This is a genomic window from Saccharopolyspora sp. MMCC62, from assembly GCF_057736575.1.
On the sequence record NZ_JBYKCM010000007.1, the window covers coordinates 286,838 to 342,731 of the forward strand.

Consider the following 55,894-nt stretch of genomic DNA (forward strand, 5'->3'; position numbering starts at 1 on the left):
GCCGCCCGATCGCCGTGCGAACGCCGCCCGCTTTCCGGAGGCACGCCCGATCGCCGGACGAACACCGCCCGATGACCGGCCAGGCGCTCCGGGCGACCGGCTGAAGGCCGCCGGTCCGCCCGCAGAGCGCCGCCCGGTGATCGGCCGAACGCGGCCCGGCGACCGACCAGGGACTCCTCGGTGACCGGCCGAACGCACGCAGTAGTCCTATGTGGACCCGTACGGCCGCACCGGGAGACCGCGCCCCGCACCGCGAACCACGAACAGCGCCCCCGACTCCGGGTACGCCCGCACGTCCACCTCCTGCCGGGACGTCGTGACGTACAGGTCCGCGAGGTCCGGGCCACCGAAGGTGCAGGCCGTGACCCGCGGGACCGGCAGCTCCACCACCGCCAGCAGCGCCCCGTCCGGCGAGTACCGGTGCACCGCTCCCCCACCCCACAGTGCCACCCACGGGCAGCCCGCCGCGTCCACGGTCAGCCCGTCCGGCGCGCCGAGCTCCGGGGAGATCCGCACCAGCTCGCGACGGCCGGTGAGCTCGCCGCCCCGGTAGTCGAAGACGTCCACCCGCTGCGTCGGCGTGTCGACGTAGTAGGCGGTGCCGCCGTCCGGGCTCCACGCCAGGCCGTTCGAGATCGTCACGCCGTCCAGCACCGGCTCGACGTTCCCGGCACCGTCCAGCCGGTGCAGCCGACCCGCGCCCGGCGTCGCGCCGTAGGCCATCGAGCCGCAGTAGAAGCGGCCGTCCGGGTCGCACCCGCCCTCGTTCATCCGCACGCCCGGGTCCGTCCACAGCGGACTCAACGGCCGGACGTCGGCGAGCTCGTCGTCGGCGAACGCGAACCCGCGCTCCAGCGCCAGCACCGCACCACCGCCCGCCTTCGGCCGCAACGCCGCCGCGACCGAACCCACGTGCGACCGCCGCACCGCGCCGTCCGGCAGCAGGGTGAGCACGTCACCGGCGAGCATGTCCACCCACCGCAGCCCCGGCCAGCTGTCGTGCCACACCGGCCCTTCCCCGTGCTCCGCGCACGCACCGGTCACCTGCTCGACCCGGAACCGCTCGACCCCGCCCATCACACCTCCGCTCCGGGCGAACGGAACGACCGTTCGCCGAACGAGCTCGGACCAACAGTCCGCGCACCCGGATGCCACCCGCCCCCCGAACCCGAGCGAACGACCGTTCGCCAAACGAGCTCCGACGGGCACACCCCACGCACCGACCACCACCACGACCCCGCCCACCCCCGGAGTGAACGGACCGTTCGCCCAACGAAGACCGGACCAACGACCCGTTCACCCGCCCCCCGCACCCCTCGAACTGGAGTGAACGGACCGTTCGCCCAAGTAGATGGGACGAACGGTCCGTTCACTCCACCCAGCGGGGAGACGATCTCGGTCGGGTTCTGAGTGAACGGACCGTTCGACCAACTAGATCGGACGAACGGTCCGTTCACTCCCCGCCGTTGGGGTGAGGAGGATCTTGCCCACCTGCGGGCCGGAGTCGGTGAGGGTCTCCAGGGCCTCGTCGGCATCGGCCAGGTCGAACTCGTGGGTGATGATCCGGCCCGGGTCGAGGACTCCGGCCGTGAACAGCCGCACCACGTGCGTCCAGGCCCGGGACGGCGCGCCGAACACGGTGTGCAGGGTGAGCTGCGCGGACACCAGCCGCGCGGTCACCAGCGAGTCCGATTCGGGCGGCAGCCCGGTGAGCGCGACCCGCCCGCCGCGCCGGGCCAGCCGGGTCGCCAGGTGCGCGGCGCCGGGCGTCCCGGCGGTCTCCAGCACCGCGTCGAACCGGCCGCAGCGGCGCACCGCTTCGAGCGGGGTGAGCACCGCGGTGGCGCCGCACGACTCCGCGAGCTCCTCCCGCCCGGTGCGCGGTTCGACGACGACGAGCTCCGCGGGCCCGGCGGCGGCGAGCAGCTGCGCCCCGAGCAGCCCGAGGCTGCCACCACCGACCACCGCGACCCGTTCACCGGCGACCCCGCCGAGCCGCAGGCACGCCTCACCCACGCAGGCCGCGGGTTCGAGCACGGCCGCGGCCCGCAGGTCGGCTTCGGGCGGCAGCACGTGCAGCAGCCGCGCGGGCAGCACCAGGTGGTCGCACCAGGCGCCGGGCGAGGTGAACCCGGTTTCGGCGTACCCGGTGCTGCACAGGTTGTTCTCGCCGCGACGGCACGCGTCGCAGGACTGGCAGCCGCGGAACCCTTCGCCGACGACGGGGTGCCCGAGGTACTCGGCGGGGACGTCGGGTCCGACGGCGAGCACGGTGCCGGACCACTCGTGGCCGGGCACCACCGGGTAGCGGACGAACCCGTCGGGCCGCCCACCGGTGAACAGTTCCCGGTCGGACCCGCAGATGCCGCTCCAGGCGATGCGGACCAGCGCCTCGCCCGGCCCGGGTTCGACGGGGTCGGCGGGGGCGACGCGGAGTGCACCGGGCCGGTCGATGATGACGGCGCGCGCGGTCACCGGCCGCTCCCGGTGCCGCGGAACTGCCAGTCCTGCGCGTAGAGGTCGAAGTGGGCGCTCTCCGGCGGGTGTTCGCGCACGAAGTCCACGTCGAGCTCCACGCCGAGCCCGGGTGCGGTGGGCAGCGCGAAGTGGCCGTCGACGACGTCGGGCAGCCCGGGCGCGGCCTGCTGCACGTGCCGGTCGGCGAAGTCGTTGAAGTGCTCCTGGATCTTGAAGTTGGTGGTGGCCGCGGCGAGGTGCAGGTTCGCGGCGGTGAGCACGGGCCCGCCGACGTTGTGCGGCGCGACGAGCACGTAGTGCGTTTCGGCGGTGGCGGCGAGCTTGCGGGTCTCCTGGATGCCGCCGAGGTGCCCGATGTCGGGCTGGATGATGTCGGCGGCGCGCCGCTCGAACAGTTCGCGGTACTCGATGCGGTCGTGCACGCGTTCCCCGGTGGCGACCGGCACGTCCACCTTCTCGGCCACTGTGGACAGTGCAGCGAAGTTCTCCGGTGGCACGGGTTCTTCGATCCAGCTGGGCTGGTAAGGCGCGAGCTCCCCCGCGATGCGGACGGCTTCGGCGGGGGTGAACCGGCCGTGCATCTCGACGAGCAGTTCCACGTCGGGACCGACGGCGTCGCGGACGGCTTCGACGAGGGACACCGACCGGCGGCGCTCGTCGGCCTCCAGCTCCCATCGGCCAGGTCCGAACGGGTCGAACTTGAGCGCGCGGTAGCCGCGGTCGACGACTTCCCTTGCCGCGGCGTGGAATTCCGCCGGTTCCCGCTCCACCGTGTACCAGCCGTTGGCGTAGGCCTTGATGCGGTCCCGGACCTTGCCGCCGAGCAGCCGCCACACGGGCTGGCCGAGGGCCTTGCCGATGATGTCCCAGCAGGCCATCTCGACGCAGGCGATCCCGGACATGGCGATCTCCCCGGCCCGCCCGTAGTCGCCGTGCTTCATCCGCCACACCAGGGATTCCAGGTCGAACGGGTCGGTGCCGACGAGGTGGCGCGGTTCGGCTTCGCGCAGGTACCCGAGCAGCGCCTGGGTGTGCCCGAGCATCCGGGTCTCGCCGACGCCGACGAGCCCGTCGTCGGTGTGCACCCGCACGTAGGTGAGGTCGCGCCACGGGGTGCCGAGCACGAAGGTGTCCAGGTGGCTGATCTTCATCCGTCGTCCGCTCCGATCCGTTCTCGGCCAGGGAGGAACCCGCTCATTCCGCGGGTGGTTCGTGGCGCAGCGGCCGGATCCACTGCCACAGCAGGAAGAACGCGCCGACGAGCAGCATCGACGACCCGGTCCACAGGTTGATGTTGATGCCCTGCGCCTTGGCGATCGCGTCCGCGCCGGCGAACAGCCCGGCGCCGCCGATCAGCAGCCCGTAGAACACGAACAGCCCGCCGATCACGCTGCGCACGTCGAACAGCCGGGCCGCGGTGCCGGAGCCGCGTTCCAGCTCCGCCACGTCGGCGGCGTGCTCGTCGGGCGTGCCGTGCGGTTCCGGTTCGGTCATGGCGGCCTCCTTTCCGTTGCACATCAAGGGAGAACTCAGAACGAGAAGGGGAGGTAGCAGAGCGCGGCGAGCACGATCGCGCCCCAGCCGAGCAGCGCGGGCCTGCGGTACCAGGCGGAGTCCCCGGGCAGCACCTCGCCGGTGTCGCGGGCCGCGGCGCGGGAGTAGACGAGGCCGCGCAGCTCGTGGTCCGGTTTCGGCGCGGTGGCCAGCGCCACGGGCACGCTGACCGCGACGTCCACCGTGAACGCGATCATCGAGGAGATCATGTTGGCGCCCTGGTCGGTGCTGATCGGCACCATCCCGGTCTTGTAGGCGACGTAGAAGCTGATCGGCGCCACCGTTCCCGCCAGCAGCCCCCAGAAACCGGCCTTCGCGGTCATCCGCTTCCAGAACAGCGCGAGGATGAAGGTGGCGAACAGCGGCACGTTGAAGAAGCTGAACAGCGTTTGCAGGTAGTTCATGATGTTGCTGAACGAGGCCGCGATGAACGCGGTGCCCATCCCGGCCAGCACCCCGACCGCGGTGACCACCCGACCCACCCGCAGGTAGTGCCCGTCGGGCATCCCCGGTTTCAGGTAGGGCCGCCAGATGTCGGTGGTGAACACGGTGTTGAAGCTGGAGACGTTCGCGGCCATGCCCGCCATGAACGAGGCCATCAGCCCGGTGACGGCGAGCCCGAGCACCCCGTTCGGCAGCAGGTCCCGCATCAGCAGCGGGATCGCGTCGTTGTAGTCGTAGGCGCCCTGCCCGATCTGCGGGTACACCAGCAGCGCGATGATGCCGGGCAGCACCACGATCAGCGGGATGAACATCTTCGGGAACGCGGCGATCAGCGGGGTGCGCCGGGCCGCGGAGAGGTTCCGCGCGGACAGCGAACGCTGCACCTCGGCGAAGTTCGTCGTCCAGTACCCGAAGGACACCGCGAAGCCGAGGCCGAGCGTGATGGTGAGCCAGTTCGCGCCGAGCGGGTTCTCCTGTCCGAAGCCGGTTCCGCCCCATGCGGTGAGGAATTCCGGCCCCGGCCCGGCGAAGACCTGGTCGATGAACCCGTCGATGCCGCCGACGCGGGCGAGCCCGAGCACGGTCAGCGGCACCAGCGCGGCGACGATCACGAAGAACTGCAGCACCTCGTTGTAGATCGCCGAGGACAGCCCGCCGATGATGATGTAGGCGAGCACGAACACCCCGGCGACCCCGATGGACACCGGCAGCGGCCAGCCCAGCAGCGCGCGCAGCACGATGGCCAGCGCGAACAGGTTCACGCCCGCGATCAGCACCGACGCGACGGCGAACAGCGCGGCGCTGAGCAGGTGCGAGGAGCTGCTGAACCGCAGCAGCAGGAACTCGGGGACGCTGCGCACCTTCGAGTTGTAGTAGAACGGCATCATCACCAGGCCGAGGAACACCATCGCCGGGATCGCGCCGATCAGGTACCAGTGGATGGTGTAAGCGCCGTACTGCGCGCCGTTGGCGGCCATGCCGAGGATCTCGGTGGCGCCGAGGTTCGCGGACACGAACGCCAGCCCGGTCACCCAGGCCGGCAGCGACCGGCCGGAGAGGAAGAAGTCCAGGCTGTTGCGGACGCTGCGCCGCGCGGCGAGCGCGATGCCGAGCACCACCGCGAAGTAGACGATCAGGATGAGGTTGTCCATCCAGTTCATGGACAGCCGCAGGCCATCGGCGCTGATCATGGTCCTCGTCCCCTCGTCTTCGTCGTCGAAGTCGATCCGGTGGCCGGGCAGGTCACCGCATGGGGCCGGTGCTCTCGCGCACGACGAGTTCGGCGCGCACGATCGCCCGGTCCGGTACGTCCTCCCCTTCGACGAGCCGCAGCAGCTGGTCGAAGGTCTTGCGCCCCAGCGCGAGGAAGTCCTGGCGCACGGTGGTCAGCGGTGGTGAGTAGTAGGCGGCTTCGGGCACGTCGTCGAAGCCGACGACCCGCACGTCGCCGGGCACGGACCGGCCGCCTTCGGACAGCGCGCGCAGCAGGCCGAGCGCCATCTGGTCGTTGGCGGCGAACACGGCCGAGGCCGTCGGGTGCCGCAGCAGTTCCAGCCCGGCCTCGTAACCGGACCGCGGGCTCCAGTCGCCGCGCAGCACCGGTGGTGCGGTGCCGCCGTGCGCGGCGAGCGCGTCCCGCCAGGCCTGCTCGCGGGCTTCGGTCTCGAACCAGCCGCACGGTCCGGAGATGTGCCAGATCTCGTCGTGACCGAGGGAGATCAGGTGTTCGGTGGCGCGGCGGCCGCCGTCGCGCTGGTCCACGGCCACCACCGGGACGGGCGCCTGCTCGGTGTCGGCGACGGCGACGACCGGCACACCCGCGGGCAGTTCGTCCAGGGACCGCCCGGTTTCGGCGTGCGGCGCGATGACGACGATCCCGGCGACGCCCTGCCCGCGCAGCGCATCGACGGCTTCGCCGACGCGGGCGCGGCCGGGTTCGCGGACGCTGGCCACCGACACGCCGAACCCGGATTCGCGAGCCGCGTTCTCGATGCCGAACAGGGTGCTGGCGGGCCCGTGCAGCACCGAGTCGAGCGCCACCACGCCCAGCACCCGGGACCGCCCGGTGGCCAGTCCCCTGGCGTGCGGGTTGGGCCGGTAGCCGAGCCGCTCCACCGCGTCGAGCACCCGCCGCCGCGTCTCGGCCCGCACCGGTCCGGTGCCGTTGACGACGCGGGAGACGGTCATCTTCGAGACCTCGGCGAGCCGGGCCACGTCGCTCAGCGAGGCCCGCTGGCCGGGTCCGCTGACCGCTGGACCACCGGTTTCCTCGCTCATCGCCCGCATCCGCTCCGTCGCCCGCCGTGATCGAGCCGCCAGTGTTAGCGCTAACACCGGGCCGGTAAAGCCCTCCGCGCGGAATTGCTCCGCCCGCCGCGACGGCGTTGCGATGGATGGCGGCCGCCGCGGGGCCGTCCGGGTCCGCGTCGCGGCGGCCGCGTTCCCGGAGTCGCGAGGACCACTTCGCCTTCCCTTTTTGTCCTAGGACATTTATGGTCTGCGACATGCCAGCAGGACTCGTGCGCGGCACCACCGCCGCCGAGATCGCCGACTCGGTCCGCGGGCTGATCGCCACCGGGGATCTGGTCCCGGGCAGCGCGCTGCCGCCGATCCGGGGGCTCGCCGCCGACCTGGGCGTCAACCGCAACACCGCCGCGGCGGCCTACGCGCAGCTCGCCGCCGCCGGGATCGTGGAGACCCGGCGGCGCGGCGGCACGGTCGTGCGCGGCCTGCCCGCGGTGGACGGCGAAGGCCGCGGTGTCGCGGGAGAACTGGTGAACCTCGCCGACGGCAACCCGGACCCCGCGCTGCTGCCCGACCTGCGCGCCGCCTTCGGGGACGGCCGCCCGCCGGTGCTCTACGGGAACGCGCCGGTCGACGATTCCCTCGCGGCGTGGGCGGAATCGGAGCTCGCCCCGGACGTCGGGGACGTCCCGCACGACCTGGTGCTCGCGCACGGCGCGGTGGACGCGGTGGAGCGGCTGCTCGGGGCGCACCTCGCCCGCGGGGACGCGGTCGCGGTGGAGGACCCGTGCTTCCTCGCCGGCGTCGGCACCATGCGGCTCAACGGGTTCCGCAGCGCGCCGGTGCCGGTGGACGCGGACGGCATGACCCCCGACGGCCTGGCCCGCGCGCTGGACGCGGGCGCGCGGGCGGTGGTGTGCACGCCCCGCGCGCACAACCCGACCGGCGCCGGGACCACCGCCGGCCGGGCCGCGGAACTGCGCGCGATGCTGGCCCGGCGGCCGGAGGTGCTGGTCGTCGAGGACGACCACTTCTCCGCGATCTCCTCCCGGGCCTACCACCGCATCACGCCTGCGGACGCGCCGCGCTGGGCCCTGGTGCGGTCGGTGTCGAAGTTCCTCGGCCCGGACCTGCGGCTCGCGTTCGTGCTGTGCGACCCGGGCAGCGCCGCGCAGCTGAGCACCCGGCTGAGCTCCTCGGCCGGGTGGGTGAGCCACGTGCTGCAGCACCTGGTGTCGGCGCTGCTGCACGACCCGGGCACCGCGCGGTTGCTGCGCCGCGCCCGCGACCGGTACGCGCAGCGGCTGGACTCGCTGACCGGCGCGCTCGCCGAGCAGGGCGTGGCGCTGCCCGTCGGGGACGGGCTCAACGCGTGGATTCCGGTGGGGCGACGGGAAGAACGGCTCGTGCGGGAGCTCGCCGCGCGCGGCTGGGCGGTGCGCGGCGGCGCCGGGTTCGCGGTCGCCGGCCGCGGTGCGGGGGCGCTGCGCGTCACCTCCTCGACGATCACCCCGCGGCGGGCGGCGGCGTTCGCCGCCGACCTCGGCGCGCTGCTGCGCACGACGAAGGGAAGCTGATGCCCGACAAGCACGATCCGGCCACCGTCTCCGACGCGACGTGGGCGGTGCACGGCGGCAACGCCACCGACGCCTCGGGGGCGCTGCGCACCCCGCTGGTGCTGGCGAATTCCTACCTGCTGCCGGAGGACCCGTCGCAGCTGTCCTGGTCGGACCCGGACGTCCGCATCTACGCTCGCAACGGCAACGTCAACCAGCACGCGCTGGAGGCGAAGCTCGCCGCGCTGGACGGTGGCGAGTCGGCGCTGGTGTTCGCCAGCGGGGTCGCCGCGCTGCACGCCGTGTTCTTCACGCACCTGCGCGCGGGCGACCACGTGGTCGTCTCGGCGGTCACCTACGAGGCGGTGTGGCGGTTGTTCGCGGAGCTGCTGCCGCGCCGCTACGGCATCGAGGCCACGTTCGTCGACAGCACCGACCTGGACGCGGTGCGCGCGGCGGTGCGCCCCACGACGCGGCTGGTGCACGTGGAGACCATCGCCAACCCGACGACCGCGGTCACCGACATCGCCGCGGTCGCCGAGATCGCGCACGCGTCGGGGGCGCTGCTGAGCGTGGACGGCACGTTCACCCCGCCGCCGCTGTACCGGCCGCTCGAAGACGGGGCCGACCTGGTGGTGCACTCGCTGACGAAGTTCATCAACGGGCACGGCGACGCCATGGGCGGCGCGGTCATCGGCTCCCGCGCGCTCGTCGCGCAGATCCGGGCGGACGCGGGCGTCGACGTCGGCGGCGTGCTCGCCCCGTTCAACGCCTGGCTGATCATGCGGGGTTCGGTGACGTTGCCGCTGCGGCTTCGCCAGCACCTGGCGAACGCGCAGCGCATCGCCGAATTCCTCGACGCCGAGCCGCGGATCGCGTTCGTCGCCTACCCCGGGCTGCCCGGGCACCCGCAGCACGAGCTCGCGACCCGGCAGTTCGGGGGCCGGGGCGCCGGGGCGGTGCTGGCGTTCGCGCTGGACGGGGACCCGGCGGTGCAGAACCGGTTCGTCGGGGCGCTGCGGGTGATCACCTCGGCGGTGTCGCTGGGGCACGACGAGACGCTGATCGTGCACGTCGCGGCCGGGGCGCGCGGCGGCGACGAGCACTACCCCGAGCAGTTCCGGCGCTACGGCCACCTGCGGCTCGCGGTCGGCTTGGAAGACGCCGACGACCTCATCGCCGACCTGCGCGGCGCGCTCGACGCCGCGCTGCCGGCCTGACCTCCGAAGAGGACGCATGTTCACCGGACTCAGCGCGTTCCCGCTGACCCCCGTCACCGACCGGGGCGTCGACGAGGCCGCGTTCGCGGGGCTCGTCGAACGGCTCGCCACCGCCCCGGTCGACTCGATCACCGCGCTCGGCTCCACCGGCAGCTACCCGTACCTGGACCGGGCGGAGCGCGCCCGGGTCGCGCGGTTGACCGTGCAGCACGCCGGGGACGTCCCGGTGCTCGTCGGCATCGGCGCGCTGCGCACCCGCGAGGTGCTGGCGCTGGCCGAGGACGCGCAGCGGGCCGGGGCGGCGGGCGTGCTGCTCGCCCCGGTGTCGTACCAGGCGCTGACGGACGAAGAGGTGTTCGGGCTCTACGCGGACGTCACCGCGGCGCTGTCGGTCCCGCTGGTGGTCTACGACAACCCGGGAACCACGCACGTCACGTTCACCGACGAGCTGCACGCGCGGATCGCGGCGCTGCCGCACGTCGCCTCGGTCAAGATCCCCGGGGTACCGGAGCCGGTGGACCGGGTGTCCCGGTTGCGCGGCCTGCTGCCGGAGCCGGTGACGCTCGGCGTCGCCGGTGATCCGCTGGCCGCCGCGGGGATCCTCGCCGGGTGCCGGGCGTGGTACTCGGTGCTGGCCGGGACGGTGCCGGAGGTCGCGGCGGCGATCGCGCGTCCCGCGTTCGCCGGGGATTCCGCTGCGGCGACGGCGGAATCGGCCCGGTTGGCGCCGCTGTGGGAGCTGTTCGGGCGGTGCGGCAGCCTGCGCGTGGTGTCCGCGATCGCCGAGGAGCTCGGCCTCGTCGCGCACCCGAACCTGCCGCGCCCGGTGCGCGGCCTCCCGCCCGCGGAGCGGGCCGAGGTGGCGCGGCTCGTCACCGAACTCGACCTCCGCCGCTGATCCGGCCCGAGCACGTCGAGTGAACGGACCGTTCGTCCGAACTCGTGGGACGGGCGGTCCGCTCACCCCGACCATCCTGAGGTGAACGGACCGTTCGTCCGACCAGATGGGACGAACGGTCCGTTCACTCGGTCCCCGCGCAGAGACGATCTCGCCCGGTCGCGGGGTGAACGGACCGTCCGTCCAGCTCTAGTGGACGAACGGTCCGTTCACTCCACCCGCACGACCCGGGTGGACGGCTCCGCCGACCGATGCCCTGGACGAACGGTCCGTTCACCCGGTGCGGGCCGGGTGCCGGGTCCGCCCGTCACCAGGTACCGGTCCACGAGCAGGTTGAGGCCGGTGCACAGGGCCACCAGCAGGCCGGCGGGCACCAGCACCGCGCACGGTTGCAGGAACAGCGCCTCCTGGTTGCGCTCCACCAGCACCGCCCAGTCGGCGGTCGCCGGGTCGAGCCCCAGGCCGAGGAAGTTCGCCGAGGCGACCAGGTACAGCACCAGGCTCAGCCGTCCGCCCGCGTCCACCGCGACGGGCCCGAGCACGCCGAGCCCGACGTAGCCGAAGTGCACCCGCCACCACGATTCCCCTTGCAGCGCCATGGCTTCCACCACGCCGCGCCGCCGGGTGCCGAGCGCGGCGCTGCGCACGATCCGCACCACCGCGGGCAGTTGCAGCAGCGCGACCGCGACGAGCAGCGCCGCCCCGGTCCTGGTGCCGGTCGCGGCCAGCACCATCAGCACCAGCAGTCCGGGCAGCGCCAGCACCAGGTCCAGCCCGCGGGTCAGCCACCGGTCGATCCACCGGTGCGGCTGTCCGACGGCGGCCAGCGCCAGCGGCACCCCCACCAGGTAGGTCAGCAGCAGCGCGCCGCCCGCCAGCACCAGCACCGAACCGCCGCCGTGCAGCGCGAGGGCCAGCACGTCCCGCCCGAGCACGTCGGTGCCCAGCGGGTGGTCCGCGCCGGGCGGCAGCAGCGGCACGTGCGCGGCCCGCACCGATCCACCGCCGGGCAGCAGCGCGGCGAGCAGCGGCCCGGCCAGCGCCGCCAGCAGCGGGACCCCGAGCAGCAGCCATCCGGCGGCCCGGCTCATCGCGTCCCCGCCCGGAACCGCCGCGCCACCAGGTCGATGCCGAGGTTCAGGCCGATGGTGATCGCCGCGAACAGCAGCGCGTAGCCCTGCACCACCGGCAGGTCGCGCGCCTTGACGGCTTCGACGAATCCGGAGCCGAGACCGCCGAGCGCGAACAGCGCCTCCACCACGACGACGCCGCCGAGCAGCCCGTCCACGGTGCGCGCCAGCTGCTGCAGCACCGGCCCGAGCGTGTTCGGCAGCACGTGCCGCAGCACCACCTGCCGCTCGCCGAGCCCGGCGCGGCGCACGTGGGTGGCGTACTCGGCGCCGTTCGCGGTGACCACACCGGTGCGGACCTGGCGGGCGAGCGAGCTGAGCTGCTTGGCGACGAGCACGCCGACGGGCAGCACCAGCACCGCGGGCTGCGTCATCAGCGACCACCCGGACAGCCCGCCCGCGGTGGCGGGCAGCCAACCGGCCTGCACCGCGAACACCCCGACGAGCAGCAGCGCGAGGGCGAACTCGGGCACCGAGTTCAGCAGCACCACCACCGAGTTCACCGTCCGGTCGAACCGGCTCCCGGCGCGCAGCCCGCTGCGCACGCCGAGCCATCCGGCGAGCGGCAGCACGATCAGCAGCGTCAGCGCGGTGAGCAGCCCGGTGGTGGCGGCGTTGCGGGTGATCTCGTCGAGCACGGGCCTGCCGGTGCGCAGCGAGGTGCCGAGGTCGCCGTGCAGCACCCCGCCCGCCCACTGCGCGAACCGGGTGCCCCAGGGCAGGTCGAGCCCGAGCCGTTCCCGCAGCACCCGGACCTGCCCGGTGTCGGCGTGGTCGCCGAGCACGACCTGCGCGGTGTCGCCGGGCAGCAGCGCGGTGAGCGCGAACACGCCGACGGCGACCGCCGCGATCTGCACGAGCGCGACGCCGAGCCGGGGCAGCACCGCGGCGGAGACCCGCGCGGCGGGCGCGATCAACCCACGCTCACCCGGTCGAACCTGGCCCAGTCCAGCGAGTTCGGCGGTGCGCCCCGCACTCCGGAGACGGCGGTGGAGGTGGCGACGTTCCAGCCGCTGAACCCCCACACCACGTTCCCGCTGCCCTCCCGGGCGAGCCGCTGCGCGCGCACCAGCAGATCGGCGCGGCGCGCGTCGTCGGCGGTGGCGAGCGCTTCGGCGTAGAGCGCGTCGAACTCGGCGGACCGGTAGCCGGTGTAGTTGTTGCTCCCGGCGTCGGAGGTCATCCGCTGCCCGAGGAACGTCGGCACCGGCAGCGCCGCGGTCCGGGACAGCGAGGCGACCCCGTGCTCCTTGATGTCGGAGAAGTACGTCTCGGACGGCCCGATCCGCGGTGACACCCGCATCCCGGCTTCGCCGAGCTGCTGGGCGATGAGGCTGGCGGCGGATTCGAAGTAGGGGTCGACGGAGCTGGTCTGCAACTCCCAGCTCAGCCCGTCGGCGCCGGCCTCGCGCAGCAGCGCCCGGGCCCGGCCGAGGTCGCGCGTGGGTGCGGGCAGATCCGCCGGGTAGTACTTCAACCCGGCGCCGAACAGGTCGTTGCCGAGCCTGCCCTGGCCGCTGAGCGCGATGTCCAGCAGCGCCTGCCGGTCCAGCCCGGCGCGCACCGCCTGCACCAGCCGCGGATCGGAGAACGGTGGCCGGTCCACCTTCAGCAGCAGCGCCTGCATGGTGCCGAACGGCGCCGAGTGCACCCGCGCCCGGCCGCCCTGCTCCAGCAGCCGCACCGAGTTGGCGCTCACGTCGTGCGCGTAGTCGACCTGCCCGGACAGCAGCGCGTTGACCCGCGCGCTCTCCTGCTCCATCGGCACGAATTCCAGCTCGGCCGGGGTGGCGGGTCCGGACCAGTGCCGGTCGAAGCGGGTGAACACGGCGGGCCCACCCGGTTCGAACGAGACGAAGCGGAACGGCCCGGAGCCGACGGGCGCGGTGAAGTCGGTGGTGCCCGCGGGCACGATCTCGGTGGCGGGGGCGCCCCACGCGGAGGGGAATTCGAAGTTCGGCGAGCCGAGCACGAGTTCCAGTTCAGTCGCCGAGATCGCCCTGCTGGCGCCGAAGTCGACGTCGGCGAAGTGCGAAGCGGCCTGCGCGGCGGTGGCGTCGTCGGCGATGCGCCGGTAGGTGAACAGCACGTCCTCGGCGGTGACCGGTCTGCCGTCGTGGAATTCGGCCGGGCGCAACCGGATCCGCCACCGGGTACCGGTCGGGTCGGGCTGCCAGCTCTCGGCGAGCCGCGGCACCACGCTCATGTCGTCGGCGTACCCGACGAGCGTGTCGAACAGGGCTTTGGCGCGGGCCTGGTCGACGAACAGCGAACCGGTGTGCGGGTCGAGCGATTCGGTGGCGCCACCGGCGGGGAACGCCAGCCGCAGCCTGCCCGCGCCCGCCCCGGAACCGCCCGCGCAGGACACGAGGGGAACCGCGGCGATCGCGCCGGCCACGCCCGCCAGCAGCCGCCTGCGGCCGAGCACGCCGCTCACGCGGCGCGGAACGGTTCGGGAACCGCGAAACCGGGTGTGTGCGGGAAATCCGGGTGCACTGCGTACCTCCTCCGGGGCTCCGCGACCCCGTGCGAATCGGTACGACGGTGCCAGTCTCCTGGCTCGCGGATCGACGTCGCGCCCGGCCTTCCCATCGGCTGCCCGACAGTGGCCCTGGTGGACGCGGCTCCCCGTTCACAGTGGCGGGACCGCACCGGATTCACACCGGTTTCCTGCACACCGTCGCATTGGAACGACTCGTCAACTTTTCAGCCCGCGTCGTCCCTTGTCAAGGAAGTGTGAATCGCCCGGCATCCCGTCACCGCGGGTCGCGGCCCGATCGCCCACCGCCCGCGGACGGCCGGGCCGCAGCGGCGATCGCCTTCCGGAGAACGGCGGCGCCGCTCGGCCGCTGGACGGTCGAGGGGATTCCCGCGTTCGGCGGCGGAGGGCCCGCGGAACGGCGGCGGCCGCGCCCGCACCGGGCAGACTCACGGCACCCGCCGACGATGACGAGGAGCCGCCATGCCCACGCCCGGTTTCCCACCCGGAACCCTGGACGCCACCGGGTATCCGATCTGGCTGTCCGAACTGGACGTGCCGGGACCGAACCACACCGCGCACCTGGTGCGCGACCTGGAACCGGTGCGGGCGCTGGAGATCCTCGGCGCGGATGCCGCGTCGGCCGCTCCGTGCACGCTGCCCGAGCAGCGGCCGGACGAGTTCACCTCGCTGCCGCGCGCGGCCCTCGGCGACCCGCAGTGCCTGTCGGTGCTGCTGGCGACGCGCATCGGTGGCTGGACGCTGGTGTTCGACGACGCGGGCAGCACGTTCCAGGTGGGCGGCCTGGACACGATGCGCGCACTGCTCGGCGGGATGCGCACCGGCGACTGGTCGGCGCTGCAGGACGAGGCCCCGCCGCGGCCCGCCGCGCAGGCTCCCGCCGAGGCGCTCTCCGCGTCCGGCGGGCCCGCGGTGATGCTGCACGCCAACATCAGCGGGCTGCTCAGCATCGACTACGCGGTGGACGGTTCCCGGGTCTACAGCACGACTTCCGACGACATCGACCACGAGACCGAGCCGCCGCCCGCCGCGGTGCGCGCGGCCGCGGCGGCCGCGGGCATCGTCGAACGTCCCCACCTGGAACCGGGCGAGACCGACGAGGCGGCGGTGACCCGCATCGGCTGCGCGCTGGCGGGAGTGACGTGGACGATGGACGACCTGCGCGCCGCGCCGCTCCTCGCGGTCGCGCTCGTCTGATCACCGACGTCCGGTTCCGCCGCGCGGCTCGGGTGGTGTCGCCGGGCCGCCGCGGGACGCCGGTGAGTTCGGGTCCTCGGTCGAGTTCGGTTCGCGCGGCGGGACGTCCGCCGTCGGCCGGTCAGGCGAGCGCGTCGGCGACGAGGTCGCCGAAGGTGCGGTACTTCGCCGGGGCGCCGTCGGCGGTGTCCCAGACGCAGGCGGTCCAGCCGCCGTCCGCATCGCCGGAATCCGGGCTCAACACCCAGTACACGCCGTCCTCGTGGTCGGCGATGAGCAGCGAGCGGCGCAGCACGGCGAGTTCGTCGGCGAAGAAGTCCAGGTCCGCCCAGGCGTCCATCAGCTCGCCGCGCAGGTCCTCGAACCGGCCGATGCCGTCGAGCCGGAACAGGCCGTGCAGCTCGTCGCCCGACTCGCTCCAGCCGTCGCTGATCAGCAGGAAGTTCCGGAAGCTCGGCGGCAGCGCGCATCCGAGGCGTTCCTCCGCGGCCTGGACGGCGTCCTCGGTGGCGGGTTCGCGCCCGAGCCAGCCGGTGCGGCGCTGCTGCTCGGAGACCGCGATCCGCCCGTCGGCGACGAGCTCGCGCAGCATCCGCGACGCGAGGTGCGCCGCGCTGTGCGCGCGCAGGAAGCCGTGCCACTCCTCCACTGTGGACGGTGCGGTCATGCCGATGCCCCTTCGAAGATCAGGATGGTCCGGCGCAGAGTTCCCCGATCCGGTCGCGCGCCGCACCCTCCGGAGCCGGAAATCCGCTCAACCGGGGGAGAACCTCCACCTGGACGCATCCGGAACCGGGTTGTCGGTGCCGTGGTGCACAGTGTCGCCGACGAACCGATCGAGCTGGAGACGACGATGTCCGCACCCGCATTCCCCGCCGCAGCACTGGATTCCAGCGGCTGCCCCGCCTGGATCTCCGAACTCGGCGCGGAGGACCCGCACCAGATCGTGCACCTGGTTCGCGACCTGCAGCCCCGCGAGGCGCTGGAGTTGCTCGGCGGGCGGCTGAAGCACGCACGCCCCTGCACGCTGCCCGCGGAACGGGCCGATGAGCACTCGTCGCTGCCACGCACCGCGCTCGGCGACACCGACTGCGCGTCCGCGCTGCTGGCCGGGCGGATCGGCGGGTGGACGTTCGTGTTCGACGACGCGGGGCACACCAGCGCGGTGTCGGACGAGCAGGGCAGGTTCGAGTCCCCCGCGGTCGCGCTGTCCCGCACCGGGGGCGCGGCGCTGGGCCTGGCGCACAACTTCAGCGGCCCCAGCTGCGCGCTCGACTTCGCCGAGCACGGTGCCGAAGTGCTGTCCACCAACTCCGACGACATCGACTTCGACGTGCCCGGCCTGACCGGGCGGTTGCGGGAGGCGGTGGAGGCCGCCGGGATCGTCGAGCAGGACTACCTGGACCCGGGTGAGCGGGACCCGGACGCGGTGATCCGCACCGGCTGCCTCCTGGCGGGCATCACCGGCTGGACCCTGGCGGACGTGCGCGCCGCCGACCTGGTCCTGCTCCCCTTCGGCTGACCCGCATCGCGGGATGGGCGGACTGTCCGGCCGAACGACTGTCCGGCCGAGCGACTGTCCGGCCGAGCGACTGTCCGGCCGAGCGGCTGGGCGGCCGAGCGGCTGGGCGGCCGAGCGGCTGGGCGGCTGGGACGAACGGTCCGCGCACCCACCCCGCGACACGACCGGCCGGGCGCGTCGGCCGCCGCCATCAGCGAGTGAACGGACCGTTCGTCCGACGAGACCGGACGAATGGTCCGTTCACCCGTCCCGAACGACGCCCTCCCGCGCCGACCGGTTCGCGGGGTGAACGGACCGCTGGTCCAGCCGTTCCGGGCGCACGGTCCGCTCACTCCGCTCCGGCGCGCTGCCGCTCGGGCGTGTCGGCTCGGTTCCCGCGGAACCGGTGCCACGCCCGGCCGGGCCTGCGTAGGGTCGCGGATGATCGTGCGGAGGGGGTGCCGGATGCGGCGAGGTTCGCGGGCGACGGGCGATGAGCTCGACCCGAGGTACGGGGAGCGGTTCTGGTTCGCGGTGGCGCTGGCCGCGGTGGCCGGGCTGTCGCTCACGGCAGACCTGGCGGTGTGGACGCGGGCCCTCTGCTGGGTCGCCATCGCGGTGGGCGCAGCGGCGGCGGTGCACTTCGGGCGGCGCCACCTCGTTTCGCGCAGCGCACGACGCTGACCGGCGGGCGGGAACGGGGCGGCGCCCCCTCGCCGGACCTTCGCGGTGAACGGACCGTTCGACCGACTAGACCGGACGAACGGTCCGTTCACCCCGCATCCGGGTCAGCTGGGGCGGCGGGTTCGGCGGGTGGGGGTCGCCGTGGTGGGATCGTCGGGCCACGAGTGCTTCGGGTAGCGGCCGCGGAGGTCGGCACGGACCTGCGGGTATCCGGTCGCCCAGAACGATTCGAGGTCGGCGGTGACGGCGGCGGGCCGCCCGGCGGGGGACAGCAGGTGCAGCAGGAGCGGCACGCGCCCGTCGGCGAGCAGCGGCACTCGTCGCCAGCCGAAGACCTCCTGCACCTTCACCGGGAGCACCGGCCGCTCCCCGGAGTAATCGATCTTGATGCGAGAGCCGGACGGCACCTCCACGGTCTCCGGCGCGAGTGCGTCGAACCGCGCGGCCTGGTCCCAGGGGATCAGCCGCCGCAGCCCTCCCCCGGCGGAGATCCGCGCCAGGTCGGCGCGCCCGCGCGCCCGGGACAGTTCCGGTTCCAGCCACGAATCGGCTTGGGACAGCAGGGATTCCTCGTCGACGGCGGGCCACGGTTCGCCGATCGACGCGTGCAGGAAGCCGATGCGGTGCCGCAGGCGCACCGCGTCCTGACTCCAGGCGAGCAGGTCGAGCCCGTCCTGACGCAGCCCGTCGAGCAGCGCGGCCCGCAGCAGCGCCGGATCGGGTCGGCGCAGCGGCCTGCTGTCCACGGTGATCGCGCCGATGCGTTCGGCCCGGACCGCGCGCACGTCGCCGCCGGTCCAGCCGACCTCGTCCCGGGTGCTGTGCAGGGCGGCCGCGACCCGGCGCGCGAGCGCTTCGTCGATGGGCGCGGCGAGCCGGACCGTGCCGTGGGCGGCACCGGGTGCGCGGTCGGCGACGGCGACGGCGAGCCATACGGCGTGCCGCAGCGGTGATCCGGCGGGCAGTTCGACGGCGGTCCCGGAGGCCATCAGGTAGACCGGCGAGTCCGGGGCGCGGCGGCGCGCGACGCGTTCCGGGTAGGCGAGCGCGACGACGTCCGCCGCCGAACCTCTTCGCCCGGAACCGTCGACGCGGTCGGCGAGCCTGCGGGATTCCCGCCGCCACCGGTCGGATCCGGGTCCGCCGCGCCGCAGCCGAGCCAGCGCGGAGTCCACATCGGACTCATCGGTGACGGTGTCGTCGTCGAGCAGCGCCACGACTTCGCTCGCGGTCCGCGCACCCGCCTGCTCGGCCCCGTCGAGCAGTGCCCGCGCCAGCCGCGGGTGCAACCCGAGCTCGGCGAGCCGCGCCCCCCGGCCGGTGACGGCGCCGTCGGCGGTGAGCGCGCCGAGCCCGCGCAGCACCTGCTGCCCGGCGGCGAGCGGTCCGGCGGGCGGCTCGTCCCACCAGGTCAGCGCTGCACCGTCCGGCGTTCCCCAGCAGGCCAGTTCCAGCGCGAGCCGGGTGAGCTCGGCGGTGCGGATCTCGGGTTCGGCGAACGCGGGCAGCGTGCTGTGCTCGTGTTCGGGCCAGCAGCGGTACGCCACACCCGGCCCCTGCCGCCCGGCGCGGCCGGCGCGCTGGTCGGCGGCGGCCCGCGACACCCGCGCCGTGGCGAGCCCCGCCAGCCCGCGCCGCGTGTCCACTCGGGACACCCGGGACAGCCCGGAGTCGACGACGGCGCGCACGCCGGGCACGGTGAGGCTCGACTCGGCGACGGCGGTGGCGAGCACCACCTTGCGCCGATCACCCTGCCGCAGCGCGGAATCCTGCTGTCCGTGCGGCAACCTGCCGTGCAGCGGGAGCACGTCCACTTCGGGCAGGTCGGCGAGCGCGGCGGCGACGCGGCGGATCTCCCCCGCACCGGGGAGGAAGGCGAGCACGTCGCCGTCCTGCTCGTCGAGCGCGGTCCGCACCGCGCGCGCCACGCACGCCTCGATGCGTTCCCGGCGGTTCGGCGGCAGGTAGTGGTGTTCGACCGGGTAGGTGCGGGCTTCGGCGTGCAGCACGGGCGCGCCGCCGAGGACTTCGGACGCGCGGGTGGCGGCGAGGGTCGCCGAGGTGGCCAGCAGCCGCAGGTCGGGGCGCAGCCCGTCGCGGGCGTCCAGCAGCAGCGCCAGCAGCAGGTCCGCGTCGAGGTGCCGCTCGTGGCACTCGTCCAGCACCACCACGTCCACATCGGACAGTTCGGGGTCGGCTTGCAGCCTGCGCACCAGCAGGCCGGAGGTCACGACTTCGACGCGGGTGCGCGGGCCGCGCCTGCGCTCACCGCGCACCGAGTATCCGACGGTGCCGCCCACGTCCTCGCCGAGCAGTTCCGCCATCCGGCGGGCGGCGGCGCGGGTGGCGAGCCGCCTCGGTTCGGCCACGACCACGCGCAACCCGCGTTCGGCCAGGGCCAGCGGCACCAGCGTGGTCTTCCCGGTGCCGGGCGGGGCGACCAGGACGGTGGTGCCGTGCTCGGCGAGCGCGTCGGCGACCTCGCCGAGCACCGGCTTCACCGGCAGGTCGGGGAGGCTGGAGAACTCGGTCATCGCAGCACAGTGTCCCCTCCGCCCGCTCGCGAGCCCTCGCCGAGGTCCACGTGACCGCGCCGGACGCACGTGGACCGAATCGGACGACGCCACTCGATTTGACGCGAGTCAGGCTTCTGACACACTGCATGTCAGGAACCTGACATCGAGTTGATTGCGAGACCTCCATGCCGAGCACCATCGAGCAGGGCGCGCCGCTGGCCACCCTGATCAACGTCTTCACCGTCCGCCCGGAACGCCAGCGCGAGCTCGTCGACCTGCTCAACCAGGCGACCGAAGAGGTCATGATCACGCTGCCGGGTTTCGTGTCCGCGAACATCCACGCCAGCACCGACGGCACCAAGGTCGTCAACTACGCGCAGTGGAGCGACGCCGACGCGTTCCGGGCGATGCTCGCGAACCCGGTCGCGCAGCCGCACATGACCGCCGCCGCCGAAGTCGCCGAGTCCTACGAACCGCACCTCTACGAGGTCTCGGCCGTGCACGCCATCGACCAGCTCTAACGCGAACCACCCCAGGTGAGTGGCCCGTTCGCCCCACCTCCGCGGGCGGGTGGGCCACTCACCTGACGTGAGCCGGGGCGCGGTGGATGATCAGCGCTGCGGGAGGCGGTGGCGGAGGTGGTCGAGGACGTCGGAGAGCGTGGTGGGCAGCGGTGCGCGCGAGGTGCGGGAGACCGCGCGGCGCAACCGGTTCTCGGTGCGGGCGGAGCTCATCTGGCCGAGCATCGGTGCCACCGCGATCGCGGCCCGCTCCGCCTCGACGACGTCACCGGCCGCCAGCGCCGAATCGAGCAGGCACGCCCGGTGGATGTAGAGCGCCCACCGCTGGCGATCCTTCCCTGCCGCCCGGTCCACCGCGCTGCTCAGCAGCGGCAGCGCCTCCGCGTGCCTGCCCAGCGAGGCGTGCAGGCTCCCGGCGTGCCCGTCGAGCTCCCGCTCGTCGAACCACCACGCCCACTCCGGATCACGGCCGCTCACACCGTCCTCGAACGTCACGCGCGCCCGGTCGAACGCCCGCAACGCCGCCGGACCGTCCCCGAGGTGCCCCAGCGCACGAGCCTTGCGGAGCCGGAACAACGCCCGCACCCGGGTGGGAATCCGGTCGTCCTCGCCGAAGCGCTCGGCGATCCGCAGCGCTTCCCGCTGCCGCCCGGAGTACGTGCCACCCAACGCCTGGTTCGACAGGATGAACCACTGCATCGACGTGTCCCCCGCGATCTGCGCCAACATCAACGCCTCCGCGTTGACCAACCGCGCCTCCCCATGCCGCTGCGCATCGATCAACATCCACCCCGCGACCTCACCCAACTCCGCCGTCACCGCCTCCAGATCCCGCTCCACACCCGACCGGAAACGACCCGACGCCAACACCCGCTGCGCATCCCGAAACCGCCGCACCACCGCGTCCACCACCCCACCGGAACCCAACAGCGAATCCATCCGCACGAACTCCTCTATCGCAGCGCGCAAGGACTCGACGTAATCCGCGTCGGCGGATCCGCCCGGTACCCGTTCCATGACGATCTCCTGACGTTTCTGCTCCGGTGGGTTCCGCCACCACCTCCCCGCGAATGTCAGCGCTGCGGGAGGCGGTGGCGGAGGTGGTCGAGGACGTCGGAGAGGGTGGACGGGAGCGGTGTTCCCGCCGTGCGGCCGATGGCGCGGTGCAGCACCTGCTCGGTGGCGATGGACGCGATCTGGCCGACCATCGGGGCGATCTGCGCCGCCGCCCGCTCCGCCTCCGGCAAGTCGCCCGCCGCGAGCAGTGCGTCGAGCAGGTTCGCGCGGTGGATGTAGAGCCCCCACTGGTAGTCCACCACCTGCTCGGCCTCCTCAGCCGACTTCGCCAAGTAGGGCAGCGCCCGCCCCGGGCGCCCGGCGGTGGCGTGCATCAGCCCCCGGTGCGCCGAGACCACCTGCTCGTCCACCCACCACGTCCACGCCGGGTCACGCCCACCGATCCCGTCGTCGACGGTGACCCGCGCTCGATCGAACGCGTGCTCCGCGTCCGAGGTCGCCCCCAAGGCCCCGAGTGCTCGCGCCGCACGCACGTCGAACAACGCCCGCACCCGGCCGGGAAGCCGATCATCCTCCGCGAAGCGCCGGGCGATGCGCAGCGCCTCGCGCGGGCGCCCGCTGTTGGTCGACGCCAACGCCTGGTTCGACAGGATGAACCACTGCATCGACGTGTCCCCCGCGATCTGCGCCAACATCAACGCCTCCGCGTTGACCAACCGCGCCTCCCCATGCCGCTGCGCATCGATCAACATCCACCCCGCGACCTCACCCAACTCCGCCGTCACCGCCTCCAGATCCCGCTCCACACCCGGCCGGAAACGACCCGACGCCAACACCCGCTGGGCATCCCGAAACCGCCGCACCACCGCGTCCACCACCTCGCCCGAACCCAACAGCGAATCCATCCGCACGAACTGGCCGACCGCGCCGCGCAGCGATTCGACGTAGCTCGCGTCGGCCGGGGGACCGTGCTCCAGCGGATCCGGTCCGGCGGTCGGCGGGACCACCGGTTCGGGGGTCGACGCGGGAACCGCCGCGGCGAAACCGAGCTCGGCGTCCGAGGCGACGCCCAGCACCGCGCGCAACGCCGCCCGGTACGGCGCGGTCGGGCGCCGGACCGCACCCCGCTCCCACTTCGCCAGCAGGTGCGGATCGAGGTCGTGGCGCTTGCCGGTCTCCCGCCACAACCAGGCCGACACCGCGGACGCCAGCTCGGACCGCGACATCGGCTCACCGGGTGCGCGACCGGAGGCGGTCCGGAGCCGGGCGGCGCGCAGCGCTTCGTTGGGCAGACCCACGGTTACCCATGATGACCACCCCGCTGACCTGACGTCCACGCACCCTCCGCAACGAAGCTGTCACCATGAGTGATCGACGAGATGCGGCGAAGTGGGTCGGGAGCCGGTACCGCGCGGTGGCGCACGCGGTACCCGCCGGCTGGCGGTGGACGCCCGGATGCGTGGCGCGGGCGTTGTGCGGGCGCGAGGTCCGCCCGTCCTGGCCCGGGTTCCTGCTGCCCTCCGGGGTGTGCCCGGACTGCCGGGAGCGGGCCGGGCACGCACCGCCGCTCGCCCACCGGCGTCCGGCCCCGCGGCGGCCGCGATGATCTTCTTCGCCCGCTACCGCGACACCGCGCTCGGCGTGTCCGGGCTGCTCAGCCACGCGTTCGAGGTCCGGCATCCGGCCGAACGCGGTCGCGCGCTCACCTCGCGGTGCGGCGGGAGCTTCGCGCCCGACGTCCTGGCCGTACTGCCGGGCTGGACCGGGAACCGCTGCCCGGCCTGCGAGCTCGACCTGGCCCGGCGGGCGCGGTGAGCGCCGTCGACGGGTGCGGCACCATCCCCGCCCCGGATCGCGCCCGGCACGGCACCGGCTGGGTCCACCTGTGCAGCGGCGAGCTCACCGAGCCGCCGCCGCGCACGAGCGCCGACCTGGCCGTGCTGGAGGCCGTCCTGACCCGGTTGCGGGAACTCTGACGCCACCCACCCCACCCGATGCCGACCGGGACCCGCAGGTGGTGCAATGCGGGCATGGCTGACAACCCCATGCAGAACGTGACCTTCCCCAGCAACGGGCATACCGCGCACGGCTACCTCGCCCTGCCGGAATCCGGTAGCGGGCCCGGCGTCGTGGTGATCCAGGAGTGGTGGGGGCTCACCGACCACATCGCCGACGTCACCAACCGGCTCGCCGCCGAAGGGTTCGTCGCGCTCGCCCCCGACCTCTACGGCGGCCGCACCACCCACGACTCGGACGAAGCCGGGCAGCTCATGCAGGAGCTGCCGATCGAAGGCGCCGCCCGTGACCTCGGCGGGGCCGTCGACTACCTGCTAGCCCACGACGCCGTCACCAGCGAGAAGATCGGCGCCGTCGGATTCTGCATGGGCGGCGGGTTCGTCCTGGTGCTCGCCGCGCAGCAGGGCGACAAGATCGCCGCCGCGGTGCCGTTCTACGGGGTGCTCCGCGAGGACTACCCGAGCTTCGAGAACCTGACCGCACCGCTGCTCGGGCACTTCGCCGAGCAGGACACCCTGGCCCCGCCGGACGCCGTCGAAGCCCTCGCCGACCGCATCGAGAACGAATCCGGCACCCGGCCCGACTTCCGGATCTACCCGGCCGGCCACGCGTTCTTCAACGACGAGAACCCCATAGGCACCTACGACCCGGTGCAGGGCGCCAAGGCCTGGGGCGCCACGCTCGAATTCCTGCGGGCCAAGCTGGAGGGCTGACCTGCGGCGAACGGCCCGTCCACCCGAGCGGATCGGGTGGGCGGGCCGTTCACCTGAGCGGGGTCAGTTCTCGCAGCCGATCCCGTCGCCGTCCCGGTCGAGCTTCGCGCTGTACCCCGGTTCCCCGCGGTACACCGGTGCCGCCCCGGCCGCGCGGGCCGCGGCGCAGTTCTCGTAGTACACCGACGGCGCCGGGTCGTCGTAGGTCTTCGCGACGTACGGCTCCGGCTCGGGGGTGTGCGGGGCGGCGGGAACCTCGGGCGTGCTGTCGACGGTCCGGGGCAGCCGCACCGGGCTCGGGGCCGGTGCCGGTTCCGGTGACGGCGCGGGCGCGGGCGCGATCAGCTTCACCACGACCGGCGCCGAGAGCCGCACCGCGGTGCCCGCGGCCGGTTCGATCGCGCTGACCACCCAGGTCTCCGGCACCGGCACCGCCGAGGTCGCGTCGTCGGACACCGCGGTGACCGCGGTCAGCCCCAGCGCGCGCAGCTCGTCGAGCACCACCCGGGCACCCCGGCCCGCGACGACCGGCAGCACCACCTCGGGTTCCGCGGGTTCGACCGCCACCGGGGTGGTCGTGACCGGGAAGACCGGCGCCCGCTCGGCCTGCGGCGGCGAGGCGCAGGAGGCCGCCAGGCCGACGACGAACAGCAGCAGGAAGACGCCACCGGTGAGCCACGGCCACTTGCGCTGGTGCGGCCGCGGCAGGGAGGGCGTGTTCGGCAGCTGCGGGAACGTCCGCATACCCATGTCCGTTTTCTCTTTTCCGCCCCGGAGGGCGCATCGGGCCCAGTGCCGTTCACCAGGCTCGATGGACATGTCGCCGAACACGGACGGTCGTTACCGAATGCACTCAGTCGGCCTAACGGCGCCCGCGGACGAGCGATGAGCCCCACCTCTCCGCAGCCGACCGAGAACATCCACCGCCGAACGAGGCCCCGAACGCAGAAAGGCCCGCGGCACGCCGGAGCGCACCGCGGGCCCTGGTGGAACCGATCAGGCGGATTCCTCGGCCCGGTTCGTGTCCCAGCGGGTGTGGAAGGAGCCCTCCACGTCGGTGCGCCGGTAGGTGTGCGCGCCGAAGTAGTCGCGCTGCGCCTGCGTCACCGCGGCGGGCAGCCGCTGCGCCCGCAGCGCGTCGTAGTACGACAGCGCCGCCGAGAAGCCCGGCGTGGGGATGCCCAGTTCAGCGGCCGTGGCCACCACGCGGCGCCACGCGTCCTGGGCTGCGGCCAGCTCCCGGGAGAACTCGGCGTCCGCCAGCAGCGTCGGCAGCGCCGGGTCCGCCGCGTAGGCGTTGCGGATCCGGTCCAGGAACGCGGCGCGGATGATGCAGCCCCCGCGCCAGATCGTCGCCATCGAACCCAGGTCGACGTCCCAGCCGTACTCCCGGCTGCCCACCGAGATCATGTTCCAGCCCTGCGCGTAGGACACGACCTTCGACGCGTACAGCGCCTGCTCCACGTCCTCGGCGAGCCGCTTCGCGTCCTCGCCGGACAGCGCCGCGGGCTGGGGGCCGGCCAGGTCGCGCGCGGCTTCGCGCAGGTCGCCGTGCCCGGACAGGCTGCGGGCGAACACCGCTTCGGCGATGCCGGAGACCGGGACGCCCAGTTCGAGCGCGGTCTGCACCGTCCAGCGGCCGGTGCCCTTCTGCTCCGCCTGGTCCTGGATGACGTCCACGAACGCGGCGCCGGTGCGGGCGTCGGTGTGGGTGAGGACCTCGGCGGTGATCTCCACCAGGTACGAGGCGAGCCTGCCCTCGTTCCAGCCGCGGAACACGTCGGCGATCGCGGCCGGCTCCAGCCCGCCCGCGTGCCGCAGCAGGTCGTAGGACTCGGCGATGAGCTGCATGTCGGCGTACTCGATGCCGTTGTGCACCATCTTCACGAAGTGCCCGGCGCCGCCGGGGCCGACGTGGGTGCAACACGGGGTGCCGTCGACGTGGGCGCTGATCTTCTCCAGCATCGGCCCGAGCGACTCGTAGGCCTCCGCGGAACCGCCCGGCATGATCGACGGGCCGTTCAGCGCACCCTCCTCACCACCGGAGATGCCGGTGCCGACGAAGTGCAGGCCGCGACCGCGCAGCGCCTCGTCGCGGCGGCGGGTGTCCTCGAAGTGCGCGTTGCCGCCGTCGATGATCACGTCGCCCTCGTCGAGCAGCGGGGCGAGCTCGTCGATCACCGCGTCGGTGGGGCCGCCCGCCTTGACCATGATCACGACCCGGCGGGGGCGTTCCAGCGACGCCACCAGGTCGGCCGCGGACTCGGCGGCGACGAACTCGCCCTCCTCGGCGAAGCGCTCCATGAACTCGTGGGTGCGTCCGACGGAGCGGTTGTGCACGGCCACCGTGTAGCCGTTGCGCGCGAAGTTGCGGGCCAGGTTGCGCCCCATGACCGCGAGACCGGTGACCCCGACCTGCGCCAGCTTGGACATGAATACCTCTTTCGCTCCGGATGCCTCGTGGGAACAACTCCGCCGTCGCGGCGGGTGTTCCCGGTTCGGCGAACATCACCTCGCCGGGTGGTGCTCGCATGGGTGCATGCTCCCCCGATTCGGCGGGGGCGGCGGGATCAGCCGTCCAGGTCCTCGATGGTGGCGACCGACGGGCGCTCGGTGGCGCGCAGCCGGTCCGCGACCTGTTCGGCGTCACCGAGCACGCGGATCGCGTTGCGGTGGGCCAGTTTCGCGAGGTCCTCTTCGGACCAGCCGCGATCGATCAGTTCGGCGAACAGGTTCGGGTACCCCGCCACGTCGGCGAGGTCCTCGGGGGTGCTGGCGACGCCGTCGAAGTCGCCGCCGATCCCCAGGTGGTCGACGCCCGCCAGCTCGCGCATGTGGTCGAGGTGGTCGGCGACGGTGGCCGCGGTGGCGGGCGGGCGCGGGTGCTCGGCCTCGTGGGCGGCGCGGAACGCGGCCACCCGCTCCTCGTCGTCCTCGTCGACGCCCGCGGCCGCGCGCGCGGCTTCGTAGTCGCGCAGCCAGTTCCGGGTCTCCTGCCGCACGAACGCGGGCACGAAGGTGGCCATCGCGACGCCGCCGTTGGCGGGGAGCGCGGCGAGCACGTCGTCGGGGATGTTGCGCGGGTGGTCGCACAGCGCGCGCGACGACGAGTGCGAGAAGATCACCGGGGCTCGGGACACGCGCAGAGCGTGCCGCATGGTGTCGGCGGAGACGTGCGAGAGGTCCACCAGCATCCCGATCCGGTTCATCTCCCGCACCACCTCCTCCCCGAAGCGGGTGAGGCCGTGCGCGGCGGGTTCGTCGGTCGCCGAGTCCGCCCACGGCACGTTGTCGTTGTGCGTGAGCGTCAGGTACCGCACGCCGCGGGCGTGGAAGGCGCGCAGCGTGGCCAGCGAGCAGGCGATGCTGTGCCCGCCCTCGGCGCCCATCAGCGAGGCGATGCGGCCGTCGGCCATCGCCGCCCGCACCTCCGCCGCGGTTCCGGCCAGGCGCAACCGGTCCGGGTGCCGGTCGACGAGCCGCAGCACGCAGTCGATCTGCTCCAGGGTGGCCGCGACGGCCCGGTCGCCCTGCAGTTCGGCTTCGACGTAGACCGACCAGAACTGGCCGCCGACACCGCCCGCGCGCAACCGCGCGAGGTCGGTGTGCAGCGCCGCCGACTGGTCCTGGGCGATGTCCAGCCGCTCCAGGTCGTAGGCGCCGTGCTCGCGCAGCGCCCACGGCAGGTCGTTGTGCCCGTCCAGCACGGGGTGCCGCGCCAGCAGGCCCCGCGCTCGTTCCACCGAGGTCGGTTCCGCGTCGCTCATGGCACCTCACGTTCGGTCGCGCGCCCGGAGGCGCGGTGGCTCGTCCCTCCGAGGTGTCTACCCGCACCGGCACCGCGCTTCAAGGTCGACGCCGAGACGGTTCGATCACTCCACGATCGTCCACTGTGGACTTCACGTCGCCGCGGAACCGGACGTACCGGGCTCGCGCCGGGTGCCCCCGTCGGTGCCTGCCCGTACCGTGGGACGCGGCACGACCGAACCACCGCGGAAGGGGCGCTCAACGAGATGACCAGCGCAGACGTGCTCGTCGACGGATACGACCGGATCCAGGGCTCGGTGCACGAGGCGGTCCGCGGGCTCGAACCGGAGCAGCTGGAGTTCCGCCTCGACCCGCAGGCCAACACCATCGCCTGGCTCACCTGGCACCTCACCCGGGTGCAGGACGACCACCTCGCCGGAGCCGCCGGGACCGAGCAGGCGTGGCTCGCCGACGGCTGGCGGGACCGGTTCGAGCTGCCCTTCGACGCGGCGGACATCGGCTACGGGCACAGCTCCGACCAGGTCGCGCAGGTGCGCGCGCCCGCATCGCTGCTGCTCGGCTACCAGGACGCGGTGCACGAGCGGACCGTCCGCTACGTCCGCACCCTCACCGACGCCGACCTGGACGAGGTGATCGACGCCGACTGGACGCCGCCGGTCACCCGCGGGGTGCGGCTGGTGAGCGTGCTGGCCGACGGGTTGCAGCACGCAGGACAAGCAGCATTCATCCGCGGCGTGCTGGAACGACGGTGATGGGACGGCTCGACTCCTGTTGCGCAGGGGGCGGGTGGCGGAACCTCAGCGGGATTCTCGCTGCGGGATCGTTTTCACCGGTGGCTCCGCCACAGGAGAAAACGCTGTCCTCGCGAGAATCCCGCTGAGAACCCGCGGCGGTGCCGGGTGCTCTGGTGGTCGCTGCTCAGCGGCTTTGCCGCTGACAGGAAGGACTATGGGGGCCGCCCTGAGGTCCGGTGGCCGGTGGTCTGTCAGTAGGTGGCCTGCAGGAGGTCGTGGAGCTGGGGTTCCGCTGCTTGGGTGGGGTTGTTGCGGCTGACGGGGTCGGCGGCCGCTGCTGCGGCGATCGAGGGCAGCATGTCTCGGCGCACGCCCAGGTCCCGCAGCGGGGACCGGATCTCCAGCCCGTCGGCGAGGTCGCGGGCGCACCGGATCGCCGAGGCCGCACCCTCGCCGGCGCCCATCGCGCGGGCCGCGTCGGCGTAGGCGTCCCCCGCGGTGTCCGCGTTGAACTCCATGACGACCTCCAGCACCGCCGCCAGCGCCACGCCGTGCGGAGTCCCGGTGTGCCCGGTGATCGCGTGCCCGAGCCCGTGCACCAGCCCGAGCCCGGACAGGGTCAGCGCCTGCCCGGCCAGGTGCGCGCCCAGCATCACCCGGGAACGCGCCTCCAAGTCGGTACCGTCCCGGTGCGCGACCGGCAGCCAGCGGGCGACGAGCGCGACGGCCTGCGCCGCGTAGGCCGCGGAGATCGGGTTCGCGCCGCGGGAGGACAGCGATTCGATGCCGTGCACCAGCGCGTCCAGCCCGGTGGCGGCGGTGATGCGCGCGGGCAGGCCCGTGGTGAGCTCCGGATCGAGCACGGCGACGGCCGGCCGCACCGAGGCGTGCCCCAGGTAGACCTTGCGGCGGGTCGCCGGGTCCTCGATGACGCCGAACCCGTTGGTCTCGGCACCGGTCCCGGCGGTGGTGGGGATCGCCAGCAGCGGCAGCCCGGGCAGCCCGGGCTGGGCGCGCAGCGCGATGGCCTTCGCCGCGTCCAGCGGTGATCCGCCGCCGAGCGCGACCACGGCGGCGGAGCCGAACCGCTCCAGCCCCGCCGCACCGGATTCCACAGTGGACAACGTGGGGTTGGCGGCGACGTCGTCGAAGACCGCGTGCTCCAGCCCGGCCTCGGCCAGCACCGCCAGCACCCGGTCCAGGATTCCGGCCGCGCGCACGCCCCGGTCGGTGATCAGGTAGGCCCGGTGGTGGCCGAGCTCGTCGATCAGCCGGGGCAGCGCGGCGATGCGGCCCGGGCCGAACTCGATGCGGCAGGTCGGTTCGATGCTGAGCCCGTCGACGGGCAGCTCGTGGTCGCGCACGTGGCACCTCCGGTCAGGACAGGTCGATCCAGGTGGTCTTGAGCGCGGTGCACTCGGCCAGCGCGTGCAGGGACTTGTCCCGCCCGGCCCCGCTGGCGCCGAACCCGCCGAACGGGGTGATCACGTCGCTGGCGTCGAAGGTGTTGACCCACACGGTGCCCGCGCGCAGCCGCCGCGCCACCCGGTGCGCGGTCGTCACGTCCCGGGTCCACACCGAGGCGACCAGCCCGTACTCGGTGTCGTTGGCGAGCCGGACTCCCTCGTCCGCGTCGCCCTCGTAGCCGAGCACGGTCAGGACCGGCCCGAAGATCTCCTCCCGCGCCGCAGGCGAATCCGGCGGCACGCCGTCGAGGATCGTCGGCGGGAAGAAGGTGCCGTGCAGCGCTTCGCCGCCGAGCACCGCGGTGGCGCCGTCGGCGAGGCCGCGCGCCACGTACCCCGACACCCGCCGCAGCTGCGCCTCGTCGACCAGCGGGCCGACGACGGTGGCCGGGTCGAGCGGGTCGCCGACGCGGAACGTCTCCTCGGTCAGCCGCACCACCTCGGCCAGCAGCCGGTCCTTGACGTCGTGGTGCACGATCAGCCGCGATCCGGCGTTGCAGGTCTGCCCCGCGTTGTAGAAGATCCCCCACGCGATCGCCGAGGCGGCCGCGGTGAGGTCCGCGTCCGGCAGCACCAGCTGCGGCGATTTGCCGCCCGCCTCGACGGCGACCTGCTTGCCGTTGGACTCGCCCGCGTACACCTGGAATCGGCGGCCGATCTCGGCGGAACCGGTGAACGCGATCTTGTCCACGTCCGGGTGCCTGCCCAGCGCCTGACCGGCCTGCTCGCCGAGCCCCGGGACCACGTTGAACACCCCGTCGGGCAGGCCCGCTTCGGAGCCGAGCCGGGCGAGCAGCAGCGCGGCCAGCGAGGTCTGCTCGGCCGGTTTCAGCACCACCGAGTTCCCGGTGGCCAGCGCGGGCGCGATCTTCCACGAGGTGATCAGCAGCGCGTAGTTCCACGGCACCACCGCGCCGATCACGCCGAGCGGTTCCCGGGTGACCAGCGCCAGCGCGTTCTCCGGAGCGGGCGCGACCTCGCCGGAGGTCTTGTCGACGGCCTCCGCGTACCAGGTGAGGGTGTGCGCGGCGCCCGCCACGTCGACGCGGCGCGCTTCGGCGAGCGGTTTGCCCATCTCCAGGCTGTCCAGCAGCGCCAGCTCGTCCGCGTGCGCGCGGATCAGCTCCGCCCAGCGCAGCAGGACCTCCTTGCGGCGCCCCGGATCCAGCCCCCGCCAGCGGCCGTCGTCGAACGCGGCGCGGGCGGCGCGCACCGCGCGGTCCACCTCGGTGCCGGTGCAGGCGGCGACCCGGGCGAGCTCGGCGCCGTCGCGGGGGCTGGTGCTGGGGAAGGTCGCGCCGGTGGCGACGAACTCGCCGTCGATGAACGGCCGCGTCTCCGGCTCGCCGATCAGCGCCGAGCTCGGCGCGTCCAGGGCGGGGGTCACGAGGTTCCTCCGATCGTGGTGGCGGCGATGACGTCCTCGTCGAGCTCCACGCCGAGCCCGGGGGCCTGCGGCACGGCGACCATGCCGTCCGGGCGGATCTCGACGGGACGGGCCAGCGGGAAGTCCCGGCGCTGCGGCGTCCACCCCGGTGGGTCGTAGGGGAACTCGAAGTGCGGTCCGCCACCGACGCCCGCGGCCACGTGCAGGTTCGCCAGCAGGCCGATGCCGTTGGTCCAGCTGTGCGGGGTGAAGTGGCGGTGCTTGAGCCGGGCCAGTTCGGCGATGGTGCGGGCGCGGTGCATGCCGACGGCCAGCACCACGTCCATCTGGTAGACGTCCAGGACGTCCTGCTCCAGGTAGCGCAGCAGGTCGGGCACCGAGTGCTGCATCTCCCCCGCCGCGATGCGCACCTCCGGGTACCGGGCGCGCAGGGCGCGGAACCCGGCGATGTCGTGGTACGGCAGCGGTTCCTCCACCCAGCTCACGCCGATCTCGGCGAGCCGCCGGACGGTGCGCGCGGTGGTCGCGAAGTCCACCGCGTCGGCCGTGTCGCCCGCCATCCGCCAGGACTGGTTGAGGTCCACCATGATGTCGAAGTCCGGGCCGAGCGCGTCCCGGACGGCCGCGACGGTCGCGACGCCCTCCTCGACGCCGTCCGGGGCGATGCGGATCTTCATGGCGCGGAACCCGGCCTGCCGCGCGGCCAGCGCCGATTCGACGCGTTCGGCGGGTGGTTTCAGCTCGGCGGTGGACGCGTAGGCGGGCAGCGCGTCGGTGGCCCCGCCGAACAGCACCGACACCGGCACCCCGGTGGCCTTGCCGATGACGTCCCACAGCGCGGCCTCCAGCGGCCAGAACGCGCCGCCGTGGAAGTTGGCCGTCTCGATGGCCTTGACGTGCCGGTCGATCCGCAGCGGATCGGTGCCGACGAACAGGTGCCGCACCGCCTCGAACCCGGTCATGGTGTCGCCGGAGCCGATGCCGGTGATGCCCTCGTCGGTGCGCACCCGCACCACGGTGGCGTCGAAGTGCTCCCGCGGCCGCGGGTCCCAGGCGGCGTGCAGCGGCGGGTCCAGCGGCAGCCGCAGCCGGTCCACGGAGATGTCGGTGATCTTCATCTGACCTCCCGGAACCGAAGCTAGGAAAGCGCCCGGCCCGAGGACAACCCGCCACGACCGATCGAAACCCGAGTTGCGCACGCGACAACCGGACGCCGCGAGCACGCACCGCGGTTCCTCGTCGGCGGCGGAGCGGCGGAGGAAACCGCTCACTGCCCGTCTCGCCACTTCTGCCGCGTAGTGCTCGGGTAGCGGAACCTCAGCGGCTTCCTCGCTGCGAGATCGTCCGATGTATGCCCGGTTCCGCCACCCGAGCAGCACGCACGCCGAGCCGCGGGAGAGGCATCGTAGGGGGCATGGGTGAGATCCAGGGTGGCTTGCGGCGCGATCTGGAGTTGCTGGAGGCGCTGGGTTCGGCGGAGGCGCAGCGCACCGGCGGGCTCGGGGTGGCGCGGCTGGCGGTGCTGACCGGGCGGGACAAGAGCCAGGTGTCGCGGGCGCTCAAGGCGCTCGCCGAGGCCGGGGTGGTGGAGCGGCAGCCGGACACCTTGGCGTACCGGCTGGGCTGGCGGCTGTTCTCGCTGGTCGCGCGCACCACCGGGGATCGGCTGGTGCGTTCGGCGGAACCGGTGATGCGCGCGCTGTCGGCGGAGGTCGAGGAGACCAGCCACCTGTGCGTGCTGCGGGAGCAGGAGGTACTGACGTTGCTGTCGGTGTCGGGCCACTCGTTCCGGGTGCACGACTGGGAGGGCCGCGGGGTGCCCGCGCCGTGCACCTCGGCCGGCCGGGTGCTGTTGCAGGACGTGACGCCGGACGAGCTGTACGTGCGCTTCGGCACCGAGCTCGGCGCGACGCCGCCCGGGTCCACGGTGCGCACCCTGCCGGAGCTGTGGTCGCGGATCAGGGAGGCGGCGCGGACGGGCTACGCGCAGGTCAGCGAGGAGTTCGAGACCGGGCTGGTGGGGGTGTCCGCGCCGGTCCGGGACTTCCGCGGCCGGGTGGTGGCGGCGCTGAACCTGTCCGCGCCGGCGCAGCGCCTCGCCGATCGGCTGGACGCGGCGGGCCGGGCCACCGCCCGGGCCGCCGCCCGCATCTCCCAGGAGCTCGGCGCGGCCTGAGCACCGGGCGGATCTCCCCTGGTCAGGCGACCGGTTCCGGTTCGGGGTCGGGGGTGCGGCGGCGCTCCCGGCGGTCCAGGAAGGTCAGCAGCGGGGTCGCCATGATCGTGGTGACCAGGGCGACGAGCACCAGCACGCTGAACAGCTGCGGTGTGACGATCCCGGCCGCCAGCCCCACGTTGATCGCGATGAGCTGCATCAGCCCGCGCGCGTTCATCAGCGCACCCACGCGGGCGGCCACCGAGTTCGGCTCACCCACCAGCCGAGCCGCGGCCCAGCAGGCACCGAGCTTGCCGACGATCGCGGCCACCAGCGCACCGACGGCGAACAGCAGCACGCCGGAATCCACCAGCAGCGCCAGGTCCGTGTTCAACCCGGAGTAGGTGAAGAACAGCGGCAGGAACACGGTGGCGACCGGTTTCACCGTCCGCACCGCCGCGTCCACCTGCTCCGAGCGCGGCAGCACCACGCCGAGGCTGAACGCCCCGAACACCGCGTACAGCCCGATGGTGTCCGTGTACCAGGCGGCGAGGAACACCGCCAGGACCACCGCCATCAGCAGGTTCTCCGGGGTGAGCCGCCGCACCGCCCGGTCGAGCCGCCCCGCGGAGCGCACGACGGCGACCAGCAGCACCACGAACACCGCGCTACCGCCCGCGGCCAGGGCGAACGGCCCGATGCTGGCCGCGGAGATGCTGAGCACCCCGGCGAGCAGCACCCAGGCGACGGCGTCGTCGAGCGCCCCGGCGGCCAGCGACAGCGAGCCGAACCGGGTGCCGGTCAACCCGCGCTCGGTGATGATCCGCGCCAGCATCGGGAACGCGGTGATCGACAGCGTCACGCCCACGAACAGCGCGGAGACCAGCAGCGGCACGCCCGGCGGGTACATGTCCACGTGCCCGGCGGCGAGCACGGCCAGCAGGACGCCGAGCAGCATCGGGGTCAGCACCCCGGCAACCGACACCAGCGAGGCCGGGCGCGCGACCTGCCGCATCCGGTCGACCCGGAACTCGTAGCCCGCCTGGAACATGAACACGACGAGCCCGATCTGGCCGACCACGTACAGCACCGGCCGCAGCTCGTCCGGGAAGATCGCCTGCTCCACGCCGGGCGCGAGCAGGCCCAGCACCGAAGGTCCGAGCACGACGCCGGTGACCATCTCGCCGACCACGGGCGGCTGGCCGAAGGCGCGCAGCACGCGGCCGACCAGGCGGCAGGCCAGCAGGATGACGATGGCGGCGAGGAAGAACGTGGGGGCGAGCTCCGTCGGGGTCATGCGGGTTCCTCCGGGGGCGGTGGTGCGGCGGCGAACCGGTTGCGGCGCAACGGGTTCGCGAGGTGAAGGGTTCGCGGGTGAAGTGGTCGCCGGGCGCACGGTCGCCGGGGCCTCCCGGTCGCGGAGGCCCCGGCCGGGCTCAGCGGTGCGCCGGGCAGCCCGGCGGGGGCGCTTCCCGCCGCAGCCGTTCGAAGTGGTGGCCGGCGAGCCGCTGCCTGCGCGCGTCCAGCACCATCCAGGTGCCCAGCACCAGCTGCCGCACGCTGCGCTCGACGTCCTCCCACCGGTCGCGGACCCGCAGGAACGCCAGCAACGCTCTGGTGTCCCCCGTGCCGGTGCCCCACCTGCCGGTGCCCAGCGCGCCGATGCCCAGCGTCTCCGGGTCCCCCGTGCCGGTGTCCCGCGCGCCGCCGCGGCGCAGCAGCACGCACGGTCCGCGGGACGGCAGCGAGCGGGTGTGCCGCACGCTGGATTCGAGCCGGAACCGGGCCAGCACTTCGCGGGTGACGGCGCGCATCGCCAGCGGCGACAGCCGCCACGCGGGGCACGGCCGGTTCGCGGCCACCCCGAACGGGATGTGCGCGGCGTCCTTCGCCGACAGCTCTTCCCAGCGGGACGGGTCGAACCGCTCCGGATCCCGGTGCCCGGTGGCGTGGTAGTCGGGGTAGCTGAAGCACAGCACCGAGCCGCGCGGCAGCGTGGTGTCCGCGTCGACGCGGATGTCGTCGGTGGTGATGCGGTGCGCGATGCCGAACAGCGGGAACACCCGCATCGTCTCGTCCAGCACGTGCGCGAAGTAGCGGTCGTCGCCGGGGTCGTCGGCGAGCCGCCGCTGCACGTCCTGGTGCTGGGCGAGCACCAGCAGCAGGTGCGCCATGCCTTCGGACAGCTGCACCACCGAGGTGTTGAAGAACGTCCCCTGCAGGTAGTGCACCTGCTCCGCGGTGGACAGCGTGCCGGGCAGCTCGTGCACCACGTCGCCCGCGTCGACCCGAGCCCGCAGGTAGCGGGTGAGCCGGGCGCGGCGGCGCGGGTGCCGCAGGCTGGTGCACTTGAGCGCGTCGACCACGTCGGAGGCGTTGCCGACGATGAGCTCCCTGGCCCGCCGCGGGCAGGGTTCGCCGAAGACGAGCTCGTAGTTGAACTCGGCCCAGATCGGCATCATCAGGTCCCGCAGCCGCGGCACGCCCAGCTCGCCGGGCACCAGCTCGTCGAGGACCTTCGCCGCGCAGCGCGCCGCGGTGGCGGAGAGCGCATCGCTGGAACCGGCCAGGAACCGCTGCGTGGTGCGGGCGACGTCGTCGTAGCGCGGCCCGGCCTCCAGGTGTTCCTGGTGCACCTCGGGTCCCGGCGACAACCAGTACCAGAACAGGTCGGAGAGCCCGGCGCCCTCGCTGCGGCCACCGGCGGCCGGGTGCGAGTAGACCTCGCGGAACCGGTCCGGGCCGAACCGCTCGCTCGGCAGGGTGATCGCGTTGTCGCCGTTGACGAGTTCGAAGACCTTGCCGCGCAGCGCGACGACCCGTCGCGGCAGCCAGCGCGGTGCGGTCAGCGCGGCCGCGGCGGCCACCCAGGGCAGCAGTCGCACCGGCTTCACCGGGCACCTCCGAATCCGCGCGGCACCACGAGGTCCGCGGTCAGGTCGTCGGGTCGCCGGGCCCCGCACAGCATCATGGCGCGGGCGAGGTCGGCGCCGATCCGGTCCAGCACCTCGCGGACGCCCTTCTCCCCGTCGGCGGCGAGCCCCCACAGCACGGGTCGTCCGATGCCGACGGCGTCGGCGCCGAGCGCGAGGGCGGTGACCGCGTCGGTGCCGCGCCGCACCCCGCCGTCCAGCAGCAGCGGGAGGGTGCCGCCGATGGCGCGGGTGATGCGCGGCAGCACGTCGATCGGTGCCGGGGCCGCGTCGAGCTGCCTGCCGCCGTGGTTGGACACGATGATCCCGTCCACGCCCTGCGCGACGGCGAGGTGCGCGTCGTCGGGGTGCAGGATTCCCTTCAGCAGCACGGGAAGCGCGGTGGTGGACCGCAGCACTTCCAGGTGCCGCCAGGAGATCTCCGGGGACATCTCGATGTCGCGGGTGCCGTCCGGCGGGCCGCCGGGCAGGTCGCGCATGTTCGCCGCTTCGTACCCGGGCGGCAGGTCGTGGAAACCGTTGCGCCGGTCGCGCACGTGGTCGCCGAACACGGGCGAGTCGACGGTGAGGACCAGCGCGGTGCAGCCCGCGGTTTCGGCGCGCTCCACCAAGCGGGCGGTGACCTCCGGGTCGGGCTGCAGGTACAGCTGGAACCACACGGCCGCGTCGGCGCGCACCTCCCGCGCGGCCGCCACCACCTCGTCGATGGCGACGGTGGCGGCCATGCTGGAGATCAGCACGTTCCCGGCGGCCGCCGCGGCGCGCGCGGTGGCCAGTTCCCCCTCGGGGTGCGCGAGGCGGTGGAACGCGGTGGGCGCCACCACGACCGGTGCCGCACCCGGCGCTCCCGGCAGGTCCGCCCGCGGGTCGGGCGCCGGTCCGCCGCGCAGCACCCGCGGCAGCAGCGCGAGCCGGGCGAACGAGTTCTCGTTGTCCGCCAACGCGAACTCGTCCGCCGCCCCACCGGCGTAGTAGTCGTAGAACGCCGGTTCCAGCAGCTCCTTCGCCCGGTCGTGCAAGTCGGCGAAGAGGCTCACCGGGCGCCCGCCGGTGCCGCCACCCGCCCCCGCAGGAATTCGCGCAGCGGCGCGCGGTGCACCTGCTCGCTGTCCCACTCGTTCTCCAGGTTCTCGGTGATGTGGTGCTCGGCGAGCAGCGCACCGGCGCGGAAGTGCCGCACCACCGGGTGCAGGTAGCGGCCGTCGAGCCCGCGGGTGTCCTGCTGGGAGGTGCGGCTGTGCTCGACGTCGAACGGGTTGACCCGGTCGTGGTCGGCGCCGTACTCCAACGTGATGGTGAGGTAGGAGTCGACCTCGCCGAACTCGCCGGTGTGCGCGGTCTCGTGCAGGTGGTCCAGGGGCACTTCTTCGGCGTAGCGCGCACCGTCCGGGCCGAGCAGCACCGCATCGGCGAGGAACCCGAACAGCTGCCACAGCGCGGAGCTGCGGTTGACCCGCTCGATGATGGCGTCGGTGACGGCTTCCGGCGTCTCCGCGAGGTCCTTCCCGGGCCAGGTGATCCCGTGGTCGCGGCGTTCGAGGATGCGGTGCAGCGCGCGGACCCCGTAGCGGAAGCCGTGGATGAAACCGCTGGTGGACTTCTTGAAGTCGCGGACCTGGGTGATGGTGCCCGCGAAGTGCAGTCCGGGCACGTTCACCGATTCCCACGCCGCGGTCTGGTCGGGGAACCGGTCGTCGATGGTGAGCTCGGGCCGGCACTCGGGCGCGAACATCGAGGCGTCGAACCGGAATCCGGTGGCCAGCAGCACCCGGTCGTAGCGGATCTCCTTGACGACCTCGTCGACGCGTTCGAAGCTGACCCGCACCAGGTAGGAGTCGCCGTCCGCGCGGATGCCGAGGATCTTCCCGTCCAGCAGCGCGTTCTGCGACTTCAGCTGGTAGGTGTCCAGGAAGTTGTTGTTCACCGCGCGCAGGTGCCCGACGAAGTGGGTCTGCCAGGCGAGCTTCAGCGAGCCGGACCCGGCGACGTGGATGACCGCGGCGTTCTCGATGAGCCCGTCGGCGGTCTCGAACGCGGAGTTGCCGCGGCCGATGATGAGCACCCGCTGCCCGGTGTAGTCCTCGGGGTCGACGGACATCTCGGTGTAGGGCTCGGCGAGCTCGACGCCGTCGATGTCGGGGATGTGGGGCTGGGTGACCCCGGTGGCGACGATGACGCGGGCGGCCCGGTAGGTGTTGCCGTCCTGGTCGCGGGCGACGAACTCGCCGGGCTTGGCGACCTCGACGATGCGGGTGCCGTAGCGGATGCGCAGCCGGTGGGTCTCGGCGTAGTCGGCGAGGTAGCCCACCAGGTCGTCGGCGGCCGGGAAGTACCGCGGGGTGTACGAGGTGAGCAGCGGCGCGTTCTCCTCGGACAGCAGCGAGTTCCAGTCGGTGCGCAGGTTCAGTTCCGGATCGTCCCATCCGGTGTGCACCTTGTTGATGGAGATGAGCTTGCGGTGCCGCGGGAAGTCCGCGAAGAATGTTCCGGGCGACTCTCCCGACTCGACGATGAGGTAATTGCGCCCAGCCCGCTCCAGGTAATAGCCCGCTTGGAGCCCCGCCGGACCGGCCCCGATCACGAGATAATCAAGAGAGTACTCTTCGGACACTAGCTGATTCGCCTCCCACCAGCACAAACAACGGATTACTTGAACCTTAAAGCATAACAGCCCGGTGCGTACACGTGATGCAGATCACAGGATCGATCCGTGGTTGAAGATCCTCCCCAATGGTAGTGATCCCCATTGTCCGCGCCTGCGGAAAAGCACGTACCCCGGGCGACGGAATCCATACGACTATTTGACGAAAAGCGGTAAAAATGGGAGAGAAAACAGTCCCGGGTGACCACGAACACCGGTCCCGGGCACAACCTTTTCCGCAGTCCGTGCTCGACGCGCTCGGCGCCGACCCGCTCACGCCCGCGTTCGAGCACGGCGACCGCGTCGTGGTCCGCGGTGAACTGCTGGAACTCGTCGGCCGGTGCACCGCCGGGCTGCGCGCGGCCGGGCTCGGCCCGCGGGACGGCGTCGCCGTCGACACCGCCGTCACCCCCGAGGGCTTCGCCGTCCAGCTCGCCGCGCACGTCCTCGGCTGCCGCGTCATCGGGCTGCGCCCCGGGCTCACCCCCGCGCAGCTCGCGCACATCCTCGACCAGGACGTGCGCGCCGTCGTCACCGACGACCCGCGCCCGCAGCTGCGCGCGGCGGCGGGCGACGTCGAGCTGCTCGAACTCGGCCCGGCGCTGCTGCGCGCGCAGGAGACGCCGGTCGCGCGGGGCGAGCTCGACGACGACGCGCTCGTCGTGTTCACCAGCGGCAGCACCGGAAATCCCAAGGGCACCGCGTTCGACTACCGCGCCATGACCGAGCACTGGAGCTGGCAGGCGCCGGCGTGGACCGAGCGCACCGCGGAACTCGCCGCGAAGTACCGGCGGTTCCTGTTGTTCGGCACGCTCAGCAGCGCCGTGATGCTGGAGCACCTGGCGCTGTGCCTGCTCTCCGGCGGCACCGCCGTGATCCCGCGCGAGAGGCCGGAATTCCCGCGGGTGCTGGAAGAACTGGGCATCACCGCCTGCCTGCTCACCGTCGCGCGGCTGCACCAGATCCTAGAGTCGCTGGACGAGGGGGACCACGACCTCAGCGCCGCCCGGATGCTGCTGGTCGCCGGATCACCGCTGGCGCCGCACAAGCTCGCGGAGGCGCACGCCCGCATCGGCCACGCCGTGCACCTGGGCTACGGGCAGACCGAGACCGGGATGCTCAGCCTGCTGTCCGCCGCCGACATCGCCGGGCGGCAGCAGGCGGCGAACTCCGTCGGCCGCCCGTGGGACGGCGTGGAACTGGAGGTCCGCGACCACGCCGGGCGGCCGCTGCCCGCGGAGTCCGACGGCGAGGTCTGGGTGCGCGCCGCCCACGTGCTGCGCGGCTACTGGCGAGACCCGGCCGAGACCGCGGAGGTGCTGCACGACGGCTGGGTGCGCACCCGGGACGTGGGACACCTGGACGAGGCGGGCTTCCTGCACCTGACCGGGCGCGCCCGCGACGTGGTGATCGTGAACGCGATCCTGCACTACGCGGGGCCGATCGAGCGGGCGCTGGCCGCGCACCCCGCGGTGGACCAGGCGTTCGTGATCGGCGTGCCCGACGAGCGCACCGGCGAGGCGATCCACGCGCACCTCGTGCTCGCCGGGGACGTGGAGCCCGACCACGAGGAGCTGCGCGCGCTGGTCGCCGCCGAGCTGGGCGCGGCCGCCGCACCCGTCGAGATCGGGGTGCTGCGGCAGGTGCCGCTGACGGCGACGGGCAAGCCGGACAAGCAGGCGTTGCGGGCGCTGACCACGATCCCCGAGCCGCGCTGATCGAGGGCCGCGGGGCCGGCGGGAGGTCCGACGAAAAAGTGTAGTGACTACAACTTTGAAGTCACTTCAGGTATGGTTCCGGTGGAGCGACGCCGCGCTCACCTCGCCGGAAGGACCGCCATGCCCGCTTCCCCACCCCGCATCGCCGTCATCGGCGGCGGCCCCGCCGGGCTCACCTTCGCCCGCGTGCTGCAACGGCGCGGCCTGCCCGTCACCGTCCACGAACGGGACCGCGACCCGGCGCACCGCGCGCAGGGCGGCAGCCTCGACCTGCACCGGGACACCGGGCAGGTGGCGCTCACCGCGGCCGGGCTGCTCGACGAGTTCTTCGCCGCGTCCCGGCCGGAAGGTCAGGCGCTGCGGCTGCTCGACCGGGCCGGGACCGTGCTCGTCGACGCGCCCGCCGACCCGGACGACCGGTTCAAACCGGAGATCGACCGCGGCGAGCTGCGCGCGCTGCTGCTGGGTTCGCTCGAACCCGGCACCGTCGAGTGGGACCGCCGGTTGCGCACGGCCGTCCCGCTCGGCGACGGGCGGCACCGGCTCGAGTTCACCGATGGGCACACCACCACCTGCGACCTGCTCGTCGGCGCCGACGGGGCGCGGTCCGCCGTCCGGCCGCTGCTCTCCGACGCCGAGCCCGAGCACTCCGGCGTCGTGTTCGTCGAAGTGGTGCTCACCGACGTGGACCGCGCGCACCCGGAGATCGCCGAGCTCATCGGGCACGGCATGACGTTCGCGCTCGACGCGGGCCGCGGCCTGCTGGCGCAGCGCGGCAGCGGTGGCGTGATCCGGGTGCACGCCGCGTTCCGCGGGCCGGTGGACTGGGGGCACCGGGTCGAGCGCGGTGCGCTGCGCGCGGTGCTGGCGGAGATGTTCGCCGACTTCGGGCCGGTGCTGCGGGACGTGCTGCACCGCTGCGAGGACTCGTTCACGGTGCGGCCGATCACCGCGCTGCCGGTCGGCCACCGCTGGGAGCACCGGCCCGGGGTGACGCTGCTCGGCGACGCCGCGCACCTGATGTCCCCGTTCTCCGGGCAGGGCGCGAACCTGGCGATGCTCGACGCCGCCGAACTCGCCGAGCTCATCGCGGCGGGCGGCCCGCTGGACGAGGCCGTCACCGCCTACGAAGCGCGGATGTTCCCCCGCGCCGCCGAAGCCGCCGCCGAAGCCGCGGGCGGCGTCGAGGACTGCATCGGCCCGGACGGCCCGGCGCACGCGCTCGTCCACTTCCAGGCCATGACGGCCGGAAACCCGCAGCACGCCTAGGATTCCGCGACATGCCCACCCCAGAACCCGCCGGCCGCCGGGAGCGCAGGAAGGCCCGGACCCGCGCCCACATCGCCGAGACCGCGCTGGAGCTGTTCCTCGCCCGCGGCTTCGCCGAGGTGACCACCGCCGAGGTCGCCGAGGCCGCCGACGTCTCGGTGACCACGCTGTTCAACCACTTCCCCAGCAAGGAGGCGCTCGTCGTCGACGAGGACGCCGAGCGGGAGGCCGCGCTGGTCGCCGCCGTGCACGACCGCGAGCCCGGCACCTCGGTGGTGGACGCGCTGCACGCGTACTTCACCGCGGTGCGCGAAGCCCGCGGCGGCGACGACGGCGGCGCCCGGTTCCGCGAATTCCGCCGCATGATCCTGGAATCGCCGAGCCTGCGCGAACACGTGGACCGGATGTGGGCGCGGCACGAGGACTCCCTCGCGGCCGCCATCGCCGCGGACGCGGGCGCCGCCGCGGACGATCCGGCGGTGCGCGCCCTCGCGCACCTGGTGCTCGCCGCCCGATCCGTTCCCGGGCACGGCGGCGCCGGTTCCGACGCCGCGTTCGCGCTGCTGCGCGCGGGCTGGTCGGCGCTCGACCCGCTCGCACCGGCCGGTCCCCCCGGCTGAACGGCCCACCGGCTCAGATCGGCCGAACGGGCCGTTCCCGGGTCCTGCCCGGGTACCGCCCGGTTCGATCCTTCCACCACCCGCCAGGAAAGAGCGACACGATGACCACTCGAAGCACCCTCCACATCGGACCCGAGGTCCAGCTGACCATCGACGAGACGGGCGACTCCGGCCGCCCGGTGCTGGTGCTGCACGGCGGCGGTGGACCGGCCACGGTCGCCCCGATCGTCGAGCACTTCGCACCCCGCCACCGCGTCCTCGCCCCCGTGCACCCGGGCTGGGCGGACACCACCCGGCCGGAACGGCTCGGCTCGGTCGCCGACCTGGCGCAGACCTACCTGGACCTGCTCGACGCGCGCGGCCTGCGGGACGTGCTGGTGCTGGGCAGCTCCTTCGGCGGCTGGGTGGCCGCCGAGATGGCGGTGCGCGACCGCGGCGAGGTGCTCGGCGACCTGGTGCTGCTGGACGCCATCGGCCCCGAGATCCCCGGCCACGAGATCTCGCTGCCCACCCCGGCGCCCGGGCAGCCCGGCCCGCCGCCCGCGGCCATCGAGGCGATCCGGGCGTACGGCGGCGCCGCGATGGCGGACCCGGAACTGCTGCCGCGCCTCGCGCGGGTGCGGACCCGCGCGCTGGTGGTGTGGGGCGAGGACGACCAGGTGATCGGCACCGGCTACGGCCGGGAATACGCGGCCGCCTTCCCCGACGCCCGCTTCGAGACCATCCCCGGCGCCGGGCACCTGCCGCAGGTGCAGGCGCCCGCGGCGACCTTCGCCGTCATCGACGAGTTTCTGAGCGCTCGGAGCTGACCGCCCGCTCCGGAGCCGGGTCGGCGAGCAGCCCGCGCAGCAGCTCCAGCCGCTCCGCGGACTCGCCGCCCGGCTCCGCGGTGTAGGCGATCAGCACCGGGCCCGGCCCGCCCGGCAGCGGGTAGGCGTCCCAATCGAGGTCGAGTGCGCCGACCAGCGGGTGCGCGAAGTGCTTGCGGCCGCGGGTGCGTTCCCGCACGTCGTGCCGCGCCCAGAACCGGCGGAATTCCTCGCTGCGCACGCTGAGCTCGCCGACCAGCTCCTTCGCCCGCGGGTGGTCCGGATCGGCGGCCACCGAGGCGCGCAGCATCCCGATGTACTCCAGCGCGCTCGACGCCCAGTCCGGGCACACCTCGCGCGCGTCCGGGTGGTGGAACAGCGCGCGCAGCACGTTGCGCTCGTGCGGCGGCTGCTGGTCGAGGCCGCCGAACAGCGAACCGGCGAGCGCGTTCCAGGCCAGCACGTCCAGGTGGCGGCCCAGCACCAGCGCGGGACCGCCGATGGTGTGCAGCAGCCGCCGCGTGCTCTCCGGCACCCGCTCCGGGACGCGGCGGCGCACCGGCTCCGGGTTGCGGGCGGCGCGGGCCAGCGCGTGCAGGTGCCGGGTCTCGTCCTCGTCGAGGTCCAGCGCGCGGGCCAGCGCGTCCAGCACCTCCTCGGAGGGGCGCACGTCCCGGCCCTGCTCCATCCGCTGGTAGTAGTCGGTGCTGACCCCGGCCAGCAGCGCCAGCTCCTCGCGCCGCAGCCCGGTCACCTTGCGCCGCGGCCCCGGCTCCAGGCCGACGTCCTGCGGGCGCAGCCGGGCGCGCCGGGTGCGCAGGAAGTCGGCGAGCTCGCGGGAGTGGGAACCGTTCATACCTGCGATTCTGCCCGCTGCGCGGCCGCGCAGGGTGGGTCCGGCGGTCCCAGGGAACGGCCGCCGACCGGCTCCAGGCCGGTTCCCGACCGGCTCTCGACCGGCTCTCGACCGGTCCCACCCGGTCCCACCCGGTCTCGTCGGAAAATGAATTCGGCGGATGTTAAGGCCTACCCCGCCATTTCGGAGAACGGTTGTCGTGTTCTCGCCACGACCTCGGGTGAACCCGCCGTGAACCTGTTCGGAAGCACCGGATCATCCCCTGGGAATCGCCCACCCGGAACCCTATGATCATGCCGATCTGATGGCGATCGGAAGGTTCTGCTGCGATGGGAACACTGGAGAACGACAGAACGCGCGGCTCCCGGCGGCTCGGGAAGTCCTCGTTCGCGTTCCGCGCGCTGGTCGGCACCGCGGTGCTGTTCGTGGGCCTGCCACCTGCGGTGGCGCTGGCCGATCCGCCGCAGGCGCTGCCCGGCAGCTCCGCCGAGGCGGATGCGAAGTGGCAGCCCGCTTTCGATTACGACGGTGACGGCTGCTATCCCACTCCGGCCATCGGACCGGACGGCACCCTGGCCCCCGGATTGGAACCGTCCGGCGCGCTGAACGGGAATTGCCACGACCAGTCGGACTTGGACAACACCAATTCCTACTCGCGCTCGAAGTGCGACGGCGACTGGTGCGCCTACATGTACGACCTGTACTTCGAGAAGGACCAGGCGCTGGACGGGGTGCACGACGCGTTCGGGCACCGCCACGACATCGAGCACGTGGTCATCTGGGTGAACGACGACCAGGCGAAGTACGTCTCCACCTCCGCGCACGGCGACTTCTCCACCTACCCGGCCGAGGAGGTGGGCTTCGAGGACACCCACGCGAAGATCATCTACCACAAGGACGGCGCCAGCACGCACTGCTTCCGCCTCGCGAGCAAGGACGAGGAGCCGGAGAACCACTACGGCACCTGGCAGTACCCGGACCTGGTGAGCTGGGACAACTTCCCGGAGGGCATCCGGGACGCGCTGACCTCCGCCGACTTCGGCAGCGCCAGCCTCGGCATCAAGGACGACGCCTTCGCGGGCAACCTCGCCAAGGCCAAGCCCGACGACATCGAGTTCAACCCGGAGGCGTGAGCCCCACCGGCCGGGCGGGACGCGCCCGGCCGGTCCTCGGGCCCGCCGACGACGTCCTCATCGGCACGCCGCGCGAGCCGCGCCCACCGCCGGGCGGGCTCGCTCCGCGCTCGGGCCGCTCGCCTCCCGGGCGCTCCTCCGAATCCAGCCGACCAGCGCGACCGCGATGGTGCAGGCCACCGCGAATTCGACGAGCAGGACGGTCCAGACGGCGATCAGCGACATCGCGGTTCCTCTCCTGGGGGGGTTGTGCGCCTCCCATCGTCGGTTCGTCCCGCCGCCGCGACGAGTGGCCCGATGGCCAACATGTGGAAGAATCCGGCCATGTCAGAAACGCCGACGAAGGTCGTGGTTCTGGTGCGGCCGGGACTGCTGCCGATGGAGCTCGGGATCGTGCACCAGCTGTTCCCGCTGGCGACCGGCCCGGACGGAGAACCCCGGTACGAGGTGCTGACCTGCGCGCCGGTTCCCGGGCAGGTGCGCACCACCGGGGACTTCGCGATCACCGTCCCGCACGGGCCGGAGGTGCTCGCGGACGCCGACCTCGTGTTCGTGCCCGCCTCCGACGCGGATTACGCGGCGGATTTCGCGCTCCCCGACGACGTGCGGGACGCGCTCGCCCGGATTCCGGCGGGCGCGCGGATCGCGTCGATCTGCACCGGCGCGTTCGTGCTCGCCGCGGCCGGACTGCTCGACGGGCGGCGGGCCACCACGCACTGGAACGCGGCCGACCGGTTCCGCCGCGCGTTCCCGCGGGTCGAGCTGGACCCGGCGGTGCTGTACGTGGACGGAGGCCCGGTGCTGACCTCCGCCGGCGAGGCCTCCGGGATCGACCTGTGCCTGCACCTGATCCGGGAGGCCCACGGCACGGCGGTCGCCAACGACGTCGCGCGGCTGGCGGTGGTGCCCGCGCACCGCGACGGCGGGCAGGCCCAGTTCATCCGCCGCGCCGTGCCCGACCCGCGCAGCTCGTCCACCGCGCGCGCCCGCGCGTTCGCGCTGGAGAACCTGCACCGCGCGCTGCCGCTGCGCGAACTCGCCGAGCTCGAATCGATGAGCGTGCGCACCTTCACCCGCCGGTTCCGCGACGAGACCGGGCTGTCCCCGGTGCAGTGGCTGACCGGACAGCGCGTCGAACGCGCCCGGCAGCTGCTGGAGGAGACCGAACTGCCGGTCGACCAGGTCGCCGCCGATGCCGGGTTCGGCACCGCCGCCTCGCTGCGCCAGCACCTGCGGGCCCGGCTGGGCCTCTCCCCCAGCACCTACCGCGGCACCTTCCAGCCCGGCGGCACCGACGACGTCGCTTGATACGTCCTCAGTGGACTGTCGGCGGATTTCCTCTCACACCAACGAGTTCCCCCACAGCTCGCGGAGGGAGTCCGGTGCCAGCACCCGGCCGGGCGGGCCCGCGGCGCGCAGCCGCCCGTCACGGAGCAGGAGCACGTGGTCGGCATCGCGAGCTTCGGCGAGGTCGTGGGTCACGTGGACGACGGTGGCACCGCGGGACTTCTCCTCGTCCAGGACCTCGGTGATCCGCCGCTGCGCGGTGACGTCGAGCCCCGCCGCCGGTTCGTCGAGCAGCAGCAGTTCGGCCTGCTGCGCCAGGCCCTGCGCGACCAGCACCCGTTGCCGCTGACCGCCGGAGAGCGCACCCAGCGGGCGGTCCGCCAGGTCGGCCACGCCCAGCCGTTCCAGGCAGTCCGCGACGATGCCGCGGTCCTGCTTCGACAACCGCCGCCACGGGCCGGTCCGCGCCCACCGCCCCATCTCCGCGGTGGCGCGCACCGTCATCGGCAGCGCGTCCGAGACCGCGCTGCGCTGCGCCACCAGCGCAACGTCTCCCCGGCGGCGCACCGAACCCGACGTCACCGCCAGCACGCCGGCGAGCACGCCGAGCAGCGTCGACTTGCCGGAGCCGTTGGGGCCGACCACCGCCGTGCGCGCCCCGGCCGGGAACGCGGCGGTGACCCGGTGCAGCACCGGGTTCCGCCGGTATCCGGCGGAGACCTCGTGCAGCACCGCCGCCTGGTGTTCTTCGTCGGTGATCGCTCTCACGGAACTCAGCCTACAACGACAATCATTTTCAATCTAAGGTGATTCGTCATGGATTGGTTGTTCGTCCCGTTCGAGGTGTCGTTCGTGCAGCGCGCGCTGTGGGCCGGGGTGCTGGTCTCGCTGATCTGCGCGCTCGCGGGCACCTGGGTCGTGCTGCGCGGCATGGCCTTCCTGGGGGACGCCATGTCGCACGGGATGCTGCCGGGGGTGGCGCTGGCCGCGCTGCTCGGCGGCGACCTGCTGCTCGGCGCCGCGCTCAGCGCGGGGGTGATGGCCTGCGGCGTGACGGCGCTGGGGCGATCGCGGCGGCTGTCCGCGGACACCGGGATCGGGCTGCTGTTCGTGGGGATGCTCGCCACCGGGGTCATCATCGTGTCCCACTCGCAGTCCTTCGCCGTGGACCTCACCGGATTCCTGTTCGGCGACGTGCTCGCGGTGACCCCGCCCGAGCTCGGGCAGCTCGGCGTCGCGCTCGCGCTGGCCGCGCTGCTCTCGCTGGCCGGGCACCGCGCGTTCGTCGCGCTGGCCTTCGACCCGCGCAAGGCCCGCACCCTCGGCCTGCGCCCCGGCCTCGCGCACGCGCTGCTGCTGGGCCTGGTGACGCTGGCGATCGTCGCCTCCTTCCGCGTCGTCGGCACGCTGCTGGTGTTCGGGCTGCTCATCGCCCCGCCGGCGGCGGCCGTGCTGTGGGCGAAGCGGATCCCGGTGGTGATGGCGGTGGCCGCCGCGCTCGGCGTGCTCTCCACCGCGCTCGGGCTGCTCGCGTCCTGGCACTGGGGCACCGCGGCCGGCGCGACCATCGCCGCCACCGCCGTCGTCCTGTTCTTCCTGTCCGCGCTCGGCGCCGAACTGCGCGACCGGGTGCGGGACCGACCGCAGCGAACGGAGCCCGCCCTGTGAAACCGATCCCGACCGCCCTCGCCGCCGCGCTCGCACTGGCGACCACCGCCTGCGGGGCGCCGGCCGAAGCACCACCGCCCGTGCCGCACGGGTACGTGGCGGGTGCCGAGGAATCCGCCGAAGCCCAGTCGCGGCTCGTCGTCGCCGACGCCACCACCGGAGCGGTGCGGGTGCTCGACCTGCTCACCGAGGAGGTCGTGGCACTCGCGCCGGTGCCCGGGGTCAGCGCGATCAGCACCGACGGGCGGCACGCCTACCTCAGCGGCGACCGCGGCACGCACGTCGTCGACAGCGGTTCCTGGATGGTCGACCACGGCGACCACGTGCACTACTACCGGGCCGAGATCCGCGATGCCGGTGAGCTCGCCGGACCGGCCGTCGCGGCGCACGGCGACCCGAAGGTCTCCGCTGTGTCCACTCAGGACGGACGCGTGACGTTGCTGGACCGGGCCGCGCTCGACGAGGGCACCGCCCGCCCCACCGGCGAGGTCCCCGTCGCACCCGGAACCGCCGCCGTGCCCTACGAAACCCACCTGGTCGCCGCCGATGGCGACGGCACCGTGCGGGTCCTCGACCGGGCCGGGAAGCCGACCGCCACCGTCGAACCGCGCTGCCCCGAACCGGCGGGCACCGCGCTCACCCGGCGCGGCGTCGTGTTCGGCTGCGCCGACGGCGCGCTGCTCGTCACCGAGGAAGACGACGCCTTCCACGGCGAGAAGATCCCCTACCCGCGGGCGGTCGGCGACGACGAACGCGCCCGCGACTTCCGGCAGCGCCCCGGCAGCGCGACCCTCGCCGCCCGCGCGGGCGACCGCGGCACCTGGTCGCTCGACGTCGGCGACCGCGCCTGGACCTACCTCGAGACCGGGCCCGTCGTCGCGGTGAACGCCGTCGGCGAGGGCGGCCCGCTGCTGGCGCTCACCGCCGACGGCGTGCTGCACGCCCACGACCCCGAAACCGGTGCGCAGACAGCGGAAACCCGCGTCACCGCACGGCTGGTGGACCCGACCGGGCCGCCGCCGGTGATCCTGGTGGACACCTCCCGCGCCTACGTCAACGACGTCGGCACCGGAACCGTCCACGAGATCGACTACAACGATTCGCTGCGCCAGGCCCGGCGGTTCGACCTCGGCGGGCAGGCCACGCACGTGGTGGAGACCGGCCGATGAGCGCCCGGATCACGGCCGCCGTCGCGGTGCTCGCCACGCTGCTCGGCCTCACCGCCTGCACGAACTCCGCGCCGCGGGCCGAGATCGTGGTGACCACCAACATCCTCGGCGACCTCACCCGCAACGTCGTCGGCGACCAGGCCGAGGTGTCGGTGCTGATGCGCCCCGGCGCCGACCCGCACTCGTTCGGGATCTCCGCGCAGCAAGCCGCCGAAGTGGAGCTCGCCGAACTCGTCGTGCACAACGGCCTCGGCCTCGAAGAAGGTGTGCAGCGCACCGTCGACGCCGCCCGCGGCGCCGGGGTCGCCACCCTGCCCGTCGCCGAGCGCGTCGACCCGATCGACTACACCGGCGACGCCTCCCGCGGCCAGGCCGACCCGCACTTCTGGACCGACCCGGGCCGGGTGGCGCAGGCCGTCGACCTCATCGCGCGGCAGGTCATCGAGCACGTCGACGGCGTCGACCCGGCGGTGATCCGCGCCAACGCGGACCGCTACCGGGGCGAGGTGGCGGTGCTGGATGCCGAGACCGCGCGGCGGTTCGCCGCTCTTCCCGCCGAGCGCCGCAAGCTCGTCACCAACCACCACGTGTTCGGCTACCTCGCGCAGCGCTACGACTTCGAGGTGATCGGCGCGGTCATCCCTAGCGGGACCACGCTGGCCTCCCCCAGCGCCGCCGACTTAGCCGACCTGGCCGGAGCCGTGCGCGCCGCCGGGGTGCGGGCGGTGTTCGCGGACTCCTCGCAACCCGACCGGCTCGCCCGCGCGCTGGCCGACCAGGCGGGCCTGGACGTGCGGGTGGTGCCGCTGTTCTCCGAATCGCTGAGCCCGCCCGGTGGCGGCGCCGCGACCTACCTGGAGATGGCGCGGGCCAACACCGACGCCATCGCCACCGGACTCGCCGGGTGATCCGGCGCGCGAACCTCCCACCGCACCAGAGAAAAGGACCGATCATGCCCTCCTCCAGCAAGATCGCGAGCGTCGCGGCCGCAGCGCTCGTCCTCGGCGCCTGCGCCGCACCGGAACCCGCGGCGGAACCACCGGCGGGCCCGCCGGTGCCGGAACCGGTCGTGGTGAGCTACGACGGCGGGATCTGGGTGCTCGACGGCCGCACCCTCCAGGTCGCCGCCGACCTCCCGCTGCCCGGGTTCAACCGCCTCAACCCCGCGGGCGACGCCGAACACGTGGTGGTCTCGACCGCCGAGGGCTTCCAGCTGCTCGACGCCGCGCACCCCGAGCTGACCGACGTGAAGTTCCCCGGCGCGAAGCCCGGCCACGTCGTGCGCCACGCCGGCCGCACCGTGCTGTTCAGCGACGGCACCGGCGAGGTCACCTCCTTCGACCCGGCGCAGCTCGGCGACGGGAAACCCGCCACCGAGCACCACACCACCGCCGAACCGCACCACGGCGTCGCCGTCGAACTGGAGGGCGGCGAGCTGCTCACCACCCTCGGTGACGAGGACGAGCGGGTCGGCATCGTCGTGCTCGACGCGGACCGGAAGGAGATCGCCCGCAACGAGGACTGCCCCGGCGTGCACGGCGAGGCGACCGCGCAGGGCGGTGCCGTCGTCGTCGGCTGCGAGGACGGCGCGGTGCTCTACCGGGACGGGAAGATCACGAAGGTCCACAGCCCCACCGAGTACGGCCGCATCGGCAACCAGGCCGGTTCCGAGCACTCCCCCGTGGTCCTCGGCGACTACAAGCAGGACGAGGACGCCGAGCTGGAACGCCCCGAGCAGGTGTCGCTCATCGACACCGCCACCGGCTCGCTGAAGCTGGTCGACCTCGGCACCAGCTACACCTTCCGGTCGCTGGCCCGCGGCCCGCGGGGCGAAGCGCTGGTGCTCGGCACCGACGGCGGTCTCCGCGTCGTCGACCCGGTCGCGGGGCGCGTGGTGCGGACCATCCCGGTCACCGGTTCCTGGCAGGAACCGCTGGAGTGGCAGCAGCCGCGACCGGCGCTGTTCGTCCGCGGCGGCACCGCCTACGTCACCGACCCGGGTGAGAAGGTGATCCACGCGATCGACCTCGCCACCGGCGAGAAGACCGCGACCGGGCGACTGCCCGCCGCGCCCAACGAGCTCAGCGGCGTGCAGGCCTGACCCCACCTCGAACGGCGATGCGGCCCCGGCGGACGACCCGTCGGGGCCGCATCGCGCTCGCCGAGTTGCCGACACATGCGCAGCCACTAATGTGACGTGCAGCCGGAGGATTGCTCCATCCGGCGGTCGTGTCCGAACGAAACGCAGTTGCGAGGTTTCCATGACCACCGCCCACGCCCAGCACACCGACCACCAGCACGCGCACGGACCGGATTGCGGGCACGTCGCCGTTCCGCACGGCGACCACACCGACTACGTGCACGACGGACACCTGCACCGGGCCCACGACGACCACTACGACGAGTGCGAGCAGAGCGAGCACGTCGCGCACGACGACCACTCGCACGTGCACGGCACCGGGTGCGGGCACGTCGCCCTCCCGCACGGGGACCACACGGACTACCTGCACGACGGGCACCGGCACGCCGCGCACGGGGATCACTACGACGAGCACTGAAGGAACCGCACCAGTCCGGCCGGTCGAGGCACTCGACCGGCCGGATTTTCGTTGCGGCATCAGGGGAACTCCGCAGGAGGGCGCGCGGACCTCCCGCAGCACGGCACCCGCACCGCCCCGCCCGGCCAGTGGCGCGCAGGGAGTTCACGGCCCATCCGGCGACGTGCGCACCCGATGACACCCAGCGCCGTGGCGAGCGCGGTCCAACCGGGACGCTGATCAACAGGTCGGGCGAGCGGAACTCTCCGCGTTGCGTCACCGCCACCACGATCTCGCGGGAAACTCCGCAGCACTCGACATCGCCGCGCTGCCCCGATTCCGCCTTCCCTGCCTGGAATCCGTTGGGGCGCAAGGCGTTCCAGAGATCTCAGGAACCGCTCGGCGCTCCGCGCTCCACTCGATCGGCGAGACCTTCCAGGAACGCCGCCGACTCCGGACCGCTCGTGATCACCTGTGGATTCGCCATGCACTCCACGCCCTTTCCACGTCGGTGATCGGCACATCCATCCGGCCGGGACTCGGTGGAGACCGGTTCGCCGACCAGGAGAGGGGGCGATGCGTCCAGCCGCGGCCGCTGAGCGCCCGGGAGCCACTCCGGCGGCCACCGGCACATGACGGCCACCCCAGGGCGGGCGTTCACCCGGGTCGGCCGCATCAGTGGCGAACCGGACCGGGGCACCGACCTCGGGAAAGGTGCCCGCGGGCACCGCGCGGCGGGCTCGGGCGCCGCCGTTCGGGATCACTCGTACGCCGCAGTCGAGTTGACCGTTTTGCTCTTTTCAGGTGGTTCGCGCGGTTTTCCGATATTTCCGGGAAAACCTGGGCAAGATCTGGTGCAGAGCCGAAAACGGCTTCGCGGCGGGAGATCCGCCACTGGGGAAGTGAAAAATCAGGGGGTAACTCATGAGCAACACCATGCGTCGCGTCGCCGCGGGGCTCGTCACCGCGGTCGCGGCAGGAACGCTGTCGCTGGCGGTCGCCGCACCCGCACAGGCGACCACGTCGGACTGCACGACCTACCTGCAGGCCCGCGGATATCTGGTGGGGCCGAAGGTCCGAGCGGCCTGCAAGCAGGGTGCGTCCGGCACCACCTTCGCCCGGCTCATCTGCATGAGCAACCTGGTCAAGATCCAGGTCAGCAACGCTCACGCGGGGCACGCTTGCAAGCTGGCCGCCGTGAAGTGAGCACCGAACCGTCCCCGGACGCCATGGCAGGCGCCCGGGGGCGGTTCCCGCCGAGCGCGGCGATCCGCTCGCACGGGCCCGGCCGCGCGTCGACATCAGTCCGGAGTGGACTCGGACCTTCTCCCGCAGATCCGGAATCACCTGCGCTGCACGGGAATCCGTTCGACAGGGGTTCGGGAAGGCTCACCGCTCACTCCGACGCCACCAACCGCAGCGCGGTGCCGTCCGCCCGGATCCCCTCCGCCGCCGCGTCGGCGAGCGCCGCGTCGGTGACGACCTCGTCGAAGGCGGTGAGCGGGGCGACCCGGTAGCGGCCGAACGTCCCGTACTTCGACGACCCGGCGACCAGCAGGGACGTGGAGGCCGCGGCCATCGCGGCGTGCTTGACCTCCACCTTGCGCTCGGAGGGCGTGGTGACGCCGCGCAGCAGGTCCCAGGAGCTGGCGCTGACGAACGCGATGTCCAGCGCGAGCTGGCGCAGCGTGGCGGCGGCGAGCCGTCCGACGGTGGAGCGGTTCGCGGGTTCGACGAGCCCGCCGAGGTGGATCACGTCCAGGTGGGTGGCGGGCAGCAGCCGCTCCACGGCGGTGAAGTCGTTGGTGACGACGGTGAGCTCCGCGTGCTCCACCAGCAGCGGGATCATGGTGAGCATGGTGGTGCCCGCGTCGAGGTAGACGGTCATGCCGTCGCGCACGTGCCGGGCGGCTTCCCGCGCCATCGCCTGCTTCTCGGGCTGTTCGGTGACGGACTTGTCCTGGTAGGTCGGTTCGGCGCGCAGCTGGCTGGCGATGCGGGCGCCGCCGGGCACGGAGAACACGAGTCCGCGGCGTTCGAGCTCGGCGAGGTCGCGGCGCACCGTCATGTGCGAGATGCCGAACAGCTGGGTGATCTGCTGGACGCTGAGCACCCCTTCACGCCGCAGGTGCTTGACGAGTTGTTCCCGCCGCTGGTCCGGAATGAGCGGCGGGGTGCCCGACGCGTCCATGCCCTGCTCCCGTCCTGGATCCCGATCGCACCGGCACCACCACCGGCGACGTCCATTCTCGCCACCACCCGCGTCCGAGGTCCCCGCGGGCGGCGGATTCCCCCGGCTCAGCGGCGCAGCAGCGCCCGCACCCGGCGGAACCGGCCGGACCGCCGGGCACGGCGGTCCGGTTCCGGGTCGTGCAGCAGGAACGCGTCCCGCAGCGAGAGGATTCCACCGTCCTCCGACACCGCCGCGCAGCAGGAACCACCGTCGCAGCACGCCGGAACGGGTGGCGCACCGCGTTCCGCGCCGAGCCGAACACCCATGTCGATCACCCCACCACCGCGCTCAGCAGCAGCACGCCGCCGAGGCTCAGCACCGACTGCACGGACAGCATCAGCGTCCAGCTGCGGAAGGTCTGCGCGACGCTGAGCTGGAAGTACTCCTTGAACAACCAGAACCCGGAGTCGTTGACGTGCGAGAGCATCACGGCCCCGGACGCGGTGGCGAGCACCAGCAGTTCCGGCGACAGCTCGGGATAGGCGGCGACGAGCGGTGCGACGATGCCGGTGGCCGCCGCGGTGGCGACGGTCGCGGAGCCGAGGCAGACCCGCAGCAGCGCGGCGGTGAGCCAGGCCAGCAGCAGCGGCGGCACCGCCCAGTGCACGGCGTACTGGGTGATCAGCTTGTCGACCTCGGTGGCGGACAGCATCTCCTTGAGCCCGCCGCCCGCACCCAGGATGAGGATGATCGCGCCGACCGGGCCGAGCCCCTTCGCCGCCATCTTCTGCAACTTCCCGAGCCCGAACCCGGATCGCACGCCGAGCGCGAAGAACGCGAACACGACGGCGACGAGCAGCGACAGCACCGGGGTGTCGCAGGCCTCGAACACGACGTGCGCCCAGCCGCCCGGCTCGACGACGGTGAGACCGAGGGTGCCGATGAGCATCAGCCCGGCGGGCAGCAGCACGGTGATCAGCGCGAGCACCAGCGACACCGGCCGGCGCTGCTCGTCCGCGGCGGGGCCGGGGTCGGGCACCGGGGACTTGTCCAGGTCCGGCGGGGGCCCGAACCAGCGGGACAGCAGCGGCGTCAGCACCGGTCCGCACAGGATCATCACCGGGATCGCGATGATCAGCCCGTAGAGGATGGTGAGCCCGGTGCTGGCGTCGTAGGCGGCGACCGCGAGCGTCGGCGCCGGGTGCGGGGGCAGCAACCCGTGCGAGACGTAGAGCCCCGCGGCCATCGGCAGCCCGACGAACAGCAGGTGCGAGCCGGTGCGCTTGGCGACGGCGTACACCAGCGGCACCAGCATCACGAAGCTGACGTCGAACAGGTGCGGCATGCCGATGAGCAGCGCGGCGGTGGCGATGGCGGTGGGG

The 55,894-nt window shown here is 73.3% G+C and carries 54 protein-coding genes and 1 riboswitch (1 of these 55 only partly in view); of the genes, 25 read left to right on the plus strand and 29 right to left on the minus strand.

The features are described from left to right. Positions 1-207: 207 nt before the first annotated feature. The 6 genes from AC29IT_RS18400 to AC29IT_RS18425 form a co-directional block, all read right to left on the minus strand. The gene (locus tag AC29IT_RS18400; protein ID WP_358445080.1) at positions 208-1,077 is read right to left on the minus strand and encodes an SMP-30/gluconolactonase/LRE family protein; all 870 of its coding nucleotides are present in this window, start codon (positions 1,075-1,077) and stop codon (positions 208-210) included. 354 nt (positions 1,078-1,431) lie between these two features. Continuing rightward, complete coding sequence (locus tag AC29IT_RS18405; protein WP_488219574.1) at positions 1,432-2,475, minus strand: zinc-dependent alcohol dehydrogenase; 1,044 nt, start codon at positions 2,473-2,475, stop codon at positions 1,432-1,434. Beyond that, complete coding sequence (locus tag AC29IT_RS18410) at positions 2,472-3,629, minus strand: mandelate racemase/muconate lactonizing enzyme family protein (RefSeq protein ID WP_488219575.1); 1,158 nt, start codon at positions 3,627-3,629, stop codon at positions 2,472-2,474. The genes AC29IT_RS18405 and AC29IT_RS18410 overlap by 4 nt, the downstream gene beginning before the upstream one ends. Positions 3,630-3,672: 43 nt before the next feature. Continuing rightward, on the minus strand, positions 3,673-3,972 hold the full coding sequence (locus tag AC29IT_RS18415; RefSeq protein WP_488219576.1) for a hypothetical protein: 300 nt from the start codon (positions 3,970-3,972) through the stop codon (positions 3,673-3,675). 35 nt (positions 3,973-4,007) lie between these two features. Continuing rightward, positions 4,008-5,666, minus strand: a complete 1,659-nt coding sequence (locus AC29IT_RS18420; protein WP_358445070.1) for a sodium:solute symporter family protein — start codon at positions 5,664-5,666, stop codon at positions 4,008-4,010. Positions 5,667-5,718: 52 nt separating this feature from the next. After that, positions 5,719-6,753 carry a LacI family DNA-binding transcriptional regulator gene (locus tag AC29IT_RS18425; RefSeq protein ID WP_358445068.1) on the minus strand — a complete coding sequence of 345 codons (1,035 nt, stop codon included), beginning with the start codon at positions 6,751-6,753 and terminating at the stop codon, positions 5,719-5,721. 227 nt (positions 6,754-6,980) lie between these two features. Between AC29IT_RS18425 and AC29IT_RS18430 the strand changes: the two genes are divergently transcribed. Genes AC29IT_RS18430 through AC29IT_RS18440 form a run of 3 tightly spaced genes read left to right on the plus strand, consistent with a single transcriptional unit; the run spans position 6,981 to position 10,394 of the window. Further along, a complete protein-coding gene (locus AC29IT_RS18430) occupies positions 6,981-8,297 on the plus strand; it encodes an aminotransferase class I/II-fold pyridoxal phosphate-dependent enzyme (RefSeq protein WP_488219577.1) in 1,317 nt (438 codons plus the stop codon). Then, positions 8,297-9,496 (plus strand): trans-sulfuration enzyme family protein, encoded by a 1,200-nt coding sequence (locus AC29IT_RS18435; protein ID WP_488219578.1) that lies wholly within the window; start codon positions 8,297-8,299, stop codon positions 9,494-9,496. The genes AC29IT_RS18430 and AC29IT_RS18435 overlap by 1 nt, the downstream gene beginning before the upstream one ends. Positions 9,497-9,512: 16 nt before the next feature. After that, positions 9,513-10,394, plus strand: coding sequence for a dihydrodipicolinate synthase family protein (locus tag AC29IT_RS18440; RefSeq protein WP_488219579.1), 882 nt, complete (start codon positions 9,513-9,515; stop codon positions 10,392-10,394). Between the two features lie 209 nt (positions 10,395-10,603). Here the strand turns inward: AC29IT_RS18440 and AC29IT_RS18445 are convergent, their stop codons facing one another. From AC29IT_RS18445 to AC29IT_RS18455, 3 genes are read right to left on the minus strand one after another with little or no spacing between them, the layout of a single operon-like run. Beyond that, on the minus strand, positions 10,604-11,485 hold the full coding sequence (locus AC29IT_RS18445) for an ABC transporter permease (protein ID WP_488219580.1): 882 nt from the start codon (positions 11,483-11,485) through the stop codon (positions 10,604-10,606). Beyond that, positions 11,482-12,441 (minus strand): ABC transporter permease, encoded by a 960-nt coding sequence (locus AC29IT_RS18450; RefSeq protein WP_488219581.1) that lies wholly within the window; start codon positions 12,439-12,441, stop codon positions 11,482-11,484. Before AC29IT_RS18450 ends, AC29IT_RS18445 begins: the two co-directional genes overlap by 4 nt. After that, positions 12,438-13,961 carry an ABC transporter substrate-binding protein gene (locus tag AC29IT_RS18455; protein ID WP_488219582.1) on the minus strand — a complete coding sequence of 508 codons (1,524 nt, stop codon included), beginning with the start codon at positions 13,959-13,961 and terminating at the stop codon, positions 12,438-12,440. The genes AC29IT_RS18450 and AC29IT_RS18455 overlap by 4 nt, the downstream gene beginning before the upstream one ends. A 91-nt stretch (positions 13,962-14,052) precedes the next feature. Then, positions 14,053-14,219, minus strand: a riboswitch (cobalamin riboswitch). A gap of 267 nt (positions 14,220-14,486) precedes the next feature. Here AC29IT_RS18455 and AC29IT_RS18460 point away from each other — a divergent pair. Further along, on the plus strand, positions 14,487-15,221 hold the full coding sequence (locus AC29IT_RS18460; protein ID WP_358445841.1) for a hypothetical protein: 735 nt from the start codon (positions 14,487-14,489) through the stop codon (positions 15,219-15,221). 121 nt (positions 15,222-15,342) lie between these two features. Here AC29IT_RS18460 and AC29IT_RS18465 read toward each other — a convergent pair whose 3' ends face one another. Further along, complete coding sequence (locus AC29IT_RS18465; RefSeq protein ID WP_488219583.1) at positions 15,343-15,888, minus strand: SMI1/KNR4 family protein; 546 nt, start codon at positions 15,886-15,888, stop codon at positions 15,343-15,345. Positions 15,889-16,029: 141 nt separating this feature from the next. Between AC29IT_RS18465 and AC29IT_RS18470 the strand changes: the two genes are divergently transcribed. Next, complete coding sequence (locus AC29IT_RS18470; protein ID WP_488219584.1) at positions 16,030-16,743, plus strand: hypothetical protein; 714 nt, start codon at positions 16,030-16,032, stop codon at positions 16,741-16,743. 444 nt (positions 16,744-17,187) lie between these two features. Continuing rightward, positions 17,188-17,406, plus strand: coding sequence for a hypothetical protein (locus AC29IT_RS18475; protein WP_488219585.1), 219 nt, complete (start codon positions 17,188-17,190; stop codon positions 17,404-17,406). Positions 17,407-17,510: 104 nt separating this feature from the next. On the opposite strand, the gene hrpB is transcribed toward AC29IT_RS18475, so the two are convergent. Continuing rightward, positions 17,511-19,940 carry an ATP-dependent helicase HrpB gene (hrpB, locus tag AC29IT_RS18480; RefSeq protein ID WP_488219586.1) on the minus strand — a complete coding sequence of 810 codons (2,430 nt, stop codon included), beginning with the start codon at positions 19,938-19,940 and terminating at the stop codon, positions 17,511-17,513. A gap of 167 nt (positions 19,941-20,107) precedes the next feature. Between hrpB and AC29IT_RS18485 the strand changes: the two genes are divergently transcribed. After that, positions 20,108-20,443, plus strand: coding sequence for an antibiotic biosynthesis monooxygenase family protein (locus tag AC29IT_RS18485; protein ID WP_258341700.1), 336 nt, complete (start codon positions 20,108-20,110; stop codon positions 20,441-20,443). 90 nt (positions 20,444-20,533) lie between these two features. Here AC29IT_RS18485 and AC29IT_RS18490 read toward each other — a convergent pair whose 3' ends face one another. Next, complete coding sequence (locus AC29IT_RS18490; protein WP_488219640.1) at positions 20,534-21,520, minus strand: NsdA family TPR-like regulatory protein; 987 nt, start codon at positions 21,518-21,520, stop codon at positions 20,534-20,536. Then, positions 21,517-22,758 carry an NsdA family TPR-like regulatory protein gene (locus tag AC29IT_RS18495; protein ID WP_488219587.1) on the minus strand — a complete coding sequence of 414 codons (1,242 nt, stop codon included), beginning with the start codon at positions 22,756-22,758 and terminating at the stop codon, positions 21,517-21,519. Before AC29IT_RS18495 ends, AC29IT_RS18490 begins: the two co-directional genes overlap by 4 nt. A 65-nt stretch (positions 22,759-22,823) precedes the next feature. On the opposite strand from AC29IT_RS18495, the gene AC29IT_RS18500 reads away from it, so the two are divergent. Genes AC29IT_RS18500 through AC29IT_RS18515 form a run of 4 tightly spaced genes read left to right on the plus strand, consistent with a single transcriptional unit; the run spans position 22,824 to position 24,189 of the window. After that, a complete protein-coding gene (locus AC29IT_RS18500) occupies positions 22,824-23,066 on the plus strand; it encodes a hypothetical protein (protein WP_488219588.1) in 243 nt (80 codons plus the stop codon). Continuing rightward, positions 23,063-23,275, plus strand: a complete 213-nt coding sequence (locus AC29IT_RS18505; protein ID WP_488219589.1) for a hypothetical protein — start codon at positions 23,063-23,065, stop codon at positions 23,273-23,275. Before AC29IT_RS18500 ends, AC29IT_RS18505 begins: the two co-directional genes overlap by 4 nt. Beyond that, positions 23,272-23,436, plus strand: a complete 165-nt coding sequence (locus tag AC29IT_RS18510; RefSeq protein WP_488219590.1) for a hypothetical protein — start codon at positions 23,272-23,274, stop codon at positions 23,434-23,436. Before AC29IT_RS18505 ends, AC29IT_RS18510 begins: the two co-directional genes overlap by 4 nt. A 54-nt stretch (positions 23,437-23,490) precedes the next feature. Next, positions 23,491-24,189: a dienelactone hydrolase family protein gene (locus tag AC29IT_RS18515; protein WP_488219591.1), complete on the plus strand. Its 699-nt coding sequence runs from the start codon at positions 23,491-23,493 to the stop codon at positions 24,187-24,189. A 63-nt stretch (positions 24,190-24,252) separates the two neighbouring features. Here the strand turns inward: AC29IT_RS18515 and AC29IT_RS18520 are convergent, their stop codons facing one another. The 3 genes from AC29IT_RS18520 to AC29IT_RS18530 form a co-directional block, all read right to left on the minus strand. Then, positions 24,253-24,939, minus strand: a complete 687-nt coding sequence (locus AC29IT_RS18520; RefSeq protein WP_488219592.1) for an excalibur calcium-binding domain-containing protein — start codon at positions 24,937-24,939, stop codon at positions 24,253-24,255. A gap of 246 nt (positions 24,940-25,185) precedes the next feature. Then, on the minus strand, positions 25,186-26,622 hold the full coding sequence (gndA, locus tag AC29IT_RS18525) for an NADP-dependent phosphogluconate dehydrogenase (protein ID WP_358445871.1): 1,437 nt from the start codon (positions 26,620-26,622) through the stop codon (positions 25,186-25,188). Positions 26,623-26,759: 137 nt separating this feature from the next. Next, positions 26,760-27,956: a dipeptidase gene (locus AC29IT_RS18530; RefSeq protein ID WP_488219593.1), complete on the minus strand. Its 1,197-nt coding sequence runs from the start codon at positions 27,954-27,956 to the stop codon at positions 26,760-26,762. Between the two features lie 246 nt (positions 27,957-28,202). Between AC29IT_RS18530 and AC29IT_RS18535 the strand changes: the two genes are divergently transcribed. Further along, positions 28,203-28,709 (plus strand): mycothiol transferase, encoded by a 507-nt coding sequence (locus AC29IT_RS18535; protein ID WP_488219594.1) that lies wholly within the window; start codon positions 28,203-28,205, stop codon positions 28,707-28,709. Positions 28,710-28,942: 233 nt separating this feature from the next. Here AC29IT_RS18535 and AC29IT_RS18540 read toward each other — a convergent pair whose 3' ends face one another. Genes AC29IT_RS18540 through AC29IT_RS18550 form a run of 3 tightly spaced genes read right to left on the minus strand, consistent with a single transcriptional unit; the run spans position 28,943 to position 32,662 of the window. Further along, the gene (locus tag AC29IT_RS18540; RefSeq protein WP_488219595.1) at positions 28,943-30,055 is read right to left on the minus strand and encodes an iron-containing alcohol dehydrogenase family protein; all 1,113 of its coding nucleotides are present in this window, start codon (positions 30,053-30,055) and stop codon (positions 28,943-28,945) included. A gap of 13 nt (positions 30,056-30,068) precedes the next feature. Continuing rightward, on the minus strand, positions 30,069-31,544 hold the full coding sequence (locus AC29IT_RS18545; protein ID WP_488219596.1) for an aldehyde dehydrogenase family protein: 1,476 nt from the start codon (positions 31,542-31,544) through the stop codon (positions 30,069-30,071). Then, positions 31,541-32,662: a mandelate racemase/muconate lactonizing enzyme family protein gene (locus tag AC29IT_RS18550; RefSeq protein ID WP_488219597.1), complete on the minus strand. Its 1,122-nt coding sequence runs from the start codon at positions 32,660-32,662 to the stop codon at positions 31,541-31,543. The genes AC29IT_RS18545 and AC29IT_RS18550 overlap by 4 nt, the downstream gene beginning before the upstream one ends. 296 nt (positions 32,663-32,958) lie before the next feature. On the opposite strand from AC29IT_RS18550, the gene AC29IT_RS18555 reads away from it, so the two are divergent. Further along, positions 32,959-33,720 carry an IclR family transcriptional regulator gene (locus AC29IT_RS18555; protein ID WP_358439306.1) on the plus strand — a complete coding sequence of 254 codons (762 nt, stop codon included), beginning with the start codon at positions 32,959-32,961 and terminating at the stop codon, positions 33,718-33,720. 22 nt (positions 33,721-33,742) lie between these two features. Here AC29IT_RS18555 and AC29IT_RS18560 read toward each other — a convergent pair whose 3' ends face one another. From AC29IT_RS18560 to AC29IT_RS18575, 4 genes are all read right to left on the minus strand, one after another. After that, entirely contained in the window at positions 33,743-34,996 is a 1,254-nt protein-coding gene (locus tag AC29IT_RS18560; protein ID WP_358439309.1) for a cation:proton antiporter, read from the minus strand. A gap of 139 nt (positions 34,997-35,135) precedes the next feature. Continuing rightward, on the minus strand, positions 35,136-36,593 hold the full coding sequence (locus tag AC29IT_RS18565) for a cytochrome P450 (protein ID WP_488219598.1): 1,458 nt from the start codon (positions 36,591-36,593) through the stop codon (positions 35,136-35,138). Then, entirely contained in the window at positions 36,590-37,669 is a 1,080-nt protein-coding gene (locus AC29IT_RS18570) for an alpha-hydroxy acid oxidase (protein WP_488219599.1), read from the minus strand. The genes AC29IT_RS18565 and AC29IT_RS18570 overlap by 4 nt, the downstream gene beginning before the upstream one ends. Next, positions 37,666-39,243 carry an NAD(P)-binding domain-containing protein gene (locus AC29IT_RS18575; RefSeq protein WP_488219600.1) on the minus strand — a complete coding sequence of 526 codons (1,578 nt, stop codon included), beginning with the start codon at positions 39,241-39,243 and terminating at the stop codon, positions 37,666-37,668. Before AC29IT_RS18575 ends, AC29IT_RS18570 begins: the two co-directional genes overlap by 4 nt. A 275-nt stretch (positions 39,244-39,518) precedes the next feature. Between AC29IT_RS18575 and AC29IT_RS18580 the strand changes: the two genes are divergently transcribed. The 4 genes from AC29IT_RS18580 to AC29IT_RS18595 all read left to right on the plus strand — a co-directional run bounded on the left by AC29IT_RS18580 (position 39,519) and on the right by AC29IT_RS18595 (position 43,689). Then, positions 39,519-40,991 (plus strand): class I adenylate-forming enzyme family protein, encoded by a 1,473-nt coding sequence (locus AC29IT_RS18580; RefSeq protein ID WP_488219601.1) that lies wholly within the window; start codon positions 39,519-39,521, stop codon positions 40,989-40,991. A gap of 120 nt (positions 40,992-41,111) precedes the next feature. Beyond that, a complete protein-coding gene (locus tag AC29IT_RS18585; RefSeq protein WP_358439323.1) occupies positions 41,112-42,260 on the plus strand; it encodes an FAD-dependent oxidoreductase in 1,149 nt (382 codons plus the stop codon). Positions 42,261-42,271: 11 nt separating this feature from the next. Further along, positions 42,272-42,880 carry a TetR/AcrR family transcriptional regulator gene (locus AC29IT_RS18590; RefSeq protein ID WP_488219602.1) on the plus strand — a complete coding sequence of 203 codons (609 nt, stop codon included), beginning with the start codon at positions 42,272-42,274 and terminating at the stop codon, positions 42,878-42,880. Between the two features lie 101 nt (positions 42,881-42,981). Continuing rightward, positions 42,982-43,689 carry an alpha/beta fold hydrolase gene (locus AC29IT_RS18595; protein WP_488219603.1) on the plus strand — a complete coding sequence of 236 codons (708 nt, stop codon included), beginning with the start codon at positions 42,982-42,984 and terminating at the stop codon, positions 43,687-43,689. Here AC29IT_RS18595 and AC29IT_RS18600 read toward each other — a convergent pair. Then, on the minus strand, positions 43,658-44,545 hold the full coding sequence (locus AC29IT_RS18600; protein WP_488219604.1) for a helix-turn-helix transcriptional regulator: 888 nt from the start codon (positions 44,543-44,545) through the stop codon (positions 43,658-43,660). The two genes, AC29IT_RS18595 and AC29IT_RS18600, sit on opposite strands and share 32 nt — an antisense overlap. A gap of 329 nt (positions 44,546-44,874) precedes the next feature. Here AC29IT_RS18600 and AC29IT_RS18605 point away from each other — a divergent pair, with 329 nt between their 5' ends. Then, a complete protein-coding gene (locus AC29IT_RS18605; RefSeq protein WP_358439335.1) occupies positions 44,875-45,678 on the plus strand; it encodes an NPP1 family protein in 804 nt (267 codons plus the stop codon). Between the two features lie 57 nt (positions 45,679-45,735). Here the strand turns inward: AC29IT_RS18605 and AC29IT_RS18610 are convergent, their stop codons facing one another. Next, on the minus strand, positions 45,736-45,903 hold the full coding sequence (locus AC29IT_RS18610; protein WP_358439337.1) for a hypothetical protein: 168 nt from the start codon (positions 45,901-45,903) through the stop codon (positions 45,736-45,738). Between the two features lie 72 nt (positions 45,904-45,975). On the opposite strand from AC29IT_RS18610, the gene AC29IT_RS18615 reads away from it, so the two are divergent. Beyond that, complete coding sequence (locus AC29IT_RS18615) at positions 45,976-46,986, plus strand: GlxA family transcriptional regulator (RefSeq protein WP_488219605.1); 1,011 nt, start codon at positions 45,976-45,978, stop codon at positions 46,984-46,986. Positions 46,987-47,019: 33 nt separating this feature from the next. On the opposite strand, the gene aztA is transcribed toward AC29IT_RS18615, so the two are convergent. Next, entirely contained in the window at positions 47,020-47,733 is a 714-nt protein-coding gene (gene aztA, locus AC29IT_RS18620) for a zinc ABC transporter ATP-binding protein AztA (protein WP_488219606.1), read from the minus strand. 48 nt (positions 47,734-47,781) lie between these two features. On the opposite strand from aztA, the gene aztB reads away from it, so the two are divergent. From aztB to AC29IT_RS18650, 6 genes are all read left to right on the plus strand, one after another. Next, complete coding sequence (gene aztB / locus AC29IT_RS18625) at positions 47,782-48,633, plus strand: zinc ABC transporter permease AztB (RefSeq protein ID WP_488219607.1); 852 nt, start codon at positions 47,782-47,784, stop codon at positions 48,631-48,633. Beyond that, positions 48,630-49,802, plus strand: a complete 1,173-nt coding sequence (locus AC29IT_RS18630) for a PQQ-binding-like beta-propeller repeat protein (RefSeq protein ID WP_488219608.1) — start codon at positions 48,630-48,632, stop codon at positions 49,800-49,802. Before aztB ends, AC29IT_RS18630 begins: the two co-directional genes overlap by 4 nt. Further along, entirely contained in the window at positions 49,799-50,710 is a 912-nt protein-coding gene (gene aztC, locus AC29IT_RS18635; protein ID WP_358439351.1) for a zinc ABC transporter substrate-binding protein AztC, read from the plus strand. Before AC29IT_RS18630 ends, aztC begins: the two co-directional genes overlap by 4 nt. Before the next feature lie 44 nt (positions 50,711-50,754). Further along, positions 50,755-51,903 (plus strand): zinc metallochaperone AztD, encoded by a 1,149-nt coding sequence (aztD, locus tag AC29IT_RS18640; protein ID WP_488219609.1) that lies wholly within the window; start codon positions 50,755-50,757, stop codon positions 51,901-51,903. A gap of 160 nt (positions 51,904-52,063) precedes the next feature. After that, positions 52,064-52,360 (plus strand): hypothetical protein, encoded by a 297-nt coding sequence (locus AC29IT_RS18645; protein ID WP_358439356.1) that lies wholly within the window; start codon positions 52,064-52,066, stop codon positions 52,358-52,360. A gap of 903 nt (positions 52,361-53,263) precedes the next feature. Next, entirely contained in the window at positions 53,264-53,545 is a 282-nt protein-coding gene (locus tag AC29IT_RS18650) for a hypothetical protein (protein WP_358439358.1), read from the plus strand. Positions 53,546-53,735: 190 nt separating this feature from the next. Here the strand turns inward: AC29IT_RS18650 and AC29IT_RS18655 are convergent, their stop codons facing one another. The 3 genes from AC29IT_RS18655 to AC29IT_RS18665 all read right to left on the minus strand — a co-directional run. Further along, entirely contained in the window at positions 53,736-54,530 is a 795-nt protein-coding gene (locus tag AC29IT_RS18655; protein ID WP_358439361.1) for a DeoR/GlpR family DNA-binding transcription regulator, read from the minus strand. A gap of 107 nt (positions 54,531-54,637) precedes the next feature. Then, entirely contained in the window at positions 54,638-54,838 is a 201-nt protein-coding gene (locus tag AC29IT_RS18660; protein WP_358439364.1) for a hypothetical protein, read from the minus strand. 5 nt (positions 54,839-54,843) lie between these two features. Beyond that, positions 54,844-55,894: the 3' portion of a GntT/GntP/DsdX family permease gene (locus AC29IT_RS18665; RefSeq protein WP_358439366.1), read on the minus strand. It continues 305 nt past the right edge of the window; 1,051 of the gene's 1,356 nt are visible here — the last part of the coding sequence; its start codon lies beyond the right edge, outside the window; it ends in the stop codon at positions 54,844-54,846.

Coding starts and splice junctions, on each gene's coding strand:
- AC29IT_RS18420 (WP_358445070.1), bottom strand. CDS start 5,666: ATGATCAGCGCCGATGGCCTGCGGCTGTCCATGAACTGGATGGACAAC.
- AC29IT_RS18515 (WP_488219591.1), top strand. CDS start 23,491: ATGGCTGACAACCCCATGCAGAACGTGACCTTCCCCAGCAACGGGCAT.
- AC29IT_RS18600 (WP_488219604.1), bottom strand. CDS start 44,545: ATGAACGGTTCCCACTCCCGCGAGCTCGCCGACTTCCTGCGCACCCGG.
- AC29IT_RS18445 (WP_488219580.1), bottom strand. CDS start 11,485: ATGAGCCGGGCCGCCGGATGGCTGCTGCTCGGGGTCCCGCTGCTGGCG.
- AC29IT_RS18605 (WP_358439335.1), top strand. CDS start 44,875: ATGGGAACACTGGAGAACGACAGAACGCGCGGCTCCCGGCGGCTCGGG.
- AC29IT_RS18505 (WP_488219589.1), top strand. CDS start 23,063: ATGATCTTCTTCGCCCGCTACCGCGACACCGCGCTCGGCGTGTCCGGG.
- aztB (WP_488219607.1), top strand. CDS start 47,782: ATGGATTGGTTGTTCGTCCCGTTCGAGGTGTCGTTCGTGCAGCGCGCG.
- AC29IT_RS18415 (WP_488219576.1), bottom strand. CDS start 3,972: ATGACCGAACCGGAACCGCACGGCACGCCCGACGAGCACGCCGCCGAC.
- hrpB (WP_488219586.1), bottom strand. CDS start 19,940: ATGACCGAGTTCTCCAGCCTCCCCGACCTGCCGGTGAAGCCGGTGCTC.
- gndA (WP_358445871.1), bottom strand. CDS start 26,622: ATGTCCAAGCTGGCGCAGGTCGGGGTCACCGGTCTCGCGGTCATGGGG.
- AC29IT_RS18590 (WP_488219602.1), top strand. CDS start 42,272: ATGCCCACCCCAGAACCCGCCGGCCGCCGGGAGCGCAGGAAGGCCCGG.
- AC29IT_RS18460 (WP_358445841.1), top strand. CDS start 14,487: ATGCCCACGCCCGGTTTCCCACCCGGAACCCTGGACGCCACCGGGTAT.
- AC29IT_RS18425 (WP_358445068.1), bottom strand. CDS start 6,753: ATGAGCGAGGAAACCGGTGGTCCAGCGGTCAGCGGACCCGGCCAGCGG.
- AC29IT_RS18500 (WP_488219588.1), top strand. CDS start 22,824: ATGAGTGATCGACGAGATGCGGCGAAGTGGGTCGGGAGCCGGTACCGC.
- aztC (WP_358439351.1), top strand. CDS start 49,799: ATGAGCGCCCGGATCACGGCCGCCGTCGCGGTGCTCGCCACGCTGCTC.
- AC29IT_RS18585 (WP_358439323.1), top strand. CDS start 41,112: ATGCCCGCTTCCCCACCCCGCATCGCCGTCATCGGCGGCGGCCCCGCC.
- AC29IT_RS18485 (WP_258341700.1), top strand. CDS start 20,108: ATGCCGAGCACCATCGAGCAGGGCGCGCCGCTGGCCACCCTGATCAAC.
- AC29IT_RS18595 (WP_488219603.1), top strand. CDS start 42,982: ATGACCACTCGAAGCACCCTCCACATCGGACCCGAGGTCCAGCTGACC.
- AC29IT_RS18550 (WP_488219597.1), bottom strand. CDS start 32,662: ATGAAGATCACCGACATCTCCGTGGACCGGCTGCGGCTGCCGCTGGAC.
- AC29IT_RS18660 (WP_358439364.1), bottom strand. CDS start 54,838: ATGGGTGTTCGGCTCGGCGCGGAACGCGGTGCGCCACCCGTTCCGGCG.
- AC29IT_RS18410 (WP_488219575.1), bottom strand. CDS start 3,629: ATGAAGATCAGCCACCTGGACACCTTCGTGCTCGGCACCCCGTGGCGC.
- AC29IT_RS18430 (WP_488219577.1), top strand. CDS start 6,981: ATGCCAGCAGGACTCGTGCGCGGCACCACCGCCGCCGAGATCGCCGAC.
- AC29IT_RS18645 (WP_358439356.1), top strand. CDS start 52,064: ATGACCACCGCCCACGCCCAGCACACCGACCACCAGCACGCGCACGGA.
- AC29IT_RS18535 (WP_488219594.1), top strand. CDS start 28,203: ATGACCAGCGCAGACGTGCTCGTCGACGGATACGACCGGATCCAGGGC.
- AC29IT_RS18440 (WP_488219579.1), top strand. CDS start 9,513: ATGTTCACCGGACTCAGCGCGTTCCCGCTGACCCCCGTCACCGACCGG.
- AC29IT_RS18475 (WP_488219585.1), top strand. CDS start 17,188: ATGCGGCGAGGTTCGCGGGCGACGGGCGATGAGCTCGACCCGAGGTAC.
- AC29IT_RS18650 (WP_358439358.1), top strand. CDS start 53,264: ATGAGCAACACCATGCGTCGCGTCGCCGCGGGGCTCGTCACCGCGGTC.
- aztD (WP_488219609.1), top strand. CDS start 50,755: ATGCCCTCCTCCAGCAAGATCGCGAGCGTCGCGGCCGCAGCGCTCGTC.
- AC29IT_RS18610 (WP_358439337.1), bottom strand. CDS start 45,903: ATGTCGCTGATCGCCGTCTGGACCGTCCTGCTCGTCGAATTCGCGGTG.
- AC29IT_RS18615 (WP_488219605.1), top strand. CDS start 45,976: ATGGCCAACATGTGGAAGAATCCGGCCATGTCAGAAACGCCGACGAAG.
- AC29IT_RS18520 (WP_488219592.1), bottom strand. CDS start 24,939: ATGGGTATGCGGACGTTCCCGCAGCTGCCGAACACGCCCTCCCTGCCG.
- AC29IT_RS18400 (WP_358445080.1), bottom strand. CDS start 1,077: ATGGGCGGGGTCGAGCGGTTCCGGGTCGAGCAGGTGACCGGTGCGTGC.
- AC29IT_RS18655 (WP_358439361.1), bottom strand. CDS start 54,530: ATGGACGCGTCGGGCACCCCGCCGCTCATTCCGGACCAGCGGCGGGAA.
- AC29IT_RS18555 (WP_358439306.1), top strand. CDS start 32,959: ATGGGTGAGATCCAGGGTGGCTTGCGGCGCGATCTGGAGTTGCTGGAG.
- AC29IT_RS18465 (WP_488219583.1), bottom strand. CDS start 15,888: ATGACCGCACCGTCCACAGTGGAGGAGTGGCACGGCTTCCTGCGCGCG.
- AC29IT_RS18530 (WP_488219593.1), bottom strand. CDS start 27,956: ATGAGCGACGCGGAACCGACCTCGGTGGAACGAGCGCGGGGCCTGCTG.
- AC29IT_RS18435 (WP_488219578.1), top strand. CDS start 8,297: ATGCCCGACAAGCACGATCCGGCCACCGTCTCCGACGCGACGTGGGCG.
- AC29IT_RS18560 (WP_358439309.1), bottom strand. CDS start 34,996: ATGACCCCGACGGAGCTCGCCCCCACGTTCTTCCTCGCCGCCATCGTC.